We start from the raw sequence: 54,590 nt of genomic DNA, 5'->3' as shown, positions 1-54,590 counted from the left end.
ACGGGCGCCATCTCGGCCTCGTCCACGGTGGCCGCTCGCGCCGGATGCAGCCCGTGCTTCAGCCCGGCAACCGGGTCCAGGCCACGTGGCGCGCGCGCCTCGACGACAGCCTCGGCGCCTACGCCGTCGAGCCCCTCGAATCCGTGGCTGCGCGGCTGATGGGATCGGGGCTCGCCCTTCACGGCATCGCGCACCTCGCCGGTCTCCTGCGCCTGCTGCCCGAGCGCGACCCGCACCCGCAACTCTACGCGGCCGCCCGCATTCTCATCGATCACCTCCACGATCCCGACATCGCGCCGGCCCTGATGGTGCGGTTCGAACTCGCGATCCTGGCGGATCTCGGCTTCGGTCTCGATCTGTCCGCCTGCGCCGCGACGGGGGGCAACGACGCCCTGATCTACGTCTCGCCCCGCTCGGGCCGGGCGGTGAGCGCGTCGGCGGGCGAGCCCTATCGCGACCGCTTGCTCGCCCTGCCGGACTTCCTGCGGGAGCGGGCGCCGGGCGATCCACTGCCGATGACCCCCGAGGGCGCCGACGTTACGGCGGGGTTTACCTTGACGGGGTACTTCCTCGATCAGCACATCTGGGGACCGCGCGCGCTGCCGCCCCCGGATGCCCGGGCGCGCTTCGTTGCCTTGGGGACGGGAAGCGCCTAAGTCATGTTCTTGATTTGTTCTGATATGGGGCCGCGTCGCCCCTGGAGATCGTGATGGGCCAGCCCTTCGAGCCGCCGTCGGGCTCCGACGGCATCGAGAGCGTCGAGCTGAAATCCGCCCTGGAGGACCGCTACCTCGCCTATGCGCTCTCGACCATCATGCACCGGGCGCTGCCCGATGCCCGCGACGGGCTGAAGCCGGTCCACCGGCGCATCCTGTTCGCCATGCGGCTGCTGAAGCTCGACCCGACCTCGGCGTTCAAGAAATGCGCCCGCATCGTCGGCGACGTCATCGGCAAGTACCATCCGCACGGCGACACGGCGGCCTACGACGCCCTGGTGCGCATGGCCCAGGACTTCGCCCAGCGCTATCCGCTGGTCGACGGCCAGGGCAATTTCGGCAACATCGACGGCGATAACGCCGCCGCCCAGCGCTACACCGAAGCCCGGATGACGGAGGTCGCGCGCCTCCTCATGGAGGGGCTCGACGACGATTCCGTCGATTTCCGCCCGAACTACGACGGGCAGGAAGAGGAGCCGGTGGTGCTCCCGGCGGCCTTTCCGAACCTGCTCGCCAACGGCTCCCAGGGCATCGCCGTCGGCATGGCGACCTCGATCCCGCCGCACAACGCCGCCGAACTCTGCGACGCGGCGCTCTATCTCATCACCCGCCCGGAGGCGACCTCGGCCCAGCTCCTCACCTTCGTGAAGGGGCCGGACTTCCCCACCGGCGGCATCCTCATCGACAGCGCCGAATCCATCACCGAGGCCTACCGCACCGGGCGCGGCGGATTTCGCGTGCGCGCCCGCTGGGCCAAGGAGGATCTCGGGCGGGGCACCTGGACCATCGTGGTCACTGAGATTCCCTACGGGGTGCAGAAGGCGCGCCTCATCGAGAAGCTCGCGGAGCTGCTGCAGGAGCGCAAGCTCCCGCTGCTCGCCGACGTGCGCGACGAATCGGCGGAGGATGTCCGCATCGTGCTGGAGCCGCGCGCCCGCAACGTCGATCCCGTCATCCTGATGGAGTCGCTGTTCCGACTCACCGAGCTCGAGGCCCGCATCTCCCTCAACATGAACGTGCTGGTCGGCGGCCTCGTCCCCCGGGTCATCGGTCTGGCCGAAGCCCTGCGGGAGTGGCTCGACCATCGCCGGGTCGTGTTGCAGCGCCGCTCGCGCCACCGCCTCGCCCAGATCGACCGGCGCCTCGAGATCCTCGGCGGCCTGCTCATCGTCTACCTCGACCTCGACGAGGTCATCCGCATCATCCGCGAGGAGGACGAGCCGAAGGCCGCCCTGATGAAGCGGTTCGAACTGACGGAGATCCAGGCCAACGCCATCCTCGACACCCGCCTGCGCTCCCTGCGCAAGCTCGAGGAGATGGAACTCAAGCGCGAACTCGACACCCTGACGACGGAGAAGCTCGGGATCGAGGAACTCCTCGGCTCCGACAAGCTGCAATGGGCCGACATCACCAAGCAGATCCGCGCGGTGAAGAAGACCTTCGGACCCGAGACCAAGATCGGTGCCCGGCGCACCACCCTCGAGAACCCACCCGACACCGCCGGCATCGACTTCACCTCGGCCATGGTCGAGCGCGAGCCCATCACCGTCATCGTCTCGGCCAAGGGCTGGATCCGGGCGCTGAAGGGGCACGTGGCGGACCTCTCGGGCGTCGCCTTCAAGGGCGACGACAGCCTGAAGATCGCGTTCCCGAGCGAGACCACGGCCAAGCTCCTCGTGCTGGCCTCCAACGGCAAGGTGTTCACCCTGGAGGCGGCCAAGCTCCCCGGTGGCCGCGGCTTCGGCGACCCGATCCGCCTCATGGTGGATTTCGACGACGGCACCGAGATCGTCGCGGCCTTGCCGTATCAGCCGGGCGCCAAGCTGCTGGTGGCGGCCTCCGACGGGCGCGGCTTCGTGGCGCCGGCCGACGCTCTGGTGGCCAACACCCGCAAGGGCAAGGGCATCATGGGCCTCGATGCGCCCGCCACCGCGACCCTGCTGGTGCCGGCGACCGGCGACCACGTCGCCGTCTGCAGCGCCGACCGTCTGCTCCTGGTCTTCCCCCTCGCGGAGATGCCCGAACTGGTGCGCGGCAAGGGCGTGCGTCTGCAACGCTGCCGCCAGACAACCCTGACGGATGCCTGCGTCTTCACCCTCGCCGAGGGCCTGCCGTGGCGCGAGACCGGGGGCGAGGCGCGGCTCGCCCAGGCGAGCATCCTGGAGAAATGGATGGGCCACCGCTCCGACGCCGGGACGCTCATGACCCGGAGCTTCCCGAAGTTCGAGCGGTTCGGCAGATAGGCCGCCGGTTCGTCGAGTGACCCGCCAGAACGACAATGCCCGCCGAAGCGGGCATTGTCGTTGATCGATACGGGCCGAAGCGGCGTCTGGCGCTCGAAACGTCAGCGGCGACGGAACTGGCCGCGCATGGGCGGACGCGGACCGGCGGAACGCTCGTCCTTGTGGCGGAACACGAGGCGGCCCTTCTCGAGGTCGTAGGGCGACATTTCGACGGTGACGCGATCGCCCGCCAGAGTCTTGATGCGGTTCTTCTTCATCTTGCCGGCCGTGTAGGCCACGATCTCGTGCCCCTGGTCGAGCTGCACGCGGTAGCGTGCGTCCGGCAGGATCTCGATCACGAGACCGTCGAACTGCATCAATTCTTCTTTCGCCATCCACACTCTCCAAGCGGGACAGCCAGAACGGGGCGACCCGGAATATAAAACGAAGCCGTTCGGCAAAACGCGGCGGGCGGCGGGTCCGATCCCATCGGATGCGCAACACCGGCGAGCGTTGCCCCGACATAATGTTGGGATCGGCGCGAAGCAAGCTTTTCCGGCCCGATGGCGAATCCCATCGACAGGGAAGCATGGAAATCAGCCATCGTCCTTCCGATCGAACACGCGATCGCGCCGACCGCCGGGACCGTCGATCTCAAGGGTCGATCGTATTGCCCGCGTAATCGATCCGCCCGTCCGGCGTGCGGCGCCAGACCTGCAGGACGTAGGCCGGTCGGCGCGGATCGGCCTTGAGGTCGCCGCGTGCGTCGTAGGCGAGGGGGCCGAGCACCGTCTTCACGGCCGTGCCGCCACGAAGGAAGGCGGCCACCGCCCGGGCGTCCGTCGATCGCGCGCCCAGCATCCCGCCCCGCAGCACCTCCACGGCGGCGTAACCTTGTGCGACGAAGACCTGTGCGGCGAGGATCTCGGCCTCCGGCATGCGCGGCTTCGTCGGGGACGGCTTGACCTCGGGCAGGCGCGTAACCGGCGCCACGGTCATCACCGTGCCGTCGGCCGCGGCGACCTGGGACAGTTCCTTGTCCAGAAGCCCGTCGCTGCCGACGAGGGGCGCGTCGAGACCCGCCTCGCGCATGGCCCGCAGGAGCACGATGGCCTCCGTCGCGAGGCCGCCGAAATAAACGACGTCCACCCGTGCCCGTTTCAGGCGGCCGGCGAGGGCCGACAGATCCTTGTCGCCCCGCGACAGGGCCTCGAAAGCGGCCTCGCCCTGGGCCGCCGCCTTCAGGGTCCGCGCCACGCCATCGACGAGGCCGCGTCCGAAGGTGGTCTTGTCGTGCACGAGGCCGATGCGGCGTCCGGCGAACTGCCTGGCGAGGTAGGCCCCCGCGAGCGCGCTCTGCCCGGCTTCGTTGGCGCCGGTGCGAAACACGTTCCAATGGCCACCGGCCGTCAGGGGCGCCCAGGCGACCCCTGTCGTGACCGCGACGATGCCAGATTCCGCGTAGATCGGAATCGTCGCGCCGGCCACGGCGGCGTTGAGGGGGCCGACGACGAAGCCGATCCGCTCCGCGGCGAACCGGCGTGCCACTGCGAGCCCCTGTTTGCCGTCGCCGGCATCGTCCGCCACCACCAGGACGAGGCGCTGTCCATTGAGGCCGCCCGTCCGATTGATCTCGGCGACCGCCTGTTCGGCACCGGCGCGCATCCCCTGCCCGAACGCGGCGTCCTGTCCGGTGAGGGGGGCCGAGAGCCCGATGACGAGGGGACCGGGCTGAGCCTGGGCGGCGCTGGCGAAGAGCGCGAGAGCCACCGCAAAACGTCTCATTGGGCCTGTCCTCGTACCCCGAACCCGGAAAGATGGCGCCAGGATAGGCCGGCGCAAAGCGTGCGCAAGGTTACGTCCTGGCGCTCGGGTCCTGGCGCTCGGGTCCCGTCGGCCGCATTGTCCTGGCGTCGGGGGAGCTTACCTCCCGTCTTCCGTGTTGCGCGGAGAGGGGCCGTCGTCCCAGATCCCGGAGTCAATCATGCTCTCCACCGAGAACGACATCCTCAGCGCGGCCGAGGCGTGGCGCCGTGCCGGACGCGGCGTGGCCCTCGCCACGGTGATCGAGACCTGGGGCTCGGCACCCCGACCCGTGGGCAGTCACCTCGTCGTCGATTCCGAGGGCAACTTCCTCGGCTCCGTCTCGGGGGGCTGTGTCGAAGGCGCGGTCATCACCGAAGGAATGGACGCCATCGCCGATGGGCGGCCGCGCGTCGTCGCGTTCGGCGTCGCCGACGAGACCGCCTGGCGGGTCGGCCTGTCCTGCGGCGGGCGCATCCGCGTCTATGTCGAGCCGGTGGCCTGAGGCCGCCATGCAGCTCGATGTTCTGACCCTTCTCAATGCCGAGCGCGCCGCCCGGCGCGCCGCCATCCTGGTGACCGACCTCGACGGCGGAGCGCAGCGCGTGGTGCGCGAGGCCGAGATTCCCGCCGATCCCCTCGCCGCACTCCTCGCCAAGCGACTGGCGTCGGGCAAGGGCGGTCTCGTCGATGTCGAGGGCCGCGAGGTCTTCCTCACCGTGCAGGCCCCGCCCGTGCGCCTCGTGATCATCGGCGCCGTGCATATCAGCCAAGCCCTGTGTCCCATGGCGATGGCCCTCGATCTCGCCGTCGCCGTCATCGACCCGCGCACGGCCTTCGCGACCCCCGAGCGTTTTCCCGGGATCGAGCTCGTCACCCTCTGGCCCGACGAGGCCCTGGGTGGTGCCGTCCCGGCCCTCGACCGCTACTGCGCCGTCGCCGCCCTGACGCACGATCCGAAGATCGACGACCCCGCCCTGATGGCGGCCCTGCGCGCCGAGTGCTTCTACGTCGGGGCGCTGGGCTCGCGAAAAACCCATGCGGCCCGCGTCGGGCGGCTCGAACGGGCCGGGTTCCCGCCCGATGCCATCGCGCGGATCGCCGCCCCCATCGGCCTCGACATCGGCGCCGTGAGTCCGGCCGAGATCGCCGTGTCCATCCTCGCTCAGGTCGTGGCGGCGCAGCGCACGCCCCGCGCCGGGGCGCCGGCGTGAGATTCGGGGCGGTCCCGACCCGCGAGGCCGCCGGCCTCATCGCGGCCCATACGGTTCGCGAGCATGGCGTGATCCTGCGCAAGGGGCAGCCGATCCCGGCCGAGGACGCGGCCCGCCTCCATGCGGCGGGCGTGAGGGAGATCGTGGCGGTCAGCCTCGAACCGGGGGATGTCGGCGAGGATGCCGCGGCCGAGCGGCTCGCCCTGCGCCTGGCCGGACCGGGCCTGCGCCGCGATTCGCCGTTCACCGGGCGCTGCAACCTGTTCGCCGGGCAGGCCGGACTCCTCCTCCTCGACCGGGCCGGCATCGACGCCGTGAATGCCGTCGACGAGGCCATCACGGTCGCGACGCTGCCGGCCTTTCGCCCGGTGGCGGCCGGCGAGATGGTCGCCACCGTGAAGATCATCCCGTACGCCGTCGCGGGCGCCGCCCTGGAGCACGCCTGCCGGATCGCGCCCGACAGGGCCGTTCGGGTCGCGCCCTACACGCGCACCCGGGTCGGCGTGGTCTCGACGCTGCTCCCCGGTCTCAAGGATGCGACCGTCGACAAGACCCTGGCGACCCTGGCCCGGCGCCTCGCACCCACGGGGGCGGGAATCGTCGCCGAGTCCCGGGTTCCGCACGAGGCCGGTGCGGTCGGCGCCGCGATCCGGGCCCGCGTGGCGGAGGGCGCCGACCTCGTGGTGGTGTTCGGCGCCTCCGCCATCACCGACCGGCGCGACGTGATTCCGGCGGGAATCGAGTCCGCCGGCGGTCGGATCGACCACCTCGGCATGCCCGTCGATCCGGGCAACCTCCTGCTCGTCGGGGCGCTCGGCGCGGTCCCGGTGATCGGCGCGCCCGGCTGTGCCCGGTCGCCGAAGGAGAACGGGTTCGACTGGATCCTGCACCGGCTGCTCGCCGGGCTCGCCGTCACCCGCGCCGACATCGTCGGCCTCGGGGTCGGCGGCCTTCTCATGGAGATCGGGTCGCGGCCCCAGCCCCGTTCCGGCGGGACCCCGGCCGACGACGATGACCACTGACTTCGGGCTCGTGCTCCTGGCCGCCGGGCGCGGCACCCGGTTCGGTCCGGCGCCGAAGCTCCTGAGCCTCCTCGACGGCGAGCCCCTGGTGCGCCACGCGGCGCGGGCCGCCCTGGCCGCGCGGCTCGGTCCGGTGGTGGCGGTGCTCGGCGCCCATGGGCCGGCCGTGCGCGCGGCCCTGGAAGGGCTCGACCTCACCTGCATCGACAACCCGGCCCATGGGGAAGGTCTGTCCACGTCGCTGCGGGTCGGCCTCGATGCGCTGCCCGCCGCGGACGCGATCCTCGTGCTGCTCGGCGACATGCCACGGATCGGCCCCCACCACCTCATCGCCCTGGCGGACGCCTTCGCCGACGGCGATCCGGCGGCGGTCGTGCCCGTCCATGACGGACAGCGCGGCAATCCGGTGCTGCTCGATCGCCGGCGCCTCGACGCCGATCTCGCCACGCTCTCGGGCGATCAGGGCGCGGGCCGCCTCCTGGCCCGGCGCTCGGACGTCCGTGAAGTGCCCATGGACAGGGCCGTGCTTCAGGACGTCGATACGCCCGAAGCCCTCGCCGGCCTATGACCCGTCGGGATCGGCCTTGCCGCGCTTTGCCTCGGCCCGGCAGCGGTCCGAGCAGTAGCGCACCTCGTCCCAGACCCGCTCCCACTTCTTGCGCCACGCGAACGGCTTTCGGCAGTTCACGCAGGTCTTGGTGGGAAGGTCGGATTTCTTGCGCATCCGCGCCATGGAAGGGTCCTGATGGAAGGGTCCTGCATGAACGGGCCCCGATGTCGCCGGGTCGTTGTCTCGGTCGAAGGTCGTATCCGGCCCCGAATGGCTGTCTCTGAGACTTCGGCGTCCGGTCACCGCCCGAGATGATCGACCTCCGTCACCGCTATCGGGCTCCACCGGTTGAGCTGAATGTAGCCGTCGCGGGCCGCGATGACGACGTGGCGGCGGTAGCGGTGGACCACCGTGCCGGGGGTATGCCGATGGGCTTCGCGCCAGCCTTCCGCAGACGCCACGTAGATGCGGCCGTCACCGAGCCGCGCGATGGTCTCGATGGTCCCGAAGGCACGCACCCGCCGCAGGATCGCGTCCACGTCGCTGCGGAAATCGAGGGTCCGGTCGGCGTCGGTGACGCGCGGCCAGTAAGAACCCTCGCCCTGGGGCTCGGCCCTGCGCCAGCGGGCCGGCAGATCGCGGGCGATGGGACCGGCGGCGAGGCGGCGCGCGGCGAGCTGACACTTGGAGAGCAGGCTCTCGTGGGTCTCGTGGTCCGACAGGGCGAAACGCTCCTGGGCGATGATGTCACCGGTGTCGAAGCCCTCCTCGCCGAGCACGTGGGCGGTGACCCCCCATTCGGTGTGGGCGTCGGCCACCGCCTTGAACAACGGATATGGGCCGCGCCCCATGGGCAGGGGCGATGGGTGGATGTTGACGCCGTAGGCCGCCAGTCCGCGCCAGCCCCGGATCAGCCAGGGATAACCCGCCACCACCAGGGCCCAGTCCTGCCCATGCTCCTGCGCCAGGGCCTGCATGTCGGGGGCCTTGATGCGCGAGAGCTGCATCGGCACGCGGTGCCGCCGCGCCTGGGCGACCACCACCTCGTTGTGATCGTAGATCCCGTCGCAGGGGCGGGTGAACAGCTTGATCGGCGTCCAGCCCGCCTCCACGAGGCTCTCGAACACGCCCCCGAGGAAATCGATGCCGGCGAAGGCGAACTTCATGGGCGTGTCTCGCTGAAGGGGCTGCGACGCCACGGATGGGGCGATCCGGGTGAGGGACGCTCCACGTCGCCCCCGCGTGCCTTACCTAATCCATCGCGAACGGAATGGGAGCGGGCATGAAGCGGGTCATCCTCTATGGCGGAACGGGCGGTATCGGCCGGGCGACGGCGACGGCTCTACGCCGACGCGGCTATCGCCTGCACCTCGCGGCCCGCGATGCCGGGCGCCTGGAGGCGGCGGCCTCGGAACTCGGGGAGACGACCTTCACCGCCGGCGACGTCACCGATCCGGACTTCTTCAAGACGGTCACGGAGGAGGCTGGACCGGAACTCGGCGGATTGGTCTACGCCGTCGGGACCATCAACCTGCGGCCCTTGGCCAAACTGACGATCCAGGATGCCGAAGCCGATTTTCGCATCAATGCGCTGGGGGCGTTCCTGGCCATCCAGTCCGCCGCACCCGTGCTCAAGGCCTCCGCCGGCGAAGCCGGGGTCGGGGTGGTCCTGTTCTCCACGGTGGCTGTGGCGCAGGGCTTCCCGGCGCATGCCTCCGTCGCCATGGCCAAGGGCGCGGTGGAAGGCCTGGCCCTCTCGCTCGCCGCGGAACTGAGCCCGCAGATCCGCGTCAACGTCGTCGCGCCGTCGCTGACCCGTACGCCGCTCTCGGCATCCATCACGAATAGCGCCACCCTGGCGTCGGGGATCGCCGCGATGCACGCCCTGCAGCGCCTCGGTACACCGGAGGACATCGCCGGCCTCGCGAGCTTCCTCGTCTCGGAGGAGGCCGCCTGGATCACCGGTCAGGTGGTCGGCGTCGATGGTGGCCGCTCGGCCCTTCGCACCAAGGGGTGAGCCGGTGCGGGCCTCACCACGGCGTCCAGACGGTGAGGCTCACATAGGGGCTGGCCGAGTCCCGCGGTTCGAACTGCAGGCCCGCCGAGGTGCGTAGGCTGAAGCGGCCGACGGTGAAATCCGTCGCGTGTACGCCGAGGTTCCATTTCCGGTAGCCGGTGTGGTCGGCGTAGAGGGCGAGTTCGGGCCCCAGATAGGGGTTCCAGCCGCGCCACGGTTCCACCTGCCATCCCCAGGACACGCGTCCCCACGCGGCGGTCCGCGACGTATCGAGGATCGCCGTGATGGTGAGGAGCGTCGCTTCGGCTGGCCGGGCCCAGACCTCGCCGTGGAGCCGGGCGCCGACGCGGGCCGGTTCCAAGCCGGACACGCCCCCTCTCGTCACGGCTTCGATGGAGCCTTCGGCCCCCGCATAGGCGGCAAGGACGCCCCAATCGTAGAACCACTGGTAGCCGACCACCGCCGCCGCCGTGGCCGTCTCCCGCCGGCCCGTTCCTTCCCGTCGCGTGCCGGCCCCGAGGCTCGCGAGGGCGACGAACCCCTCCCGGTCGATCCGGTCGAGGGCGACTTTGGCACCGGCGCTGACGAAGGTCGACGGACCCGTCTCGAGGCTTCCGAACAGGAGCAGCGAGACCGGATCGTCCTGAGCCTGCACGATTCCGGAGGCGAGGACCGTCGGCACAAGGCCGACCACCGCCACCCGAACGGCGCGCACGCGCGATCGTCTTCGCAATGGTCCGTCGTTCGTCACATCCAGCGATTCCCAAAGGATGTAACGAGACTAGCATGAAATCCTGAATTGTATGAATCGAAGTCGTGATCTCAGGTGGTTCTACGGTTTGATATCTCGCTCGCCGAAGAAACGGCACGCATGATTACTTGAGATTATAATTATAGGAAATGTGCAACCTCTAGTCGCTGAGTTTCACGGGTGCGTCCCGGCACATCGGCACCCGTGCCGGCCCCACCCGTCCGCTTGGCGCCGGAGTCCGACTAGGTTACAGCCCGCGACAGGACCGTCGCCAATGGCCGAGCTTTCTTGTCACCAGGTGCCCGAACTTCCGAAGTGCTGACCGTCCTCGCCGAGCAGGAGAGCGAACGGCTGACCGTCGGCGACATCGTCGCGGTGTTGCAGGACCGTGCCTTCGCCCTGCTGATCGTCATCCTCGGCTTGCCGAACTGCCTGCCGATGCCGCCGCCGATTCCCTTGGTGTGCGGATTGCTGCTTCTGCTCGTGGCGGTCCAGATCACGGCCGGCATGGCCTCCCCGTGGCTTCCGCGTGTCCTCCTGCGACGCTCCGTCGCCCGCAAGGATGTCGAGCGGGCCGCAAGCCGGGCCGTCCCCCTGCTCAGGCGCCTCGAGAAGTGGTCGCGCCCGCGCATGAGCTTGTTCGAGACGGGCCTCGGCCTGCGCGGCGTCGGCCTGATCCTGCTCACCCTGTCCCTGGCGCTCATCGTCGCCGCCCCCATCGTCGGGCAGATTCCCCTCGGGCTCGCGATCTGCCTCGTCGGTCTCGGCTTGGTCGAGCGCGACGGCGTCGTCGTGATGTTCGGCCTCGGCGTCGGGGCACTCGGCGTTCTGCTGAATGCGGGCTTCGTCTATGCCCTCGTGTCGGGCATCATGAGCCTGTTCAACCTGTAGGGACGTCCAGCCGCCGGCCGAGGCGACGGGTGTGTGGGCCGGATGCGTGGGGTTTCGTTCCGCGCCGCTTACCCTTCGAGGTGGCGCGGCCGGATGAGGCGGCGCACCAGGCCGCCGCGGGGACCGATCAGCAGCGAGACCACGTAGAGGGCGCCGGCGGCCAGCACGATCGCGGGGCCGGTCGGAAGGTTGGCCCGGTACGAGAGCGTCAAGCCGGCGACGCTCGCCATCATCGCGCACACCACCGAGACGGGGATCATCCCGCTGAGGTCCGTCGCCCAGAAGCGGGCGGTGATCGCCGGCAGAAGCATCAGGCCCACGGCCAGAAGCGTCCCGAGCGCCTGGAAACCACCCACGAGATTGAGCACCACCAGCCCGAGGAAGGCGTAGTGCACCGGCCCGCCGGCGCGGCTCACCGTACGCAGGAACAGGGGGTCGACGCATTCCATGACCAGCGGGCGGTAGAGCGCCGCGAGGCCGAACAGGGTGATGGTCGCGATGCCGCCGAGCAGCAGGAGCGCCGGGTCGTCGAGGGCCAGCACCGTCCCGAACAGGATGTGCAGCAGGTCGATCTGCGAACCGCGGAGCGAGATCAGCACCACGCCGGCGGCGAGGGAGATGAGGTAGAAGGCCGCCAGGCTCGCATCCTCCTTGATGATGGTGGAGCGTGTGACGGCCCCCGCCAGCAGGGCCACGGCGAGACCGGCCGCGAGCCCCCCGAGGGTCATCGCCGGCAGGGACAGGCCCGCCACGAGGAAGCCGACGGCCGCCCCCGGCAGGACGGCGTGACTCATGGCGTCGCTCATTAAACTCATGCGCCGCAGCATCAGGAACACGCCCACGGGCGGAGCCGAAAGGGACAGGGCGAGGCACCCCACGAGGGCGCGTCGCATGAAGCCGAATTCGACGAACGGACCGAACAGGCCATCGATCAGGGTGTCGATCACGGAGCGTCCCGGTGGGCGTGGTCCCGAGCCTGTCCGTGGCTGTGCGGGTGGGCATGCGTGTGGGGGTGGGCATGCGGATGGGCGTCGGCGACCCCGCCGGCCGACCGGCCGCAGATCGCCGCATCCTCGTCCCACGCCTCCGACAGGGCTTGGGCGCGGGCGAGATTGTCCGCGGTCAGCACCGCGTCCGTCGGGCCCCATGCCACCGGTTCGCGGGCCAGCAGCAGGGTCTGGGGGAAGTGGCTACGAACCTGGGTGAGGTCGTGCAGGGCGGCGACGATGGTCCGGCCCTGGCGGTGCCAAGCACCGATGAGGCGCAGGAGATCCGCGCTCGTGCGTCCGTCGACGCCGGTGAACGGCTCGTCGAGGAGAATGATGCGGGCATCCTGGACGATGAGGCGGGCGAAGAGGGCGCGCTGGAACTGGCCGCCCGACAGGGTGCCGATCGGCCGATCCTCGAAGCCGACGAGGCCGACGGCGGACAGCGCCTCCACCAGGGTGTCGCGGTAGGGCGCAGCCCGGCGCCATGGCCCGATCCGGTGCCACAATCCCATGGCCACGAGGTCGAGGACGCGCAAGGGGAAGCCCCGGTCGATCTCCGCCGATTGCGGCAGGTAGGCGAGGGCATCGGCGCGACCCGAGCGGTCGATCCGGCCGTCGAGACACGGGACTTCGCCGACGATGCCCTTCAGAAGCGTCGATTTTCCGGCCCCGTTGGGACCCACGAGGGCGAGCAGCGCGCCGGGCTGGATCGTGCCGTCGAGGTGGTGCACGGCCGGGTGGCGATCGTAGCCGAGGGTCAGGCCGTGGAGCGCGATGGCGCCCGTCGGCGGGCTCACGCCAACACCCACAGCACGGCGCCCCAGAGCAGGGCGGCCAGCACCGCGGCCACGGCGAAGCGGAGATGCGCCCCCGCCTGGAACAGCGAGCGGCGGGGCAGGGGATTGGAGCGGGTCACGGGAAGAGTCAATCGGACCGGACGGGCGCGTCGGCTTACGTTGCGCGCTGATACACTGTAACATCCCACGAGTTCAACGGGCCGGAGCCGCCGGCTCGCCTCAGTGTCTCTCACAGAACTCCCGCTGCACCGCCGGGCTCAGGGCGAGAACCGGCGGGGATCGGGAGTATCGTGAGGCACTCTCACGGGGATCGGGAGCCCATGCAGGATCACGCGGGCACGCACACCGAGGCAGGCTGTTGCGGCCATAACGGCCCCGGCGAAGCCCTGGCGCGGGCAGAGGCCATGTGCCGGGCGCGCGACCTCCAGTTCACCCGCCTGCGCCGGGACGTCCTCGCTGTGGTGGCGTCGCAGGCGCGTCCGCTCGGCGCCTACGACATCGCCGAGCGCCTGAGCGGATCGGGCAAGCGCGTGGCGGCCGTGTCTGTCTACCGGGCCCTCGATTTTCTCACGGAGAACGGCCTCGTCCACCGCATCGCCAGCCGCAACGCCTTCGTTTCGTGCGGGCATACGCACACGGATGGCGCCGGCCTGGTCTTCCTGATCTGCCGAAACTGCGGCTCCATCGACGAGACCACCTCGCCCGAGATCGAGGATCAGCTCGGCCGCACCTTGGCCAAGGTGGGCTTCAAGCCTTCGAGCCGCATCCTCGAGGTCGAGGGCGAGTGCGGCGCCTGCCTCGGCAAGCCCGCCGCGGGCTGATCGAGGCCGGCACCGGACGCTCCTGCCTTCAGAACGCGTTGTTGTAGGCGCGCGGCGAGACCACCGTCTGGACCATGATCCTGAGATCGAGCCAGATCGACCAATTGTCGATGTAGTAAAGGTCGTGAGCGACGCGTCGCTCCATGTCGAGGTCGGTCAGGGTCTCGCCCCGCAGGCCGTTCACCTGTGCCCAGCCGGTGATGCCCGGCATCACGTTGTGACGGCGAGCGTAGTGGGCGATCCGGCGCTCGAAGCTGCGGTCGTGGGCGAGCGCATGGGGGCGGGGACCGACCAACGCCATCTCGCCGCGCAGGACGTTGATGAGCTGGGGCAGCTCGTCGATGTTGGAGCGGCGCAGCACCGCACCGATGCGGGTGATGCGCGCGTCGTTGCGCGAGGCCTGACGGAAGACCGAATCGCCCTCCGTCTTCATGCTGCGGAACTTGTAGACGCCGAACGGCTGCTGGTTGAAGCCGTAGCGCCGCTGGCGGAAGAACACCGGCCCCGGGCTGTCGAGCTTGATCAGGACCGCCACGGCGGCGAACAGCGGAGCCAGCATCACCAGGGCGGTTGTCGCCAGGGTGAGGTCGACGGTCCGCTTCAGCAGGATTTCGCCGGCCTGGAGGGGGCGTCGCCCGATGCTCAGCCCCGAAAGGCGCCCGACGCGGCCGGGCTTCAGATCGGGGAAGCGGTCCATCACCGAGCCCGGGCGCAGGTGAAGGGCCGCGGGAACGCGCAGGAACGCGTCGATGCAGCGCTCGATGTCGCTGGCGTCGGACCACGGGACCAGGATGAACACGTCGTCCGGGCGCAGGAAGCGCACCACGGAGACGGCGAGGTCGAGGTCCTCGGCGATCCGCGTCTCACGGGCGAGGGCGTCGTCCCCGGCCTCGATCCGCCGCAGGTAGCTCGTTCCGATGACCCGAAGACCCAATGCGTCCGTATCGTTGTGGGCATAGAACCGGGCGATGTCCTCCTCGAACCCGACGAGATGGATGCGGTTGACGGAAGCCGAGCCCGGGGTGATCGCCCGGCGCACCAGGGCGGTCATGCCGAAGCGCACGGCGAGCATCGTCGGAAGTCCGGCGAGGAAGAAGCCCAGGGAGACGATGCGCGAGAAGTCGTTCGTGGTCTTCGTCACGAAGCCGAGGATCAGCACCACGGCCCAGGCCGAAACCCACAGGGTCGCCGCGCGTCGCAGGTGCGGACCGTGGGAGAGGGCGGTCTCGATGCTGTACTCCTCCCGCGTCAGGTTGGTGAGGAGCACGATCATCGCCACGAGGCCGGCGATCTGCGATCCGCCGCTCACGCCGCTCGGCGGGAACTCGCCCAGCACCCCGAACGAGTACGCGACATCGACCGCGTAGGCGGTGCCGACGATGGTCAGAAGGTCGGCCATCGCCACGGCCGTGGAGATGCCGAGGCGGAAGGCGGCACGCCTGCGCCGGGGCAGAAGTGCCGCCCAGACATCGCGACGCGCATCGGTCGTCATCGGCACCGCCTGCGGCGCGGTCTGGTAGATCTTCTGGATCGGTTCCTGAAACATCTGGAGTGCCATGTCCCGTCGTGAGGCGGAAAGTGTCCCAAATCGCGCCGGTGACCGGAGCGATCGAGGTTTCGTGGGATCGCTGCGCAATCTCCGGACCTTCCCGCCCGCCGCAAGAGACATGATGCGGCCGCCTGCTCGTGATTAACCATCCTGCCTTTGTCCCGCAATCGAACGAAAACTTATCCACGGACAAGTCTCGGCGTGATTGCCGCCGGCCCTGGTCTTCCACAGTTCGGGACTCTAGAGGCGTGTTCGCGGGCTGAGCATGGACCATCGTCGTCGGTTCGGTTCATTTCGGGGTCGGCTTTGCCGAGACGAAACGGGTGATGGGCGCGACGGCACGGCGTTCTCCGAGCCTCGCCCGGCCCTTCGCATCGGCGGCTTCCGGCACGGTCATGATCGCGACACCGATGGCGCTCATCGGGGCGGCGGCCGCCCGTATGGCGCGGCCAGGAATGCGTCGGGAATTGCCCATGACAGGAGCCATCGAACCAGCCATCGGCGACCCGCCGCAGGCGCCGGCCGTGCGGGACCGTGCCGCGGGCGCGGGCGTGCCCGGTCCGGCCTTCGCGGTTCTCGGGGCGCTCAGCCTGTCGCACCTCCTCAACGATCTCGTGCAATCCCTCCTGCCGGCGATCTATCCGCTCCTGAAGACCCAGTTCCGGCTCGATTTCGGACAGATCGGCCTCATCACCTTCGTGTTCCAGGTAACCGCGTCGGTGCTGCAACCGGTGGTCGGCATCTACACGGACCGCAGGCCGCTGCCGTTTTCCCTGGCGTTCGGCATGGGTTCGTCCCTCGTCGGCCTCCTCCTGCTGTCGGTGGCGTGGGCGTACGGACTGCTTCTTCTGGCGGCCGGCCTCGTGGGCTTCGGTTCGGCGGTGTTCCATCCCGAGGCGACCCGCGTCGCCCGCCTTGCTTCGGGCGGACGCTACGGCCTCGCCCAGTCGGTGTTCCAGGTCGGCGGCAATGCCGGTACGGCACTCGGACCCCTGCTGGCGGCCTTCGTGGTGGTGCCGCACGGGCAGGGGAGCGTCGCCTGGTTCTCCCTCGTCGCGCTCGCGGGGATCTGCGTGCTCGCCCTCGTGGGACAATGGTACGCCGGACGGCTTCGCGCAGTCCCGCGTCCCGCCACCCGCGCCGGTGCCCCCGCTGCAAGGGTCCTGTCGCGCCGGCGGGTCGGTCTCACCATCGCAATCCTGTTGACGCTGATTTTCTCGAAATATTTTTATCTGGCGAGCTTCTCGTCCTACTACACTTTCTACCTGATCCAGCGCTTCGGCGTTTCCGTGGCCCAGTCGCAGATCTACCTGTTCGTGTTCCTCGGCGCGGTGGCGGCGGGCACCATCCTGGGCGGTCCCATCGGCGACCGCTTCGGACGCAAGCCCGTGATCTGGGGGTCGATCCTGGGTGTCCTGCCCTTCACCCTGGCCCTGCCGCACGCCGATCTCGTCTGGACGGTGGTGCTGACGGTGCCCATCGGGATGATCCTGTCCTCGGCGATGCCGGCGATCCTCGTCTACGCGCAGGAGCTCCTGCCCGGCCGGATCGGTCTGGTCGGTGGATTGTTCTTCGGCTTCGCATTCGGCATGGGCGGGCTCGGCGCCGCGGTTCTCGGCGAGGTGGCCGATCACGCCGGCATCACCGCGGTCTATGCGCTCTGCGCCTACTTGCCGCTCATCGGCCTCGCGGCGGTCTTCCTGCCGCGGCTGGCCCGGTGAGCCGTATCCTGTCCGAACGGGACCGGCACTCCGGCGCCGGTCCCGTCGAAGAACCCTCGGGGGGATGTCAGGCCGGGGTGTTCGACGCGCCGCCCAAGGTCTGAATCGTCTCGAAGCCTTCGAATTGCGGATGACCGAGGTAGAGCGGCTTCGTCGTGGGCACCCGGCCATGCGCTTTGCGGAACTGCTCCGAGCGCGTCCACGATTCGAAATCGGATTTCGAGGCCCAGACCGTGTGTGATGCGTACAGCACGTGGTCCTCGTGCTCGGGACCGCGGAGCAGATGGAATTCCACGAAGCCCGGCATCTCGCCCAATTGGCTGTCCCGCCCGAGCCAAACCTGCTCGAAATCATCGGTGGAGTCCTTGACGACTTTGAAGCGATTCATAGCGATATACATGATAAGGTTCCGCGTTTCCCGATGAGGTTCGGGTTGACCGACATCCTAGCCCGGCCGATGCGACAACCGGAAGTACCACGCCATGACGTCCATCATCTTGCCGAGCCGGCCATGAAGGCGCCCTTCGTCCCAAGGGAACGCTTGCCTTTCGGGCCGGCTTTGTGGTCAAGCTACCGCCGCGATGGGGTTTCGGCCAAAATCGAGTAAAATGACTGTAAGCGCGAAGCGGGGACGGTGCGCTGAGCTTCTCCGTCGATCCACTAAAGCGCACGTTATCATGGATCGGACGCTCGAACTCAATCGAGGGTCGTACGACACAGTGCGTCACTCTTCCTTTCGATCAGTTTCCGTCGTTGGTCCAGGCGGCAGCGTCCATCTAACCTAAGGACTGAATCGAGATATGATGCCCAAGCAGACCACCGATGTTGATCGCCTCGTCGGGTTGCGGATCACCGCCCTCCGCAAGGCGCGCGGCTTGAGTCAAACCGCGCTCGGCACCGCCGTCGGCGTGACGTTCCAGCAAGTTCAGAAGTACGAGAAGGGCCAGAACCGCGTCGGTGCCGGGCGCCTGCGCGAGATCGCCCGACTCCTCGAAGTCCCGGTCTCGGCGTTCTTCGAGGATGACGATGCCGGCGGCACCCAGTCGGACGTCTTCGGCTTCCTGAGTGCCCAGGGCGCCATCGAACTGCTGCGTGCCTACGCGCTGATCGAGAACGACCAACTCCGCAAGGATGCTCTCTCCATCGTTCGGACGATCTCGAAGATGGGCAAGCAGGCTCCGGAGCCGGACGCCGTCGTCGAACAGGCTTGAGCCCTGGATCGGACGGCCCGGTTTCGGCGGGCTATCCGATCAGGTGGAAGAAGCTGCCCGTCACGCGCCCGTGTCGATGCCCGGCGAGGCCGAGGGCCACACCTTCCGCATCGGTGACGCTGGCCAGGGCCGCTTCCGCCTCGGGGGCGGGCGTGCGCTCGCTCGCATAATGGAATTCGTGGCCGACGAGGCGCGTGCCCGCGGCCCCGAGGGGACCGTCGGCGATGAGGGTCGCGACGCGGTAGCCGAGGTGCAACTTGCGCGTCCGGTAGGACGTCGCGACCGGGAGCAGGCCGGCCATGGGGTGGGTGACCCCGTCGGCATCCTCCAGGCTCTCCCCCAACACCATGTAGCCGCCGCACTCGCCGTGGATCGGCTTTTGCACAGCGAAGTCGCGCAGACCGCCGAGGAAGGTTAACGCGCCCGCGAGCTGGCCGGCGTGAAGCTCTGGATAGCCGCCCGGAAGCCAGGCCGCATCGCAGGAGGCCGGTGGCGCCTCGTCGGCGAGCGGCGAGAACGGGACGAGTTCGGCCCCCTGCGCCCGCCAGCCCGCCGCCATGTGCGGATACAGGAACGAGAACGCCGCGTCCGAGGCCACGGCGATGCGCTGGCCCGGCGGGTTCGGCAGTGCGCCCGCGCGAGGCGGCGGCGCGGCACCGCCGGCGGCGGCCAGGATCGCATCGAGATCGAGGCCGGCTTCCGCCAGGTCCGCCAGCCGGTCGAGGCGAGCATCGAGGTCGTTGGTCTCGCGGGCCTGGACGAGGCCGAGATGGCGCTCGGGCAGGGTCAGGGTCGCGTCGCGCATGAGGGCGCCGAGGACCGGCAGGCCGACCCGCGCCAGCCCCGCCTCGACGAGGCGACGGTGACGGGGGCTCGCGACCTTGTTGAGGATCACCCCCGCGATGCGGATGCGCGGATCGTACAGCGAGCAGCCCAACGCCACGGCCGCCGCCGATTGCGCGGCCCCCGACACGTCGAGGACGAGGAGCACGGGCCAGCCGTAGCGGGCGGCGATGTCGGCGTTGGCCCCCGTACGGCCTGCGCCGGCGACGATCCCGTCGAACAGCCCCATGGACCCCTCGGCCACCACGAGGTCGGCATCCGTGCCGGCGAGCCCCGCCACGGCGTCGAGCATGGGCTCGGGCATGGCGAAGCTGTCGAGGTTGAAGCTCGGAAAGCCCGTGGCGGCGGCGTGGAACGCCGGGTCGATGTAGTCCGGCCCGCATTTCGCGCCGCGCACGGCGAGTCCGCGCCGGCTGAGCGCCCGCATCAGCGCGAGGGTCACGGTGGTCTTGCCGGAGCTCGACCGGGGCGCGGCGACGAGGAGGCCGGGCACGTTCATGCGCGTTCTCCCGCCGCCGTGCCGGCCGCTCGCGTTCCCGCCTGCGGCCGGAAGCGCCGGTCGTACGCCGTCGAATACAGGGCGCTCTCGCGGAACTCGGCCGGGTCGAGGGCCGGGCCGACGAGGATGAGGGCGGTGCGCTCGAGGCCTGCTTGCGTGACGGCGGCCGCGATGGTCGCCAGGGTTCCGGTAAGGACCCGCTCGTCGGGCCAGGTGGCGCGGAACACCACCGCGGTGGGACAATCCGGCCCGTAGAACGGCGTCAGTTCGGCGACCACCCGATCGATGACGTGGATCGAGAGGTGGAGGGCCAGGGTCGCGCCCGTCGCCGCGAAGGCCGCGAGGGTCTCGCGCTCCGGCATGGCGCTGGCCCGGCCCGACGTGCGGGTCAGGACGACGGATTGGGCCAGCCCCGGCACGGTGAGTTCGCGCCCGAGCAGGGCCGCGGCGGCGGCGAAGGACGGCACCCCCGGCGTCACCGTGTAGGGAATGCCGGCCTGGGTCAGGCGCCGGGTCTGCTCGGCCAGCGCGCTCCAGATCGAGAGATCGCCCGAATGCAGGCGGGCGACATCGTGCCCGGCCGCGTGGGCGGCGGCGCATTCGGCCACGATGGCGTCGAGGTCGAGGGGCGCGGTGTCGACGATGCGCGCGCCCGGCGGGCACCAGCCCAGGATCTCGGGCGCCACCAGGGAGCCGGCATGGAGGCAGACGGGGCAGCGGGCGATGAGATCGCGGCCGCGCACGGTGATGAGGTCGGCGGCGCCCGGGCCGGCGCCGATGAAATGGACGGTCATGGTGCCTGAGTGACGGATTCGCGGGCCAGCGCAAGGGCGCATGTCGCCCCGGCACTCGCGATGCGGGGCAGGATGAGGGTCGCGGCGGCGCCCGCCACCGCAAGGGCGGCGGCTTCCGCCACGGAGCCGACCCCGCGCGTCGCCGCGATGCGGGCGGACCGGGTGAGGACCCGGGCGTCCACGGCGATCATGGCGTCCGCCGCGACGGCGACCAGGGGAACCCCGAGGGTTCCGGCGACGGCCCGGATGGCGGGTGCATCCGCCCGGTCGGCCGGGGTGGCGAGGCACCCGAGGGGGGCGCTCTGGTTCGCCAGAGCCCGCCGGAGAAGGGCGAGGATCTCGTCCGCGGACGTCGCATGGCGAAAGCCGAGGCCCGCGACCAGCCGGTCGGTCACGGCTTCGTCCACGCCCATTGCGTCACCGGCATCGCGTGGCGCCAGCCGTGGAGGTGGCCCACCGGGTCGGCCTTGGCCACGACGAGACGTTTGAGGCTGCCGCCCTGCCGCGCGAAGGCGGCGAGCAGGACCGCCTCGCCCTCCAGGGTGACGACGTTGGAGACGAGGCGTCCGCCAGGGGCGAGGGCGTCCATCACCCGGTCGAGGAGGCCCGCGGCCGTGACGCCGCCGCCGATGAAGACCGCGTCGGGGCGCTCCAGCCCCACGAGGGCGGTGGGTGCCGCGCCTTCCACCACCACGAGGCCCGGGACGCCGAGGTGATCGGCGTTGCGCCGGATGCGGGCGGCGCGGGCCGGATTCGCCTCGACGGCGACGGCCCGCAGGCCCGGCCGGCGCAGCATCCACTCGATGGAGATGGAGCCCGCCCCCGCGCCGATGTCCCACAGGCACTGGCCCGCGCGGGGCCGCAGGGCCGCCAGGGTCACGGCGCGGATGTCGGACTTGGTGAGCTGTCCGTCATTCTCGAACCACGCGTCGTCGAGGCCGGGCGCCAGGGGCACCACCCGGGCGTCGGGACCCGCCGCCACCGCGATCGCCAGGGTGTTGAGGGGATCGATGTCGTGGAGGGCGAAGGCTTCGGCCGGTGCGCTGCGGCGGCGCTCGCGCGGGCCGCCCATGGCTTCGAGCACCGTGAGGGTCGAGGCGCCGAACCCCCGCTCCGTCAACAGGGCCGCCACCGCGGCCGGGGTCGAGCCGTCCCAGCTCAGAACGAGAAGGTGGGTGCCGGGCTGGAGGTGGGGCAGGAGATTGGGCAGCGCCCGCCCGTGCAGGGTGAGGCAGCCGGTCTCGGCCACCGCCCAACCCAAGCGGGCGCAGGCGAGGCTGAACGCGGAGGGCTGGGGGAACACCCGCATCTCGTCCGCCTGTACCAAGCGGGCGATCTCCGCGCCGATGCCGTAATGGAACGGGTCGCCTGTAGCGAGGATGCAGGTCGGTCGGCCGCGCCGCGCCAGGATACCCGGATAGGCATCCGTGATGGGACTCGGCCAGATCCGCGCCTCTGCGGCGAGCGGCCCGGCGAGATCGAAGTGCCGGCGTCCGCCATAGACGCATTCGGCTCCGTCGAGGGCAGCGGCGGCGGCGGGGCTCAGGCCGTCGCGGCCGTCCTCGCCGATGCCCACCAGGGTGAGCCACGGCCGGCTCGACACGGGCTCAGCGCTCATGGAGAAGGCGTCCCATGCTCAAGCGTCTCCTCATTCTCGGCGGTACCGGCGAAGCCAGCGCCCTGGTACGGATTCTGCCGCCGGGCGTCGAGGCCACCCTGTCGCTCGCCGGCCGCACCTCCGCGCCGAAAGCCGAGCCGGTGCCGATGCGGGTCGGCGGCTTCGGCGGGGTGGAGGGACTCGCGGCCTGGATCGCGGCCAACCGCATCACCCACGTGATCGACGCGACCCATCCGTTCGCCGCCCGCATGGGCGCCAACGCGGCCGAGGCCTGTGCCCGCACCGGTACCCCGCTTCTGGCCATCCGCCGTCCGGCCTGGGATCCGATGCCGGGGGATCGCTGGGAAGAGGTCGCCACGATGGAGGTCGCCGCGACGGCCCTCGGACCGGTGCCGCGCCGTGTCTTCCTCACGGTGGGACGACAGGAGATCGGCGCATTCGCGGGCGCGCCGCGTCACACCTACGTGGTGCGCGCCGTCGAATCCGTCAGCCTGGACGTCCCGCATCTCACGACGATCGCCGCGCGCGGGCCCTTCGCGGAGGCCGACGAGGCGGCCTTCCTGCGCGACCAGAGCATCGAAATTCTGGTGAGCAAGAACTCCGGCGGCCCTGCGACCTACGGCAAGATCGCCGCCGCGCGGGATATCGGGGTTCGGGTGATCATGGTGGCTCGGCCGCCGAAACCCGACGTTCCAAGCGTCACCGACGTCAGCGGCGCCCTGGTATGGCTCGCGACACCATGACGGGTGCTGAGTCGTCTCCCCCGGGGAGGAGAATTCACCTCTTCAAGTCGGCACGCTGCGGAGGGTGTAGACGTAGGGCCGGAGCCCGTTCCCGCGCGGAATCAGGCGGGTGCCCGAGGCGCCGATGATCACCATGGTGGCCATGTCGGCGGTGGTCTCGCGGGCCTCGGCCAGGGTGAGGACGCGGATCGCCTCGTCGGGGCGCGAGACGGCGCGGGCGAAGATCACCGGGGTGTCGGGCGCGCGGATCTCGGCGGTCAGCGCCAGGGCGCGGCCGAGCTGCCAGGGCCGGGCCTTCGAGATCGGATTGTAGAGGCTCACCACGAAATCGGCCCGCAGCACCGCCTCGAGCCGGGCGGTGACGACCTCCCAGGGCTTCAAATTGTCGGACAGCGACAGGGCGCAGAAATCCCCGCCGAGCGGCGCGCCGAGGCGGGCGGCGGCGGCCAGCATGGCGGTGATGCCGGGTTCGACGGTGATGTCGAGCTGCGCCCAGGCCGGATCGCCGGCCTCGACCGCCTCGAAGATCGCCGCCGCCATGGCGAAGACGCCGGGGTCGCCACCGGAGACCACCGCCACGTGACGTCCGGCTGTGGCGAGCTCCAGGGCATGGCGGGCGCGGTCGACCTCGACGCGGTTGTCGGTGGCGTGCCGGGTCAGGCCCGGACGCTCGGGAACCCGTGCGACGTAGGGAATGTAGCCGATGAGGTCCTGCGCGCGGGCGAGCGCCGCTTCGGCCGACCGGGTGAGCAGGTCGGGGTCGCCCGGCCCGAGGCCGACCACCGTGACGGAGCCGGTCACGGCCGGCGGCCCTCGCCGGGCAGGAGCACCATGGAGAAGTAGGGCGCCACGTCGTCGGGCTTGTCGCGCAAGGCCACCACGCGCTCGCCCGTCATGGTGCCGCGCTCGACATAGACGGCGCGCTCGAGCACACCGGCTTCGGCCAGGGCGGCGCGCACCTTCGGCAAATGGCGGCCGAGCTTCATGATCACGGCGGCGTCGGTCTGCGCTAGCCGCGCGACGAGGGCGGCCTGCGGCAGGGTCGCAGGCAGAATCGTGAGCACGTCGTCGCCCCAGGTGATGGGGGTTCCGGCCCGGGTCCAGCACCCGGACATGCCGGTGACGCCCGGCACCACCTCCACGGGGAAGCGGTCCTTGAGGCGGCGCCACAGATGCATGAACGAGCCGTAGAAGAACGGGTCGCCCTCCGAGAGGATCGCCACGTCGCGCCCGGCGCCGAGGTGGTCGGCCAGTTGGCCCGCCGCGTCGTCGTAGAAACCCGCCAGGGCCGCGACGTAGTCGGGATGATCGGGGTGCAGCTCGGTGGTGTACGGGTAGGCGAGGGGGAACTCGCGCGCCGGGTCGGACGTCAGCACCGCGTCCGCGATGGTGCGGGCGTTGCCGCGCCGGCCCTTCTTGCAGAAATGCACGAGGACAGGCGCCGCCTGCAGCACCTTCATGGCCCGAACGGTGAGGTAGTCGGGTTCCCCGGGACCCATGCCGACGCCGAACAGGGTGCCGGTGACCTTCGCCACGGGGCTCGCCACGTCTTCGAGAGGCGCGGTGGGGGGGAGGGGGGCGCCCGCCTCCATCACTCGATCTCCTGCGCCAGGGCGTTGATGGCGGCCGCCGTCATGGCGCTGCCGCCGCGCCGGCCATGCACCACGATAAAGGGGACGCGCCCATCGCGGGCGAGGGCTTCCTTCGATTCGGCCGCGCCGACGAAACCCACGGGAATGCCGATGATCGCGGCCGGCGGGGCGACGCCCTCGTCGAGGAGTTCGAGGAGGCGAAACAGGGAGGTCGGGGCGTTGCCGACCGCCACGACGCTGCCCGGCAGGTGCTCGCGCCACAATTCCATGGCGGCGGCCGAGCGGGTCGTGCCCATGGCGGCGGCCAGTTCGGGCACGCGTGGATCGCTCAGGGTGCAGATCACCTGGTTGTTCGCGGGCAGGCGGGCGCGGGTGACGCCGTCGGCCACCATGCGGACATCGCAAAGGATCGGTGCGCCGGCCTTCAACGCGGCCTCGCCGCGACTCGCAAAGTCGTCCGACGCCTCCACGTCGCGGGGGAGGTCGGTCATGCCGCAGGCGTGGATCATCCGTACCACCACCCGCTCGGCGGTGCCGTGGAAGCGGGCGAGGTCCGCCTCGGCGCGGATCATCGCGAAGGAGCGGGCGTAGATCGCCTGCCCGTCGCGCAGGTAATCGAGGCGCGAACTCATGGTGTCGTGGTCCTGAAGGCTTGGGCGAGGGTTTGGGTCGGATCGGCACTCCTTACGCGGTCCAGAGCGGCCTCGAAAGTGAGTTGCATCGTCGGCTCGCCATCGGGACGGCCGTGAAGGACGATGCCGTAGCGACCGGACTGGCCCACGAGGGTGAGGGTGGCGGCTCCCGGATGGGCGCAGCCCTTGGCGCAGCCGGAGACGTGGGCATCGATGCCCGTGCCCTCGAGCGCCTCGGCGAGGCGGGCGGCGTCGATGAGTGTCGGCGTCGAGCCCGAGGCGCAGGCCGGCGCTCCGGGGCAGGCCGCGACATGGCCGCGCGGATCGTCGGCTTCATGGATAAATCCGTCTCCGCCGAGGGCGTGACGGGCACGATCGACGTCATCGCGGTCGCGGCCCACGAACACGAAGCCCCGGGTCGGGCTGAGCGCGAGGCCGGGCGACGCGAGCCGCTCGCTCCATGCGGCGAGGCGATCGAGGGCGTCGGCGGTGCAGCGTCCAAAGGCGGTCTCGACGGCAAGGGCGGTCCGGCCGTCTCCGAGATCGTGCAGCCCAGGCGCCAGGGACGGAATCTGGGAGGGGGCCGGCATCGCCGTGCCGGCGAGACGATTGCGGCGTGAGGTATCGAGGTCGCGCATGCGCCGGGCTCCGCTCCCGGCCAGCACAATCAGGATCTCGGACACGTGCGCGAGTGCCCGCGCCGTCGTCACCGGCGCGAACCAGATCGGTCCGTCCGGTCCTGCGAGAGACCAGGCGATGCCGTCCGGCGCGACCATTCGGAGCTGGATGTCCGCATCCGCCCGACCGAGGCCGGAGGCGCCCGTTTCCTCGATGGCCACCAGGGCCTTCGGCGGCAGGCCGGGAATCGCGCGGCCGATGGCTTCCACGGCCTCGGCCAAATCGGAGAGTCCGAACAGCGGCGCGGTCAGGGTCAGGCGCTGCGGGCCGCCATCGGCACGGATATCCCCCAGGCCCACGGCCGTGAGGTGAGGGGCGAGCGTGCCTTGCGTCTCGGGCGTGACGCCCCGGATCTGAAGGTTGGCTCGTGCGGTGACGTCGATATGGCCGTTGCCGAAGCGGCGTGCGCCCTCGGCCACGGCCCGCGCCTGGGCGGCGGTGAGGCGCCCGAGCGGCGGGTGGACCCGCGCCAGGAGCCCGTCGCCCGTCTGCATCGGGCGGGCGAGGCTCGGGCACCAGCCGCGCCGGCTCGCGGCCTCGGGCAGAACGCGGCGGGCGACGTTCACTCGGCCGCCTCCGGCAAGCGTTCGTCGGCCGCAATCGCCTCCGGCATCAGCTCGTCGGCCGCCATGGCGTTGCGCCGCGTCGTCCACAGACCCCGGCGGCGGGCCTCGTCGAATCGCTCCAGGATGGCGCGGGCGGCCTCGGGGTTCGCAGCGCGCAGGGCATCGAAGGTGTCGAAGTCGGCGATCATCGCGCCGTAGAGCCGGTCGAGATCGGCATTCGACACGGCGTCCGTGGTGGCGGCGAGGACGAAGACCGCGTCGATGCCCTGCGCCAGTTCCTGGGCGCCGCGATAGCCGTGACGCAGCTGCGCTGCGATCCAGCGCGGATGGGCGAGTTTTCCGCGGATCAGCCGGGCCGCGTCCTCGCGGGCCGTCCGGGCCTTCGGGGCATCCGGGGTCGCGACATCGAGGCTGTAGAGGGTCGGCTGGCCCCCTGTGAGAGCGGCTGCGGCGGCGAACCCACCCATGGCCTCGACGGCGGCGTCGCCGTCGAGCAGGTCGCGCTCGGCGATGTCGAAGGCATGGACGTAGGCATCGGCCTGGGCGACGCGGGCGGCGAAGCCGGCATCGGCCACGTCCGATGCCCCCCCATAGGCATGCGAGGTGGCGTCGAGGTAGGCGCGGCCGAGATCCGCGCGCTCCTCCCAGGCCCCGTCGAGGGCGAGCCCGCCGGCGCCGGCGCCGTAGCGGCCCGGTGCCGCGCCGTAGACGCGGGGCGTCGCCTCGCCCCGGCGGCGCGCGGCCGCGAGGGGGTTCTCCGCGTCCTCCTCGTGACGCGCCGCAACGGAATCGGCCGCGCGGGCGAGGAGCCCGAGGGTATCCGGGAAGGTGTCGCGGAACGCCCCCGAGACCCGCACCGTCACGTCGATGCGCGGCCGGTCGAGGAGCGCCAGGGGCAAGACCTCGAAACCGGTGACACGGGTGGAGGCGTGGTCCCAGACCGGGCGTACGCCCATGAGGGCCAATGCATGAGCCACGTCCTCGCCGCCGGTCCGGAGCGTCGGCGACGCCCACAGATCCATGACGATGCGGGCGGGATACTCGCCCTCGTCCTGAAGGTAGCGGCGGACCACGGCATCGGCGGCCTTGGCGCCCAGGGTCGTGGCGGCCCGCGTCGGCAGGCTACGCGGGTCGAGGGTGGTGAGGTTGCGCCCCGTCGGCATCACGTCGGTACGGCCGCGCGAGGGCGAGCCGGCGGGACCGGGGGCGACGAAGCGACCGTCGAGGGCTGCGAGCAGTCCGTCGCGCTCGGCCGCTGCGCAGGCGGCCACGGCTTCGGAGGCCTGAGGCGCCGCCCGGCCGAAGACATGGAGCCCGTCGCGGGTGGTGACCTCGCCGAGATCGCACAGATGGGCGTCCAGCGCCGCCAGGGCATCCGGCATGGGGGTGCCGATATCGATGCCCGCCGAGGCCAGCAGTCCGGCCGAATCCGCCTCGTCCAGGATGGTGCGGGCGATGATCGCAGCGCGGCGCGGATCGAGGATGCTCGCCGCCGAATACTCTTCCACGAGTTCGCGCAGGTGTGCCGATTCCGGGTCGAGACCCGGGCATTCGGTCTGCGGCGTGAGATGGCCGAGCGCCACGCCGCCGAGGCGGCGCTTGAGGGGGGCGGCTTCGCCGGGATCGTCGACGATGAACGGGTACACCACCGGCAGGGACCCGATCGCGCGGGCGGGCCAGCAATTCGGCGACAGGGCCACGGCCTTGCCCGGCAGCCACTCGGTGGTGCCGTGGGTTCCGAGATGGATCAGGGCGTCGAAGTTCTCGCGCAGGCCGAGATGGAAGGCGAGGTAGGCGTGGGTCGGCACCGCATCGGGGTCGTGATAGCCGGCCTTGCGGTCGGCGGCACGGCCACGATCGGGCTGGAGGAACAGGGCGACGCGGCCGTTCGGAGCGCGAACACGCTTTCCACCTACAACCTCATCCTGAGGTGCCGCGTGAGCAGACTCGCAGGAGGGCTCCAGGCATCGCAGGTCCAACTGGACCCCTCCTTCGAGGGCTCCGCTCCGCTCCGCCACCTCAGGATGAGGGTGTGGGTGGGAGGTCGGGCACACCATCGAAAAACGGAAGGCGCCGTCGACGATAAGGGGATCGGCTTCTGGCTCCCCCCAAGACGCGATCAGCTCGGCCCGATCGGCCTCCGGCAACCCCGCGAACCACGCCCGATACGCGTCGAGGGACACCGAAAAATCGCGTGGCCCGTGCGTGAGCGCGCGCATCACCGCGTCGGCTTGCGGCAGGGCGCCGGCGGCGTAGCCCGCCGCCGCGAGGTCCTCCACCATAGCTCGCGCGCTCTCGGGGGTGTCGAGGCCGACGGCGAAGCCGGCCCGGCCGCCGCGCGCCGGGTAGTCCGACATCACCACGGCGAGCCGCCGTTCCACCCGGGGCAGGCGGGCGAGACGCACCCAGGCTGCCGCCCGGTCGGCGAGCGCCGCGATTCCCGTCGCGTAGGGACGTGCGCGGCGCTCGGAGAAGCCATCGATTTCGGGGCCGTCCTCCTTGAACGAGATCGGGAAGCCCGAGAGCCGGCCGTCGAATTCCGGCAGGGCCACCTGCATGGCGAGGTCGGCCGCCGACATCCCCCGGGCCGAGGCGTCCCACGCGGCGTGGGCCGCGCCGAGGGTGTAGGCCTGGATCACCGGGCAATCGGCGCCGTCCAGGACGAAGCCCGCATCCTCGCGGGCCGAGAAGGCGGTCGCGGCCACGACGACGTCGGGCTTTCGCGCCGCGATGGTGTCGCGCAACGCCGCCAGGGCCGCGGGGTCCTTGAGGCTCGAGACGGCGACCACCAGCACCTGCAGGCCGCGGGCCCGGAGTGCATCGCCCAAGGCCGCCAGGGGCGCGGCATCCCCCGACAGGATCGCCGAGCGGTAGACGACGAGGAGCGCCAGGGGCACCGTGCCCGCCTGCAAGGGCCGGCCGGCGGCTAGAGCCCGATCGCGGTCGATGGGGCCGCAGCCGGGGCAGCAGACGAAGCCGCGCGGCAGGGCTTGCGGCTCCTCCACGGTGCCGGGAAAGCCGATCTCGGCCGCGATCCGCCCGAGCATCCGGCGCAGGTTGTCGGCGCCGCCCGCCCGGAAATAGGCGTCGAGGACGGGTGCGAGATCGGGCGCCGTCGAGAAGGCATCCAGGCGATCGTCGGGCCGGTCGTCGCCCGGCAGGACGATGAGGCGAACGCCGTTCGCCCGTGCGGCGGCAGCGGCACGCTCGATGCCGTAACGCCAGTAATCGAGCCCGCCGAGGCATCGGATCACGACGCATTTCGACCGCGCGATAACCCCGTCGACGTAGAGGTCCACCGACATGGGGTGACGGAGCTTCGCGAGTTTCGCCAGACGCAGGGTCGGGGCCGGACCCTCGCCGGCTTGCGGAAATGCCGCTGCGAACGCGCCCGCGACGCCGAACAGGTCGGAATCCGTGAACGACAGGAACACGATGTCGCCCGGCGCCTGACCGAGATCGATGGCGGCTTCGCCCTCGTCGAGGGAAACCGTATCGACGCGGATCAGATGCATGGCGGGATGCGCGACCTCACAGCCGCGCCTCCGTGAGGGGCCGGCCGATCCGGGCGCGTTTGCGCCGGCGCAGCCGCCAGAGGGCGCGGACGAGGAACAGTCCGATCGCCGCCACGGGAAGCCAGGGCAGGCTGGCGACGGCGAAGCGCAGGGCGGCGCCCGCACTGGCGCCGAAGGTCTGGCCGGCCTGGCTCCAGGCTTCCTCGACGGGGGCGAAGGCACCCGCTCGCGCGCTGTCCGAGCGAAGCGAAACCGAGACGATTTCGGTATCGACGCGCCGTTGCAGGCCGCGCTGCTTCGCCTCCCCCTCCTCGATTTCGGATTGGACCTTGGAGAGTTCCTGGGCGATGCGGATGAGGTCCTCCACGCGCGTGTCCGCCTTCGCGGACAGTTCGTCGAGGCGCGCGCGATAGGCGGCGAGCTGGGCGAGCCGGCGTCCTCCGTCCGCGATGGGTGTGGTCAGGTCGTCGGCCCGTGTTGCCTGACGCCGCAGGACCACATCGCCCGCCGCCTCGCCCGGCAGGGGAGCCGTGAGGAACGCCACGTAGGGGGCGACGGACTCGTGCGGCAACCGGACCTGAATCTGCGCCTGCGGTCGCCCCTGCGGACGCGGACCGTCATCGATGGACGACGTGACGAGGATGCAGCCGAGGCCCGCATCGGTCAGGCAGCGGTCACGCGCCGCCGCGAAATGCGCCGCCACCCGATCGGGCGGCAGGCCGATGGTGAGGTCGTGCGTATAGGCGAGCTTGGCTGCGGTGTTGCGGGCGGGCTGGGCCAGCGCGAGGGGATTGGCGGTGTCGGGCGCCGGCGGGCGCGTGTCGGAGCAGCCCCCCAGTCCGAGGAGTACGGCAAGGCCCAGGGCCGCCGCCGCGCGGCCGTTCCGTACCGCCATGGCGCTCACCCGGCCAGGGCGGCGGCGACCGCCGCCTGATCGAATCCCTTGAGGCCGATGACGACGAGGCGGCCGTCGCGGGCTTCCGTGCTTTTCCAGGGTCGGTCGTAGTGATGCGCGATGCGGGTGCCGACACCCTGCACGACGAGGCGCATGGGCTTGCCCGTGACTTCGGCGAACCCCTTGATGCGCAGCACGCCGGCGGTCTCTGCCGCGCGACCGACGCGGATCGCCAGGTCCTCGGCGGTGGCCGTGGCCGGGACGGGCAGGGCCACGGAGTCGAAATCGTCGTGGTCGTGGTCCTCGCCCTCGCCGTGGTGCGAGGGTCTGGCGTCGAGATCGTCCTCGGCCGCGGCTCCGAGGCCCAGGATCACGCGGGGATCGAGGCGGCCGTGCTCGGCCTCCACCATCTTCACGGCGCGGGGCAGGTGGGCCTGAACCTCGGCGCGGACCTTCTCGCGGCCGGCGGCGTCGAGGAGGTCGGCCTTGTTCATCACCACGAGGTCGGCGCAGAGGATCTGGTCCTCGAACACCTCTTCCAGGGGATTGTCGTGATCGACGTTCGTGTCCTCGGCACGCTGGGCGGCGGAGGCCGCCGGATCGTCGGCGAAGAAGCCCGCCGCCACGGCTGGACCGTCGATGACCGCGATGACGCCGTCCACGGTGACCCGCGAGCGGATCGCAGGCCACTGGAACGCCTGGACCAAGGGCTTGGGCAGGGCGAGGCCGGAGGTCTCGATAAGGATGTGCTCGGGTGGGTCGGCTCGGTCGAGGAGCTTGTTCAGGGCCGGCACGAAGTCGTCGGCCACGGTGCAGCAGATGCAGCCGTTGGCGAGCTCGACGATGTCCTCGTCTTGGCAGCCTTCGATGCCGCAGGCGGCGAGAAACGAGCCGTCGAAGCCGATATCCCCGAACTCGTTGACGATGATCGCGAGCCGCCGGCCGTTCGCGTTCTCGACGAGGTGGCGCACGAGGGTCGTCTTGCCGGCCCCGAGGAAGCCGGTGACGATGGTGCAGGGAATCTTCTCGACCAGGGTCATTCGGCGGCGTCCGTACTAGGGTGCGCCGCGAGCGGCGGGATGCGGGCGACGACGCCCTTGCGGAATTCCTGGGGCCGCGCCTTCCACGGCACGACGCCGTCGGGCGTCTCGCCGTAGAGGCCGACCCCTTCGAGGATGATCCGGGCGGATTCGGTGGCGTCGAGGTCGCCGTAGACGTAGGTCCAGCGCCCTTCCGAGGCCACCGCCACCGTGCATGGCCGCTTGCAGACGGAGAGGCACTCGACGCCTTCGATCCGAAGGCCGGTCTGGCCGTGCTCACCGACAGCCTCCCGGAGCGCGTCGAGGAGGCGCGCACCGGCGCGGGGTTCCGCCGGGTCGCCCGCCGTACGGCAGGCGGTGCAGACGTAGAGGGTGACCACGTCAGGCATGCGCCGTCGCCTTGCGACCGAACAGGGCCCAGGCCCAGCCGTAGGCGAGCCCGATGACCGCCCAGAACACGAAGGCGATCCCGAGCGAGCGTGCGGCGAACTGGGCCGCGTAGCCCGCCGGCAGGGCGGAAGCCGCGTGGCTCGTCTCGGGTGCTCCGGCGAGGTGTGGTGCCACGATCAGGACGAGGCCGCCCGCGATGGAGATCGGCGCGCGGCGGATGGCGATGAGGTAGAGCCCCATGGCGGTGGCGACGGCGGTCATCACCCACCAGAACTGACGATCGGCGAGGGGGGCGGCGTCCATGCCCGGTAGTTCCGGCGGCAGGCCGAGGGCCGGCGCCAGGGCGACGGCGAGGAAGCCCGCCACGGCGAAGCGCAGGCCGGTCTCGGGCGTCGGTTCGCGCCCGCAGGCCAGCAGCACTGCGCCGAGCAGCAGGGCATACCCGACGCCGCCCACCAGGGTGGCGAGCGCCGTGAACGCCATGCGCGGCAGTCCGGGTCCGGGCTGCCAGGCGGGCGCGGTCTCGCCGCCGGACACGCCCGGGTCCTTCGCGCCGTGATCGTGTCCGCCATGCACCCGCACCACGAGGGATGCGAATCCCGGCGCGGGGGGCGATACGGGGGCTTGAGCCTGCGTCTCGTAACGCTCAGCCGCGATGATGAGCGGAGAGGTCAGGGCGAGCTGCAGGCCCGTCGCGACGATAGCCGCGAGGAAGCCGGCGACCAGGGCCGCCGACACGAGCCGGATGATCATGGGGTGTCTGCCTTCAGGCGCCAGGCGCTCAGTGGCAGGGAAAATTCTGGGTGTGGCGGAAATCGTGCGCCGCGTTGTGGAGCGCCATCGCCGGGGCGAAGCCCGCCATGAACACGAGGCCGAGGCCGAGGAACGCGGCGACGAGAACGGCCCCGAGGCGCTCGTTGGTGCGGGTGCCGGTCAGAACGAGGGTGTTGGTCGACATCGGTTGATCTCCTGGCCGCCCCGCCGGCGGCCGTGGTCGAAGGTGAGGACGAAGGTCCCCGGTGCCGGACGGCAGGTCTCCTGGCTCGCGGGTCATCCGGAACCTGCCGCCTTCCCGGATCGCTCCGGTGGCCGATGGCAGGCCCGTCGCCGCTCACAGTTGCGGGGGCAGCCGCGGTTTCAAGGCGCTTGCCCCTCACCGCGTTCCCTTTTCACCCCGTCGCCGGGGCACCGTCCGATCCCGATGCTTCTACGCGGTCGCGCGATCCCTGACAACGCGCCGCTGTGCCGTTTGCATCGCCTTTGACCACACAAGGGCGTTTCGGGCTAAAGAAGCCCTATGCGGCAGCCGTCCCCCCCATGACCGAGATATTCCCCCGTGTGACCCTCGTCCTCGGCGGCGCGCGCTCGGGCAAGAGCGTCCATGCCGAGGGGGTGATCGAGGCGCAGCCGCCACCCTGGCTGTATCTCGCAACGGCCCAGGCCTGGGACGACGAGATGCGCGACCGCATCGCCCTCCACCGCACCCGAAGGTCGGCCGACTGGATCACGCAGGACGTGCCGATCGACCTGCCCGAGGCGGTCGCGGCCGCGCGCGGACCGGTACTGGTGGATTGCCTCACCCTCTGGCTCACCAACCTGATCCTGGCGGAGGCCGACGTCGAGGCCGCGACCGGGGCGCTGCTCTCCGCTTGCGCCGACGCGCCGGGGCCGGTGGTCCTGGTCGGCAGCGAGGTCGGCCTCGGCATCGTGCCCGACAATGCCCTCGCCCGCCGCTTCCGCGACGCGGCAGGGCGGCTTCATCAGCGCCTCGCCGCACAGGCCGACCGCGTCGTGTTCATGGTGGCGGGGCTGCCGATGATCGTGAAACCCCAACATGGAGACCACGCATGAGCGACGCCGCCGACCGCCATCGGGAGAAGATGGAGAAGCGCAAGGCCGTGCAGGATGCCGAGGTGGCGGAGAAGACCATCGAGAAGGGCCTCCTCATCGTCAACACGGGTCCCGGCAAGGGCAAGACCACGGCGGCCCTGGGCCTGATGCTGCGGGCGCTGGGCCACGGCTGGCGGGTCGGCGTGGTGCAGTTCATCAAGGGCGCCTGGGACACGGGCGAGAAGCACGCCTTGAAGGCCTTCGGGAACCAGATCGACTGGCACACCCTCGGCGAGGGCTTCACCTGGGAGACCCAGGACAAGGCCCGCGACATCGCGGCGGCCGAGCACGCCTGGACGAAGGCCCTGGATCTCATGGCCGATCCGAGCATCCGCCTCGTGGTGCTGGACGAACTCAACATCGCGCTGCGCTACGACTACCTGCCCATCGACGACGTGGTGGCGGCGTTCCGGGCACGCCGACCGGACCTCCACGTCATCGTCACCGGCCGCAATGCCAAGCCGGCCCTCGTCGAGGCCGCCGACCTCGTCACCGAGATGGGCTCCGTGAAGCACCACTTCGCGGCGGGCGTGAAGGCGCAGGAGGGGATCGAGTTTTGAGGTTCCAGCCGTCATGACCCGCGCCATCATGATCCAGGGCACCGGTTCGGATGTCGGCAAATCCCTCATCGTCGCCGGTCTGTGCCGCGCCTTCGCCCGGCGCGGGCTGCGGGTGCGGCCGTTCAAGCCGCAGAACATGTCGAACAACGCCGCCGTCACGGCCGATGGCGGCGAGATCGGACGGGCCCAGGCGCTTCAGGCGAGGGCCGCCGGAGTGGCGCCCTCGGTCCACATGAACCCGGTCCTCCTCAAGCCCCAGAGCGAGACCGGCAGCCAGATCGTGGTGCAGGGCCGGATGGTCGGCCAGGCCGCGGCCCGGGACTACCAGGGCTGGAAGCCGCGCCTCCTCGGGGCCGTGCTCGAAAGTTTCACCCATCTGAAAGCCGAGGCCGACCTCGTCGTGGTCGAGGGCGCCGGCTCGGCGTCGGAGGTGAATCTGCGCGCCGGCGACATCGCCAATATGGGCTTTGCCCGCGCGTCGAACACGCCGGTGATCCTGCTCGGCGACATCGACCGCGGCGGCGTCATCGCCAGCCTCGTCGGCACGAAGGCGGTGATCGACCCGGCCGACGCGGCGATGATCCGGGGCTTCCTCGTCAACCGCTTCCGCGGCGATCCGAGCCTGTTCGCCGACGGCATGGACCTCATCGCCCGCCACACGGGTTGGCCCAGCCTCGGGCTGATCCCGCATTTTCCGTCCGCCGTCCGCCTGCCCGCGGAGGACGTTCTGGGACTGGTCGGCTCCGAAGCAGGCGCGGCGGGTCGCACGGTGGTGGCCGTCCCCGTCCTGCCGCGCATCGCCAATTTCGACGATCTCGATCCTCTGCGGGGCGAGCCGAACGTCTCCGTGGTTCTGGTTCGTCCGGGGGAGCCGATCCCCGTGGCCGACCTCGTGCTCCTGCCGGGCTCGAAGACCACCATCGCGGACCTCGATGTCTTTCGGTCCGAGGGCTGGGATATCGATCTCGCCGCCCATGTCCGGCGCGGCGGCCGGGTGCTCGGCCTCTGCGGCGGCTACCAGATGCTTGGGCGCCGCCTCGCCGACCCGCACGGGATTGAGGGCGCCCCCCGGACGGTGCCGGGTCTTGGGCTCCTCGACGTCGAGACGGTGATGACCCCGGTCAAGCGCCTCGAGGCCGTCACCGGCACCTCGTTGCCCGACGGCGTACCGTTCTCGGGCTACGAGATGCACCTGGGCGATACCACCGGGCCCGACGCGGTGCGCCCGCTCGTTCGTTTCGCCGATGGTCGCCCGGACGGGGCGATTTCGGCCGACGGCCGGGTCGCCGGCACCTACGTGCATGGCCTGTTCGCCGACGACGCGCAGCGCGCCGCGTGGCTCGCGCGCCTCGGCGCCCGGTCCGGCGGCGACGCCTACGAGGCGGGGATCGAGACCGTGCTCGACGCGCTCGCCGACCACCTCGAAATCCATGTGGATTGCGACCGGCTGCTCGTCCTGGCGTCGTAGCGGGTCAGGCACGTGGTGGGGCCGATCCTTGCGGAGGACTGGCGCGGCTGCCGGCATCGCCGTCATCGACTCCGTCGGCAATTCCCGCGGCTTCATCGTGCAGGATGCCACGCCGCGCATCCGCACTGGCGCGCCTTGGCCCCGGTCTAGGACCTCGCGGGTTGTCTCGGGCTGCGGGCCTGATGGTTCTCGGTACTGTCGGTGCTCCGCCGCGGTACTGCGCGTCGAAGCACGCCGGCGGTCGGTCAGGCCGGAGCAATATCGGTTCGACCCGTCCTGATGCGCCGAGCCGGCCGCCTACGGGATCGCCACCGCGTATTCGCGCGGCCCGCCGTTCACTACGCTGTCGAACACCACCAGCACCCGGCCTGGGCCGAGGCGCGCGACGCCTTCGGGCTTCGCCCTGGAATCATCGCCGTCCAATGGCGCGAGGGTGCCGAGCGCCGTGACCTTGCCGGACGACGGATCCGCGAGGAACAGTCCATATGGCACCGACAAGCCGTTGCGGGTCGGACCCGAGAGGACGAGAAGGCGCCCGTCCGGCAGGGCGGTGAGATCGCGGATGCCGGCCTCGGCCCCGAGGGCGAGGGGGATCGTCGTCGGCTTGACGTCGAGCGGCGCGTCGCCGGGGGCGAACAGGGGCGCGACGGGTACGGAGACGAGGAAGGCCCGTCCGTCGATGACGGGCGCGCGGAGACCCGCGTAGAGAGTGTCGCCGATGACCGCGAGGCCCTCGACGTTGAGACCGAAGAGCGGCTTGCCGCCCTCGCGGGGTTCCAGATCCTTCAGAAAATACGCGCCCACCGTATCTGCATTTCGCAGGGCGTCGCCGAGGCGGTAGGTGGTCTCCACCCTGGTCCCGGTGGCGTCGGCGCGCAGGCGCGCGAGGATCGCGGTGGAGAGCTTGAACTCCCGCCCCCGACGGCTGCAGCCATGCGAGCCGGTGACGTAGAAGTCGGGTGCCGCATACGCCACGGCCTCGCCGTCCATCTCGCGGTACGCGCCTTGGCCCAGGGTGCAGTCGCCCGTGGTCGGGGGCGCGCCGACGGTGGTGGTGGGCGGCTTGCGGCCGACGATGTCGACGACGGCGCCCGGGGTCAGCGTCGTGCCCTGGAGGGTGACGAACTGGGCGCCCGCCGCCTCGTCGTCCACCACGACGCAGTTGCGCCGACCGGCTTCGGCCGGCGCGCAGGCGATGCCGCTGATGTCCTCGGCCGGCTTGGTCTTCTTCTTCGTGATCTCGCCCGCCAGTCCCTCGGCGACCGCGTAGGGCTGCCCCACGGGCTGCAGCATCTCGGCCCGGGCCGGCGACAGGAACGCCAGTCCCCATGCGGCAGCGACGAGGGAAGGACGAATCATGCGGTATCTCCGACGGACGGGCGGCGTGGCCGTGCTCATAGCAGCGCAACCGCGACGAGGGCGAACGTCACCGCGGTGAGGCCGAACAGCAGGAGGCACGCCGTGCGATAGAGGGCGAGGGCCCGCTCCACGTCGGCCGGGCCCGCCTCGGCGCGGCCATCGCCCATCCAGGCATCCTCGACTGAGGTCGCGCCGTAGACGCGCGGACCGGCGAGCCGCAGGCCGAGGGCTCCGGCCATGGCGGCCTCGGGCCACCCGGCGTTGGGCGAGCGGTGGCGTCGGGCGTCGCGCCGGAGGGCCCGCCATGCCGCGCCCGGCGAGGCGCCGCCCTGAAACAGCGCCGCCACGACGATGAGTCCGCCGGCGAGGCGCGAGGCCGGCAGGTTGACGAAGTCGTCGAGGCGGGCGGCGGCCCAGCCGTAGGCTTCGTGGCGCGGGGTGCGATGGCCGATCATGCTGTCGGCGGTGTTGATCGCCTTGTAGAGCGCGCCGCCCGGCAGGCCGCCGACGCCGATCCAGAATGCCGGCGCCACGATCCCGTCGGAGAAGTTCTCGGCGAGACTCTCGATGGCGGCCCGGCAGATGCCGGCCTCGTTGAGGGTTTCGGGATTGCGTCCGACGATCATCGACACGGCGACGCGCCCGCCCGTCAAGCCGTCGTCACGAAGATCCGCCGCCACGCGGGCGACGTGGTCGTGCAGGCTACGTTGGGCCGGCAGGCTGGCGCAGAGGAAAGCGAGGATGGCGGTGCCGCCCCACTGGCCGAGCAGGGATGCGCCCACCGTCAGTCCGAAGGCGACGGCGGCGACCACGGTGAGAAGGATGAGGGTGGCCAGCACGCCCATGGCGCGGCGACGGGCGGGGCCGCCGCGGTTCAGCCCCCCGTCGAGCCGGCCGATGAGGGCGCCGATCCAGGTGACAGGGTGGCCGAGCGCCCTGTAGAGCCGGTCGGGATAGCCGGCGGCCGCCTCGACGGTCAGGGCGAGCAGCAGGATGGCGAGCGTATCGGGCGGATGGGTGAAGGCGGTCCAGGGCATGTGGGTTCGGTCAGCGAGCCAGTCCCCATCGCGCATGGCGGCGATCTCGACGCGGCGCGCACCCTGTTCCCGGATGCGCCGACACCGTGGATCGACCTCTCGACGGGGATCAATCCGGTGCCCTACCCGTGTCCGCCCCTCGAGGCCAGCGTGTTCCACCGCCTGCCGTCGTCGGCCGACCTCGCGGCCCTGAACGCGGCGGCGGCCCGGGCCTACGGTGTCGCCGATCCGCGCGGGATCGCGGCCGCCCCCGGCACGCAGATCCTCATCGAGACCCTGCCGCGCCTGTGGCCCCGCGCCCGTGTCGCCGTGGTGGGGCCGACCTATGCCGAGCACGCGGCCGCGTGGGGGAGGGCCGGCCATTCCGTCGTGGCCGTGTCGACGCTCGACGCGGAGGCCGACGTCGTGGTGGTGGTCAATCCGAACAACCCCGACGGGCGGACCTGGGACGGCGCCACGCTCCGCACGCACGCGGATCGGCTGGCGGCACGTGGCGGCCTCCTGGTGGTGGACGAAGCCTTCGCGGATCTCGAAACCGTCGACTCCCTCGGGCCGCATCTCCGGCCGGGTCTCGTGGTCCTGCGCTCCTTCGGCAAGACCTATGGGCTCGCTGGCATTCGACTCGGCTTCGCCCTGGCGGAGCCTACCCTTGCGGGCCGCCTTGCGGAGGCGCTCGGCCCCTGGGCGGTGTCGGGACCGGCGCTGGCCATCGGCCGGGCGGCGCTCGCCGATGCCGAGTGGCGCCGCGCCGCGTCGGTCGCGCGCGGTGCCGATGCGGGACGCCTCGACCGGATGATCGCCCGCGCCGGTGGGCGGGTGGTCGGCGGAACCCGCCTGTTCCGCACGGCGGACTTCCCGAACGGGCCGGAACTGTTCGCGCGACTCGGCGCCGCCGGGATCTACGTCCGGCGCTTCGCCGCGGCCCCCGCGCGCCTGCGCTTCGGCCTGCCGGCGGACAGGACCGAATGGTGCCGGCTCTCCCGGGTCCTCAGGTAACCTTCGGCGTCCCGGGCTCGAGGATCGCGACGAGGAGGCCTGCGCCCGAGAGGGCGAGGCCCACGGCGCAGACGCCGGGCCAGCCGGCCATGAGGAAGGCTTGGCTGCCGGCGAAGGCCCCGAGCGCCCCGAACACGAACATCACCGTGAAAAGAACCGTGTTCACCCGTCCGCGCGCGCCCGGGACGAGGGCGTAGACCCGGGTCTGGTTGGCGATGAGTGCGCCGTTGAGGCCGATGTCGATGAGGAGAACGCCGAGCCCCACGGCCACGAGGGAGATGTTGCCGCCGGCCCACAGGACCACGAAGGCCGCCACCACGAACAGGCTGCCGGCCACCACCACGGGCCGGGCGCCGCGCCGGTCGGTGTAGCGGCCCGAGACCGGCGCGATGAACGCGCCGACGACCCCGATGACGCCGAACAGCCCGGCGCCGGCCGCCGTGAGATCGAAGGGCGGCGCTTCGACCAGGAGGGCGAGGGTCGTCCAGAACGCGTTGAAGCTCGCAAACAGCAATCCCTGGCACAGGCTGGAGCGGCGCAGGGCCGGCTGGGTGCGAACCAGATGGAGGATCGACACCATCAGGGCGCGGTAGCGCAGGGGCCTGGTCTGGGCCGTGCGCGGCAGGGTCGCGGCGGCGATCCCGGCGATGATCAGCGCCACGGCGCTGGCGGCGTAGAACACCGCGCGCCAGCCGTATTGCGCGCCTACGAAGCCACTCACCGTCCGCGCCAGGAGGATGCCGCTGAGGAGCCCGGTCATCACTTGGCCGACCATGCGGCCTCGGGTGGCGTCGGGGGCGAGTTCGGCGGCGAATGGCACCGCCTGCTGCGCGGCCGAGGCGAGGAACCCGATGGCGAGGCTCGCTCCTGCGAGCGCTCCGAGGTTGGGACTCATGGCCGCCGCCAGGAGGGCCACGGCGAGGCCGAGCATCTGCGCCAGGATCAGGCCGCGCCGCGGCAGGCTGTCGCCGATGGGCACGAGGCACAGGATGCCGAGACCGTAGCCGACGAGGGAAGCGGTCGGCACCAGGACTGCCGCCCGGTCACCGAATTCGCTCACCAGCAGGGCGAGAAGGGGCTGGTTGTAGTAGATGTTCGCCACGGCGCCCCCGGCGATGAGGGTGAGGCCGAGGCGTGCCCGAAGGGTGAAGTCGTGGTCCGTCGCCGGTGCTGTTCCGCTCATGCCGCGCCCCGTGTCGCCGCCGGGCACCAAGCGCACGTCTCTGGCATGGCCGAAAGCGTCATGGCCGAAAACCTTCCGATCGGGGTGAGGAGGGGTGAGTAAGGCCCAGCGGGCCGTGTCGGCAAGGCCGGTGGAGCGGGCCGGCCGGACGCGTCGTCGCAGGACCGTTACCTTCGGATGAGCCCGTTCTCATGTTTTCGAGGTAGGGACTGCACGATTTGACGGCCAAGGCCACCCGAAGACGGCGTACAAGCCGGGCGAGGCTCTTGGAATACGCGGATTCTTGCGGTCTGATCGTGAACGGGATCGGGTGATGCCACGCTTCGTTCCACCGGAGCGCGGTGCCGGGTCCGATGACGGAGCCTCGCATGCCGAATTACCGTATCGAGTTCGCCAAGGAGATTCTCGGGGTACCGTTCCCCGTCGGCTCCGTGGCCATTGTCCGAGCCCGCGATCCCATGCGGGCCCTGCGCGCTGCCGAATTGCGCTTCGCGCGCCAGCACGGGGTCGAGGATTGGCGGGAGCGGGCCGACCGGGCCGAGATCATTGCCGGCGGGGATGCGAGCTGAGGGATACGGCGTTCCTTTCTCGTATCCGAGTCCACGCAGGCGTTCGGCGGTTCCGCGGAAAGAACCTTCGTCCATCCCTCGCCGAAGCTTGGGGGCCGTGACTGCGAACCCGCTTCGGTCCCTGGTCCTTCGAGCGGGGCCGTCATAGAAGGTTCGTCGAACCCTGCGCGGATGCGTGGGGTGGATACGCCCGGTCCGGGCGCCAGCACGGGGACGGGCAGCTTCCATGGCGGCGATCTCTTTCTTCGGCGATCTGCTGCAGACCATCAGCGACCGCGGCCGCGACCTCATCGGGTTCGGACGCGGCGACCTCGCCGCCCGTGCCGATCCGGGGGAACTCGTCAAGCTCTGCGAGGATCTCATTTCCCGCCGCGGCGAAGCCTCGGGCGTCGCCCTCGCCCGCCTTATCCTCGACCGCTACGCCAGCCTCGCCCGGCCCGAACGGGCGAGCTTTCTCCGCCTCGTCGCCACCGAGTTCGCCGCCGACCACGAGGCCGTCGACGAGGCCATCGCGGCCTACCGTGCCGACCCGACCCGGGCGGCGCTCGGCGTTCTGCACGACGCAGCCGAGCCGCGCAGCCAGGAACTGATCCGCCGCCTCAACCTCGCCCGGGACGGCACCCTCGCGCTGGTCCGCATGCGGGAGGACCTGCTCGGGCTACGCCGCGCCCTGCGGGACGAGGAGGCCGACCCCGATCTCATCGACGCGGCCGACAGCCTCGACAGCGATTTCGAGCATCTGTTCGCCTCGTGGTTCAACCGCGGCTTCCTCGTGCTGCGCCACATCGACTGGACGACGCCCGCCCACATCCTCGAGAAGATCATCCGCTACGAGGCGGTCCATGCCATCGCCGACTGGGACGACCTGCGCCGTCGCATCGAACCCCGTGACCGGCGCTGCTTCGCGTTCTTCCACCCGGCCCTCGTCGACGAGCCGCTGATCTTCGTGGAGGTGGCGCTCACCGCCGCCATCGCCCCGGCCATCGCCCCGATCCTGGCCCACGAGCGCGAGATCCTGGCGCCGCGCGCGGCCACCACGGCGATCTTCTACTCGATCTCGAACTGCCAGAAGGGGCTCGCCGGCGTCACCTTCGGCAACTTTCTCATCAAGCAGGTGGTGGAGGATCTCGCCCGGGAGATTCCGAGCCTGAAGACCTTCGTCACCCTGTCGCCGGTACCGGGCTTCGCGACGTGGCTCGACCGCGAGCGCCGGGCCGACGCGCCGCAGGGGCTGACCCGCGAGGATGTCGAGGCCCTGCGGATCATCGACGAGCCGGACTGGCAGGCCGACAAGACGAAGTGCGAGGCCGTCCGCAAGGCGATGATCCCGGCGGCCGCCGCCTACTTCCTCCGCGCCAAGAACGAGCGCGGCAAGCCCCTCGACCCCGTCGCCCGGTTCCACCTCGGCAACGGGGCCCGGCTGGAACGCCTGAACTTCCTCGGCGACGTCTCGGCCAAGGGGCTGGCCCAGTCCCGTGGGCTGATGGTGAATTACCTTTACGACCTCGCGGCCATCGAGAAGAACCACGAGACCTACGCCAACCTCGGGACCGTCGCCGCTTCCAGCGCGGTGAGCCGCGAGTTGCGCAACAATCTGCCGCCCACCCGCGCCGTGGCCCTCGCCGACGCGTGAGAGTTCGACCGAAAGCCACCTGAAGCCCGCATGCCCAATCACCTCTTCGATCTCGTCCGCGCCAACCTGCCTGCCGATCCGACCACGAAAGCCTTCGTCGAGACGGGAGACGGCACGCACTTCACCTACGCCGACCTGCTGGCGCGTTCGGCCGCTTACGCGGAGGCCCTCGTCGGGCTTGGGGTGAAGCCCGGCGACCGGGTCGCGGTCCAGGCCGAGAAGAGCCCGGAATTCCTGTTCCTGTACCTTGGGACCGTGCGGGCCGGGGCGGTGTTCCTGCCGCTGAACACCGCCTACACCGCCCACGAGGTCGCCTACTTCCTCGGGGATGCGGAACCCTCGGTGTTCGTGTGCGATCCGGGCAAGCACGGGGCCTTGGAGTCCAACGCGCGCGATGCCGGCGTGGCGCAGGTGCGGACCCTCGATGCATCCGGGCGCGGGAGCATGGTCGCGGCGGCGGATGCGGCGGCGGATGACTTCACCGACGTGGCGCGCGGGGCCGACGATCTCGCCGCCATCCTCTACACCTCCGGCACCACCGGGCGTTCCAAAGGCGCCATGCTCACCCACGAGAACCTCGCCTCGAACGCCCGGACCCTGGCGGCGTTCTGGCGCTTCACGGCCGACGACGTGCTGCTGCACGCCCTTCCGGTGTTTCACACCCACGGCTTGTTCGTCGCCACCAACACCGTTCTGGCCACGGGCGGCACGCTCCTGTTCCTGGCGAAGTTCGATGCGGCACAGGTTCTCGGGCTGATGCCGCGTGCGACGGCGATGATGGGCGTGCCGACCTTCTACACCCGCCTTCTCAGGGAGCCGGGACTCGATCCCGCCGCCACGAAGACGATCCGGCTGTTCGTCTCCGGCTCGGCGCCCCTCCTCGCCGACACGCACCGCGACTGGCAGGCCCGCACGGGCCACGCCATCCTCGAGCGCTACGGCATGACCGAGACCAACATGAACACCTCGAACCCGTATGACGGGGCCCGTGTCGCCGGCACCGTCGGATCGGCGCTGCCGGGCGTCGTCGTCCGGGTGGTGGACCCCGAGACGGGGGCCGCACTCGGCACCGACGCCGTTGGCATGATTGAGGTGAAGGGCCCCAACGTGTTCCAGGGCTACTGGCGCATGCCGGAGAAGACCGCGGCCGAGTTCAAGGCCGACGGGTTCTTCATCACCGGCGACCTCGGCAAGATCGACGCTGACGGCTACGTGCACATCGTCGGGCGCGGAAAGGACCTCATCATCACCGGTGGCTACAACGTCTATCCGAAGGAGGTCGAGAACGAGATCGATGCCCTGCCGGGTGTGGTCGAATCGGCGGTGATCGGCTTGGCCCACGCCGATTTCGGTGAAGGCGTCGCGGCCGTGGTCGTCGCCCGGGAGGGCGCTCCCGACGAGGCCACGATCCTGCGCACCCTCGAGGCGCGGCTCGCCCGCTACAAGTGCCCCAAGCGGGTGCTGTTCGTGGAGAATCTGCCGCGCAACGCCATGGGCAAGGTCCAGAAGAACGTCCTTCGGGAAACCCATGCGGATCTTTTTCGCACCTGACGCAGGCGCCTGCGGCGCGCCTGGAAGATCCACGCCTGCGGCATCTTTGGAACGTCCGCATCCGCGTTGACGTTTGTCCGCGCGTAAGCTCAAGCTTGGCTTCCTGAACCAACCGGTCCACGCTGCGATGTCTTCCTCCCCCGAACCGGCGACCGCTTCGAGCGGCGCGGCTTCCGTGCTGTGGACCCTGGCCATGGGGGCGGCCCTCGTCGCCCTCGCGGCCGGCACGAGCGGGCGGCCACGACGGGATGGACCCGCCGCCGCGCCCGAGCCCGACCGGTGCCGGGAGGAGGGGGCGCGCTCCCACAGCGGGCGCTCCGCCGAATGGGTCGCGGCCACGCAGGTCGAGCGCGGTCGCGCCGCCCGGACCCCGATGGAGATCACCTCCAAGGGCTGGAAGGACATCCTGTTCCGGGTCTACCTTGAGTTCAACAAGGATCGGGTGCTGTCCGTCGCCGCCGGGGTGACGTTCTACACCCTCCTGTCCCTGTTCCCGGCCATCGCCGCCCTGGTCACCTGCTACGGCCTCGTCGCCGATGTCGGCTCCATCAACGAGCATCTGGCGAGCCTGCAGGGTGTGCTGCCGTCGGGGGCTATCGAGATCATCGGCGATCAGGTCAAGCGCATCGCCGCCAAGGGCGGAGGGTCCCTGGGGCTGACCTTCTTCACGAGTCTTCTCATCTCCCTCTGGAGCGCCAACGCCGCCATGAAGGCGATGTTCGATGCCCTCAATGTGGTCTACGAGGAGGAGGAGAAGCGCTCGTTCGTGATGCTGAACCTGCGTTCGCTCACCTTCACCATCGGCGCCCTGCTGTTCACGATCTTCGCGCTGTCGAGCATCGTCGTGCTGCCCCTCGTGTTCACCTTCGTGGGCTTCAGCGACACCGCCTGGCTTCTGGCGCAGCTGCGCTGGCCGGCCATGCTGGTGGTGGTGCTCGGCGGCCTGTCGCTGCTCTATCGCTACGGGCCGAGCCGGGAGCGGCCGCGCTGGCGCTGGGTCGGCGTCGGCGGCGCCGTCGCCGGCGTGCTGTGGCTCATCGCCTCGATCTTGTTCTCCTGGTACGTCTCGAGCTTCGGCAACTACAACGAGACCTACGGATCCCTCGGGGCGGCCATCGGCTTCATGACGTGGATCTGGATCTCGACGACCATCGTGCTGCTCGGCGGCGAGATCAACGCCGAGATGGAGCACCAGACCGCGCACGACACCACCACGGGCGCTCCCTTGCCCATGGGCGCACGCCGGGCCCGGATGGCCGACACCCTCGGCGCCGTGGCCTGACGCCCGGCCTCCTCGGGGCGGGGTCGGGACCCTATCTAGGGGACACACCGTTTCCTCTCGATGGATCAGATCATGACCGCACCGACCGCCGACACCCGCACCGACGCCGAATGGCGCGAGATTCTTTCCCCCGAGCAGTACCGTGTCCTGCGTGGGCACGGCACCGAGCGCGCCGGAACGAGCTGCCTCAACGCGGAGAAACGTCCGGGCGTGTTTCATTGTGCCGGGTGCGATGCCCCGCTGTTCGAGAACGGCACCAAGTTCGAATCCGGCACCGGCTGGCCGAGCTTCTTCGAGCCGTTCCCCGACGCGGTCGAGACCCAGGTCGATCGCAGCCATTGGATGACCCGGACGGAGGCCCATTGCGCCCGCTGCAAGGGCCATCTCGGCCACGTCTTCGACGATGGACCCGCCCCCACCGGCCTGCGCTACTGCATGAACGGGGTTTCGCTCCGCTTCGAACCCGAGGCGTGAGACGGATCGGCTCCGAAGGTCGTATGACCCGCTGAGCTGGGGACGGCGCGGTGGATCGCGGGGGTGGTCCGGCGCGCGATCTTGATTTCTGCGGTGTTTTGCTTAGTCCCGAGAGTCAATTTTTAAATGAATACCGCAGCTTCGGTCTGGGAAGGGGATGCCCGATGCATTCCTTTCCGGATCGAGACGCCCTCGATTGTCAGTCCGGCGGATCTTCGACCGTGGGACGAACAGACCCCCGGAGAGTCCGCAATGAGCATCGTCCGCCGGTTCCTCGTCGCCCCGTCCCTCGTTCGCCTGATCCGCAAGGAGCGTGGTGGCGCACGGGTCACCGAGGGCTACTTCGCGCCCCAGGCCGGCCGGGTCTCGTACGTTCGGGTCGATGGCCAGCAATGCCATCTCGTCCTCGTCAACACGGATCAGAACGGCGCTTCGAGCGAGGAGCGCACGGACGTGCCGCGCGCCCATGGCGACGCCCTCCTCGACGTTTGCAGCGGCAAGGCGCAGTACGACCGCACGGTGATCGCGCTCGGTGCCGGCCGTGAGGCGCGGGTCGACCGTTACGTCGCCCCGGGCAATCTCGACCTCGTGAGCGTGACCTTCGACGAGATCGGAGACGCAAACGGCTTCTCCGTGCCGGTCTGGTTCGGCCCCGAGGTGTCCGGCGACGCGGCGTACGAGCGCCATGCCGTCGCCCTCCAGGGCGTACCTCAGCCGGGCGAGATCGCCCTGAGCAACGCCGCCCTGGAAGCGGTGCTCGACCTCGTCGAACCCCGGTTCGGCTTCGGCCGCTACGGCGGCGCGTCGGGTGCCGCCGCGAAGCCGGCGGACGAGGACGGGATGATGAAGGCCTTGCGCCGGGTCGCCGGGGGCGGAACCGCAGCCCAGCCCAGCCCGCAGGCCGCGGCCCCTGCGCCGGTCGCGGCGCCCGAGCCTGCTCACCCGGAGGCTGGCCAGAACGACGCCCGCATCGACGAGGTCATCGAGAGCCTGTCGCAGGCACTCGGCAATCCGCAGCCCCTGCCGCCGGAGGGCGAGCCCGCCCAGCCGGCGCGTGCCGAAGAGGCTGCGGGCGAATTCGAACGCTGGACTGTCCGCCCGCGCCGCAACCAGACCTGATCGGCGTCCCCGATCGGCCTGATGAAGGTGGCACGTTTGAGAATGTCACTTTCATCCCTGCCTGTGCGATTGAGTGGTGCACGCAACTTCGCTAGCGTCGTGGGCAAGAAACACGAAAGCGTGCGCGGTTCAGTGCACGGGCGAGGGAACCATGGCCCAGGCGATGACACACGGCACGGCGGCCGAGCCCCCCCGGGTGGCCGAGCCCTGGTACAAGGTTCTCTACATCCAGGTGCTGATCGCCATCGCGCTCGGCATCCTGCTCGGCTACCTCCATCCGGAATGGGGCAAGTCGGTCAAATGGTTGGGCGACGCCTTCATCGCTCTGATCAAGATGATGATCGCGCCGATCATCTTCTGTACCATCGTGCACGGTATCGCATCCATCGGTGACCTGAAGAAGGTCGGCCGCGTCGGCCTGAAGGCCCTCGTCTATTTCGAGGTGGTGTCCACCATCGCGCTTCTCATCGGCATCCTCGTCGGCGAGGTGGTGAAGCCCGGCGCCGGCTTCAACGCCGACGTGACGAAGCTCGATGGCAAGGCCGTCGAGAAATACGCCAAGTTGGCCGCCGACGACTCCGTGACGGGCCACATCATGGCGCTGATCCCGAAGAGCTTCTTCGATGCGTTCGCCACCGGCGACCTGCTTCAGGTACTGCTGATCTCGATCCTCACCGGCGTCGTCGTCACCGGCATGGGCAAGCGCGGCGAGGCCATCACCCACGCGATCGACACGATGGGGCAGATCTTCTTCCGCATCATCGGCCTCGTGGTGAAGCTCGCGCCCATCGGCGCCTTCGGCGCCATGGCCTTCACCATCGGTCAGTACGGCATCGGCAAGGTCGTCGATCTCGCCTGGCTCGTCGGCACCTTCTACGTCACCGCCTTCCTGTTCGTGGTGATCGTGCTCGGCGGCATCGCCCGGGTCGCCGGCTTCTCGATCTTCAAGTTCCTCGCCTACATCAAGGACGAACTCCTGATCGTGCTCGGCACCTCCTCCTCCGAGACGGTGCTGCCGCACATGATGACGAAGATGCGCCGGCTCGGTGCCTCGGACTCCGTTGTCGGACTCGTGATCCCGACGGGGTACTCGTTCAACCTCGACGGCACCAACATCTACATGACCCTGGCGAGCCTGTTCCTCGCCCAGGCCGTGGGAGCGGACCTGTCGTTCGGCCAGTATGCGACCATCATTCTCGTGGCGATGCTGACCTCGAAGGGGGCCTCCGGTGTGACGGGCGCCGGCTTCATCACCCTGGCGGCCACGCTCTCGGCCATTCCCAACAACCCGGTGCCGGTGGCCGCCATGACCCTGATCCTCGGTGTCGACAAGTTCATGTCCGAGTGCCGGGCCATCACCAATCTCATCGGCAACGGCGTCGCAACCGTCGTGGTCAGCCGCTGGGAGGGCGAACTCGACCGGGAGAAGCTGCGTCAGGTGATGGACAACCCCATCGCCATCGGTACGGACATCTCGGATCACGCACCCAACATGGACCCGATCACCACGCCGTCCGCGGCGTCGGCGCCCATCCCCGTCCCCGCACGCTGATCGGAACGTCTTGCGCCTCGGAATCGACCTCGGCGGCACCAAGATCGCCGGGGTCGTCCTCGACGCGGCGGGCATGATGCGGGCCGAGGCCCGTGTCCCCACGCCACGCGAAGATTACTCAGGCACCCTCGCGGCCATCGCGGCCCTGGTCGAAGGCCTCGAATCCCGCACCGGCCCCGTCCGCAGTGTCGGGGTCGGAATGCCGGGGGCCATCGCGCCGGCCACCGGTCTGGTCAAGAACGCCAACTCGACATGGCTGAACGGCCGTCCCTTCGCCGACGACCTCGTTCACGCCCTCGGCCGCCCCGTGCGCGTCGAGAACGACGCCAATTGCCTCGCCGTGTCGGAGGCCGTCGACGGGGCGGGTGCCGGTGCCGCCGTGGTCTGGGCGATCATCCTCGGCACCGGCGTCGGCTCCGGCATCGCCCTCCAAGGACGAGCCCTCGCCGGGCGGTTGCGTATCGCCGGCGAGTGGGGCCACAATCCTCTCCCCGCACCCCGTGACGATGAGCGCCCGGGACCCGCCTGCTATTGCGGCCGCTCCAGTTGCATCGAAACGTGGTTGTCCGGACCCGCACTCGCCGCCGACCATGCCCGGCGCAGCGGGCGGCCCATCACCGCCGAAGCTGTCGTGGCGGCGATGCGCGCAGGCGATCCCGTCGCGCAGGAAACGTTCGCGCGCTACCGCGACCGCCTCGGCCGGGCTTTGGCGCAAGTCGTCAACATCCTCGATCCTGATATCATCGTGATCGGCGGCGGGCTGTCGCGTCTGCCCGAGTTGTTCGAGGGCCTGACGGAGCTCACTGCTCCGCACGTGTTCTCGGACCGCTTCGACACGCCCATTCGTCCGAGCCTGCATGGCGACGCCTCCGGAGTCAGAGGGGCGGCCTGGCTGTGGGACCCCGGTACCCAAGGCGCCTGACGCGCCGTGAGGAGACGAGACCCCTTGTCAGGGGCTCGAATTGCACATAAACATATCTTTATGTCTATCGCAGGCCCCATAGCGGACTCATCGGTGCCATTCACGCATGCCCTCGGCGTGCTGCGCGCGGCGGCCGAAGAGACGCGCCTGCGTATCCTCGCCCTGCTGGCGGACGGGGAATTGTCGGTCTCCGACCTCACCGACATCCTCGGTCAGTCGCAGCCGCGCATCTCCCGGCACCTCAAGCTTCTCGTGGAAGCCGGTCTCGTGGAGCGCCATCGCGAAGGAGCCTGGGCGTTCTTTCGCCTCGTCGATGGCCGCGCCGGCCTCGTCGACCCCCTCATCGCCGGGCTCGACTCCCGAAGTGCTCCGATCTCCGAGGATCGGGCGCGACGCGAAGCCGTGCGGGCGCAGCGCGCCGAGGCGGCCCAGACCTTCTTCGCGCGTCTCGCTCCGAAGTGGGATCACCTGCGCTCGCTCCATGTGCCGGAGGCCACCGTCGAGGCCGCCGTGCTCGATGCGCTGGGCAACCGGCCGATTCACAACCTCATCGATCTCGGCACCGGCACCGGCCGGATGCTCGGACTGCTCGCCGGCCGGGCCAGCCGGGCGACGGGCCTCGATTCCAACCATGCCATGCTGTCGGTGGCGCGCGCCAACCTCGAGCGGGCCGGCCTGTCGCGGGTCGATCTGCGGCAGGGCGACATCCATGCTCCGCCGTTCGGGCGCGGCAGCTTCGATCTGGTGCTGGTTCACCAGGTCTTGCATTACCTCGACGATCCGGCTCGCGCCCTGCGCGAAGCCGTGCGGCTCGTGGCGCCGGGGGGGCGTCTCCTCGTGGTGGATTTCGCGCCCCACGATCTCGAGTTCCTGCGTGAAACCCAGGCCCATCGCCGCCTCGGCTTCGCACCCGAGCAGGTGACGGGCTGGCTCAACGATGCGGGGCTGTCCACCGTCACCACCCGCGATCTCGCCCCTCCGCCGGCCCTGGCCCACCACCAGCTCACCGTGACGCTCTGGCTCGCCTCCGAAGCCGAAGAGGCCGGGCTTGAGCGGGCCGTCGCCTGACCGACGCACGTCACATCCTGTTCGCGATCCGTCTGAACCGACCGACATTGAGGACGACCCCGATGCCCACCGCCTCCCAACACCGCGCCAGCCGCGACGGCTACCGTCCGATCAGCGTCTCCATCGAGTTTTTCCCGCCGAAGACCGACGAGATGGAGAAGATCCTGTGGTCGTCCATCGAGCGCCTGGCGCCGCTACAGCCGAAATTCGTCTCGGTGACCTACGGCGCCGGCGGATCGACCCGTGAGCGCACCCACAACACCGTAGCCCGCATGGTCCGGGAGACGGGTCTCAGGCCCGCCGCCCACCTCACCTGCGTCGATGCCACCCGCGAGGAGATCGACGCCGTCGTGCAATCCTACTGGGATGCCGGCGTGCGCCACATCGTGGCCCTGCGCGGCGACCCTCAGGACGGCGTCGGTACGACCTATCGTCCGCATCCGGGCGGCTACGCCCAGACGGCGGACCTCGTCGCCGGGATCAAGCGCATCGGCGACTTCAAGGTCTCGGTCTCGGCCTACCCTGAAAAGCATCCCGAGGCCGCCAGCCTCGACGCCGACATCGACGCGCTGAAGGCCAAGGTCGACGCCGGCGCCGATCAGGCAATCACGCAGTTCTTCTTCGAGAACGACATCTACCTGCGCTACGTCGACAAGGTGCGGGCGGCGGGCATCGATATCCCGATCATCCCGGGCATCCTCCCCGTCCAGAACTTCAAGCAATCGGCCAACTTCGCCCGCCGCACCGGCGCCTCGGTGCCGTACTGGCTCGCCGCCCGCTTCGAGGGGCTCGACAACGATGCCGACACCCGCCGCCTCGTGGCGGCGGCGGTGGCGGCCGAACAGGTGCTCGATCTCGTCGATCGCGGCGTCAACGACTTCCACTTCTACTCGATGAACCGTTCCGACCTCGTTTACGCCATCTGCCATCTCCTCGGCCTGCGTTCGCAGGCCCCGAAGGTGGCGGCGGCGAAGGCGGCCTGAGCACACGCGTTCGACCTTCTCAGAATCTCATCCTGAGGCGCCCGCGTCGGCGGGCCTCGCAGGAGGACACCAGCACCAATGTGCGAACGGGAGCCCTCCTTCGAGGCCTCCGCTTCGCTCCGGCACCTCAGCACGAGGTGGTTTGATGGGACCCAGCGTCTCCAAGGATACACCATGACCGACCTGCGACCCGTCGATGGAAAAGAGATCGAAGCCGCGCTCCGTGCGCGCGCCGCGGAAAAGATCCTCGTCCTCGACGGGGCGATGGGCACCGTGATCCAGCGCCTCGGCTACGGCGAGGCGGACTTTCGCGGCAGCCGCTTTACGGATCACGGCCACGACCAGAAGGGCAACAACGACCTCCTGATCCTGACACAGCCCGATGCGATCCGGCAGATCCACCTCGACTACTTCCTCGCCGGCGCCGATATGTGCGAGACCAACACGTTCTCGGGGACCACCATCGCCCAAGCCGATTACGGCATGGAATCGATCATCCACGAGCTCAATTCGGAGGGCGCGCGCCTCGCCCGCGAGGCCGCCGCCCTGGCCGAAAAGCAGGACGGCCGCCGCCGCTTCGTGGCCGGCGCCATCGGCCCGACGAACCGCACCCTGTCGATCTCGCCGGACGTGAACAATCCCGGCTACCGCGCCGTGACCTTCGATGAGGTGCGTCAGGCTTACATCGAGCAGGTGCGCGGCCTGATGGACGGGGGCGCCGAACTCATCCTCATCGAGACCATCTTCGACACCCTCAACGCCAAAGCGGCGGTCGCCGCCGCCTGGGCGGTGTTCGAGGAGCGGGGCATGGTCCTGCCGATCATGATCTCGGGCACGATCACGGATCTCTCCGGCCGCACCCTCTCGGGCCAGACCCCGGAGGCGTTCTGGAATGCGCTCCGCCACTCCGCGCCCCTGACCATCGGCCTCAACTGCGCACTCGGCGCGAAGGAGATGCGCGGCCACATCTCCGAGCTGTCGCGCATCGCCGACACCCTGGTCTGCGCCTATCCGAATGCGGGCCTGCCCAACGAATTCGGTCTCTACGACGAGAGTCCCGAAGCCATGGGGAAACTGGTGGGCGAGTTCGCCAGCGCCGGCATCGTCAACATGGTCGGCGGCTGCTGCGGCACCACGCCGGACCACATTCGCGCCATCGCTGAAGCCGTCGCGGGGTGCAAGCCCCGTGCGATCCCGGAAGTGCCGCGCCTGATGCGCCTGTCGGGCCTGGAGCCGTTCACCCTGACGAAGGAGATCCCCTTCGTGAATGTCGGCGAGCGCACCAATGTCACGGGCTCGGCCAAGTTCAGGAAGCTGATCACCGCCGGCGACTACGCGGCGGCCCTCGACGTCGCCCGGGATCAGGTGGCGGCGGGCGCCAGCATCATCGACATCAACATGGACGAGGGCCTGCTCGATTCCGAGAAGGCCATGGTCGAGTTCCTCAACCTCGTCGCCGCCGAGCCCGACATCGCCCGCGTGCCGGTGATGATCGATTCCTCGAAGTTCCACGTCATCGAGGCCGGCCTGAAGTGCGTCCAGGGCAAGGCGATCGTGAACTCGATCTCCATGAAGGAGGGCGTCGAGAAGTTCATCGCCGACGCCAAGGTGTGCCGCTCCTACGGCGCCGCCGTGGTGGTGATGGCCTTCGACGAGCAGGGCCAGGCCGACAGTTACGAGCGCAAGGTCGAGATCTGCACCAAGGCCTACCGGGTTCTGACCGAGGAGATCGGCTTCCCGCCGGAAGACATCATCTTCGATCCGAACGTGTTCGCGGTGGCCACCGGCATCGAGGAGCATAACGGCTACGGCGTCGCCTTCATCGAGGCGACGAAGACCATCCGCGAGACCCTGCCCCATGCCCACATCTCGGGCGGCATCTCGAATCTCAGCTTCGCCTTCCGGGGCAACGAGCCCGTGCGCGAGGCCATGCACGCGGTGTTCCTGTATCACGCGATTCAGGTCGGCATGGACATGGGCATCGTGAATGCCGGCCAGCTCGCGATCTACGCCGAGCTTCCGGCCGAACTGCGCGAGCTGTGCGAGGACGTGGTCCTCAACCGCCGCGACGATTCCACCGACCGTCTGCTGGAGGCGGCGGAGCGCTTCAAGTCCGGCGGCGGCGTCCAGGCGAAGACCGCCGACCTGTCCTGGCGCGAGGCGCCGGTGCAGAAGCGCATCGAGCACGCCCTGGTCAACGGCATCACCGAGTACATCCTCGCCGATACCGAAGAGGCGCGCCTGGGCGTCGAGCGCCCGCTCCACGTCATCGAGGGCCCGCTGATGGCCGGCATGAACGTGGTCGGCGACCTGTTCGGTTCGGGCAAGATGTTCCTCCCGCAGGTGGTGAAATCCGCCCGCGTGATGAAGCAGGCCGTGGCCTACCTCGAGCCGTTCATGGAGGCGGAGAAGCTCGCCAATGGCGGTGACGGCAAGCGCCAGGCCGCCGGCAAGATCCTGATGGCGACGGTGAAGGGAGACGTCCACGACATCGGCAAGAACATCGTCGGCGTCGTGCTCGCCTGCAACAACTACGAGATCATCGACCTCGGCGTGATGGTGCCGGCGGCCAAGATCCTCGACGTGGCCAAGCGCGAGAACGTCGACATCGTCGGCCTGTCCGGCCTCATCACCCCGTCGCTCGACGAGATGGTGCACGTGGCCGCCGAGATGGAGCGCGAGGGGTTTTCGGTTCCCTTGCTCATCGGTGGGGCCACGACCAGCCGCGTCCATACCGCCGTGAAGATCCACCCTTCGTACAACCGGGGCCAGACCGTCTACGTGACGGATGCCAGCCGCGCCGTCGGCGTGGTGTCGAGCCTGCTGTCGAAGGAGACACGGGATTCGACCATCGAGAAGGTCCGG

Annotated in this window: 55 protein-coding genes and 1 riboswitch (2 of these 56 cut by a window edge); of the genes, 27 read left to right on the top strand and 28 right to left on the bottom strand. The window is 70.2% G+C overall.

The window, feature by feature from the left end; all coding sequences use genetic code 11:
- Both recO and parC read left to right on the top strand, forming a co-directional pair.
- Positions 1-656, top strand: the 3' portion of a protein-coding gene (recO, locus tag ASG60_RS09390) for a DNA repair protein RecO (protein WP_056385317.1). It extends 85 nt beyond the left edge of the window; 656 of the gene's 741 nt are visible here — the last part of the coding sequence; its start codon lies beyond the left edge, outside the window; its stop codon occupies positions 654-656.
- 53 nt (positions 657-709) lie between these two features.
- Complete coding sequence (gene parC, locus ASG60_RS09385; protein ID WP_056385169.1) at positions 710-2,959, top strand: DNA topoisomerase IV subunit A; 2,250 nt, start codon at positions 710-712, stop codon at positions 2,957-2,959.
- A 101-nt stretch (positions 2,960-3,060) separates the two neighbouring features.
- Here parC and infA read toward each other — a convergent pair whose 3' ends face one another.
- Both infA and ASG60_RS09375 read right to left on the bottom strand, forming a co-directional pair.
- Positions 3,061-3,333 carry a translation initiation factor IF-1 gene (gene infA / locus ASG60_RS09380; RefSeq protein WP_055947419.1) on the bottom strand — a complete coding sequence of 91 codons (273 nt, stop codon included), beginning with the start codon at positions 3,331-3,333 and terminating at the stop codon, positions 3,061-3,063.
- A gap of 259 nt (positions 3,334-3,592) precedes the next feature.
- The gene (locus ASG60_RS09375; RefSeq protein WP_056385167.1) at positions 3,593-4,723 is read right to left on the bottom strand and encodes a branched-chain amino acid ABC transporter substrate-binding protein; all 1,131 of its coding nucleotides are present in this window, start codon (positions 4,721-4,723) and stop codon (positions 3,593-3,595) included.
- A gap of 199 nt (positions 4,724-4,922) precedes the next feature.
- On the opposite strand from ASG60_RS09375, the gene ASG60_RS09370 reads away from it, so the two are divergent.
- Genes ASG60_RS09370 through ASG60_RS09355 form a run of 4 tightly spaced genes read left to right on the top strand, consistent with a single transcriptional unit; the run spans position 4,923 to position 7,545 of the window.
- Positions 4,923-5,246, top strand: coding sequence for an XdhC family protein (locus ASG60_RS09370; protein WP_056260757.1), 324 nt, complete (start codon positions 4,923-4,925; stop codon positions 5,244-5,246).
- 7 nt (positions 5,247-5,253) lie between these two features.
- The gene (locus tag ASG60_RS09365) at positions 5,254-5,955 is read left to right on the top strand and encodes an XdhC family protein (RefSeq protein WP_056385165.1); all 702 of its coding nucleotides are present in this window, start codon (positions 5,254-5,256) and stop codon (positions 5,953-5,955) included.
- Positions 5,952-6,977 carry a molybdopterin-binding protein gene (locus ASG60_RS09360; protein WP_056359592.1) on the top strand — a complete coding sequence of 342 codons (1,026 nt, stop codon included), beginning with the start codon at positions 5,952-5,954 and terminating at the stop codon, positions 6,975-6,977. Before ASG60_RS09365 ends, ASG60_RS09360 begins: the two co-directional genes overlap by 4 nt.
- A complete protein-coding gene (locus ASG60_RS09355; protein WP_056359589.1) occupies positions 6,967-7,545 on the top strand; it encodes a nucleotidyltransferase family protein in 579 nt (192 codons plus the stop codon). The genes ASG60_RS09360 and ASG60_RS09355 overlap by 11 nt, the downstream gene beginning before the upstream one ends.
- On the opposite strand, the gene ASG60_RS21915 is transcribed toward ASG60_RS09355, so the two are convergent.
- Both ASG60_RS21915 and ASG60_RS09350 read right to left on the bottom strand, forming a co-directional pair.
- Complete coding sequence (locus ASG60_RS21915) at positions 7,540-7,710, bottom strand: DUF2256 domain-containing protein (protein WP_082478927.1); 171 nt, start codon at positions 7,708-7,710, stop codon at positions 7,540-7,542. The two genes, ASG60_RS09355 and ASG60_RS21915, sit on opposite strands and share 6 nt — an antisense overlap.
- A 116-nt stretch (positions 7,711-7,826) precedes the next feature.
- Positions 7,827-8,693, bottom strand: a complete 867-nt coding sequence (locus tag ASG60_RS09350) for a formyltransferase family protein (RefSeq protein ID WP_056170338.1) — start codon at positions 8,691-8,693, stop codon at positions 7,827-7,829.
- 116 nt (positions 8,694-8,809) lie between these two features.
- Here ASG60_RS09350 and ASG60_RS09345 point away from each other — a divergent pair, with 116 nt between their 5' ends.
- Positions 8,810-9,544, top strand: a complete 735-nt coding sequence (locus ASG60_RS09345; protein WP_056170335.1) for an SDR family oxidoreductase — start codon at positions 8,810-8,812, stop codon at positions 9,542-9,544.
- A gap of 13 nt (positions 9,545-9,557) precedes the next feature.
- Here the strand turns inward: ASG60_RS09345 and bcsS are convergent, their stop codons facing one another.
- Positions 9,558-10,259, bottom strand: a complete 702-nt coding sequence (gene bcsS, locus ASG60_RS09340) for a cellulose biosynthesis protein BcsS (RefSeq protein WP_244476619.1) — start codon at positions 10,257-10,259, stop codon at positions 9,558-9,560.
- 324 nt (positions 10,260-10,583) lie between these two features.
- Here bcsS and ASG60_RS09335 point away from each other — a divergent pair, with 324 nt between their 5' ends.
- Positions 10,584-11,186 carry an exopolysaccharide biosynthesis protein gene (locus ASG60_RS09335; RefSeq protein WP_056170334.1) on the top strand — a complete coding sequence of 201 codons (603 nt, stop codon included), beginning with the start codon at positions 10,584-10,586 and terminating at the stop codon, positions 11,184-11,186.
- Between the two features lie 68 nt (positions 11,187-11,254).
- On the opposite strand, the gene ASG60_RS09330 is transcribed toward ASG60_RS09335, so the two are convergent.
- The 3 genes from ASG60_RS09330 to ASG60_RS23755 are packed head-to-tail and all read right to left on the bottom strand — an operon-like array spanning position 11,255 to position 13,091.
- On the bottom strand, positions 11,255-12,079 hold the full coding sequence (locus ASG60_RS09330) for a metal ABC transporter permease (protein ID WP_082531696.1): 825 nt from the start codon (positions 12,077-12,079) through the stop codon (positions 11,255-11,257).
- A gap of 50 nt (positions 12,080-12,129) precedes the next feature.
- A complete protein-coding gene (locus ASG60_RS09325) occupies positions 12,130-12,972 on the bottom strand; it encodes an ABC transporter ATP-binding protein (RefSeq protein WP_056385163.1) in 843 nt (280 codons plus the stop codon).
- Positions 12,969-13,091: a hypothetical protein gene (locus tag ASG60_RS23755; protein ID WP_277996233.1), complete on the bottom strand. Its 123-nt coding sequence runs from the start codon at positions 13,089-13,091 to the stop codon at positions 12,969-12,971. Before ASG60_RS23755 ends, ASG60_RS09325 begins: the two co-directional genes overlap by 4 nt.
- Before the next feature lie 201 nt (positions 13,092-13,292).
- Here ASG60_RS23755 and ASG60_RS09320 point away from each other — a divergent pair, with 201 nt between their 5' ends.
- Entirely contained in the window at positions 13,293-13,793 is a 501-nt protein-coding gene (locus ASG60_RS09320) for a Fur family transcriptional regulator (RefSeq protein WP_056260749.1), read from the top strand.
- Between the two features lie 28 nt (positions 13,794-13,821).
- On the opposite strand, the gene ASG60_RS09315 is transcribed toward ASG60_RS09320, so the two are convergent.
- Positions 13,822-15,285, bottom strand: coding sequence for a sugar transferase (locus ASG60_RS09315; RefSeq protein WP_056260932.1), 1,464 nt, complete (start codon positions 15,283-15,285; stop codon positions 13,822-13,824).
- 346 nt (positions 15,286-15,631) lie between these two features.
- Positions 15,632-15,763: a hypothetical protein gene (locus ASG60_RS23750; RefSeq protein ID WP_277996232.1), complete on the bottom strand. Its 132-nt coding sequence runs from the start codon at positions 15,761-15,763 to the stop codon at positions 15,632-15,634.
- Positions 15,764-15,815: 52 nt separating this feature from the next.
- Here ASG60_RS23750 and ASG60_RS09310 point away from each other — a divergent pair, with 52 nt between their 5' ends.
- Positions 15,816-17,063, top strand: coding sequence for an MFS transporter (locus ASG60_RS09310; protein WP_156398844.1), 1,248 nt, complete (start codon positions 15,816-15,818; stop codon positions 17,061-17,063).
- A 67-nt stretch (positions 17,064-17,130) separates the two neighbouring features.
- Here ASG60_RS09310 and ASG60_RS09305 read toward each other — a convergent pair whose 3' ends face one another.
- Complete coding sequence (locus ASG60_RS09305) at positions 17,131-17,463, bottom strand: antibiotic biosynthesis monooxygenase (RefSeq protein WP_056170323.1); 333 nt, start codon at positions 17,461-17,463, stop codon at positions 17,131-17,133.
- A gap of 400 nt (positions 17,464-17,863) precedes the next feature.
- Between ASG60_RS09305 and ASG60_RS09300 the strand changes: the two genes are divergently transcribed.
- Positions 17,864-18,274 (top strand): helix-turn-helix transcriptional regulator, encoded by a 411-nt coding sequence (locus ASG60_RS09300; protein WP_056170320.1) that lies wholly within the window; start codon positions 17,864-17,866, stop codon positions 18,272-18,274.
- 31 nt (positions 18,275-18,305) lie between these two features.
- Here ASG60_RS09300 and ASG60_RS09295 read toward each other — a convergent pair whose 3' ends face one another.
- From ASG60_RS09295 to ASG60_RS09280, 4 genes are read right to left on the bottom strand one after another with little or no spacing between them, the layout of a single operon-like run.
- Positions 18,306-19,616, bottom strand: coding sequence for a cobyrinate a,c-diamide synthase (locus ASG60_RS09295; protein WP_056385161.1), 1,311 nt, complete (start codon positions 19,614-19,616; stop codon positions 18,306-18,308).
- Positions 19,613-20,410, bottom strand: coding sequence for a precorrin-4 C(11)-methyltransferase (gene cobM, locus ASG60_RS09290; RefSeq protein WP_056359577.1), 798 nt, complete (start codon positions 20,408-20,410; stop codon positions 19,613-19,615). The genes ASG60_RS09295 and cobM overlap by 4 nt, the downstream gene beginning before the upstream one ends.
- On the bottom strand, positions 20,407-20,823 hold the full coding sequence (locus tag ASG60_RS09285; protein ID WP_056260743.1) for a cobalamin biosynthesis protein: 417 nt from the start codon (positions 20,821-20,823) through the stop codon (positions 20,407-20,409). The genes cobM and ASG60_RS09285 overlap by 4 nt, the downstream gene beginning before the upstream one ends.
- A complete protein-coding gene (locus tag ASG60_RS09280) occupies positions 20,802-22,028 on the bottom strand; it encodes a bifunctional cobalt-precorrin-7 (C(5))-methyltransferase/cobalt-precorrin-6B (C(15))-methyltransferase (protein ID WP_056385159.1) in 1,227 nt (408 codons plus the stop codon). The genes ASG60_RS09285 and ASG60_RS09280 overlap by 22 nt, the downstream gene beginning before the upstream one ends.
- A gap of 14 nt (positions 22,029-22,042) precedes the next feature.
- Between ASG60_RS09280 and ASG60_RS09275 the strand changes: the two genes are divergently transcribed.
- Positions 22,043-22,771, top strand: coding sequence for a cobalt-precorrin-6A reductase (locus ASG60_RS09275; protein WP_056385157.1), 729 nt, complete (start codon positions 22,043-22,045; stop codon positions 22,769-22,771).
- Between the two features lie 42 nt (positions 22,772-22,813).
- Here the strand turns inward: ASG60_RS09275 and cobJ are convergent, their stop codons facing one another.
- The 10 genes from cobJ to ASG60_RS09225 are packed head-to-tail and all read right to left on the bottom strand — an operon-like array spanning position 22,814 to position 33,037.
- Positions 22,814-23,572 (bottom strand): precorrin-3B C(17)-methyltransferase, encoded by a 759-nt coding sequence (gene cobJ, locus ASG60_RS09270; protein ID WP_056260735.1) that lies wholly within the window; start codon positions 23,570-23,572, stop codon positions 22,814-22,816.
- Positions 23,569-24,363 (bottom strand): precorrin-2 C(20)-methyltransferase, encoded by a 795-nt coding sequence (locus ASG60_RS09265; RefSeq protein WP_056385155.1) that lies wholly within the window; start codon positions 24,361-24,363, stop codon positions 23,569-23,571. The genes cobJ and ASG60_RS09265 overlap by 4 nt, the downstream gene beginning before the upstream one ends.
- Entirely contained in the window at positions 24,363-24,995 is a 633-nt protein-coding gene (locus ASG60_RS09260) for a precorrin-8X methylmutase (protein ID WP_056170295.1), read from the bottom strand. Before ASG60_RS09260 ends, ASG60_RS09265 begins: the two co-directional genes overlap by 1 nt.
- Complete coding sequence (locus tag ASG60_RS09255) at positions 24,992-26,239, bottom strand: hypothetical protein (protein ID WP_056385154.1); 1,248 nt, start codon at positions 26,237-26,239, stop codon at positions 24,992-24,994. The genes ASG60_RS09260 and ASG60_RS09255 overlap by 4 nt, the downstream gene beginning before the upstream one ends.
- Positions 26,236-29,754, bottom strand: coding sequence for a cobaltochelatase subunit CobN (gene cobN, locus ASG60_RS09250; protein WP_056385152.1), 3,519 nt, complete (start codon positions 29,752-29,754; stop codon positions 26,236-26,238). Before cobN ends, ASG60_RS09255 begins: the two co-directional genes overlap by 4 nt.
- 16 nt (positions 29,755-29,770) lie before the next feature.
- On the bottom strand, positions 29,771-30,649 hold the full coding sequence (locus ASG60_RS09245; protein WP_056385309.1) for a DUF4349 domain-containing protein: 879 nt from the start codon (positions 30,647-30,649) through the stop codon (positions 29,771-29,773).
- A gap of 5 nt (positions 30,650-30,654) precedes the next feature.
- Positions 30,655-31,689, bottom strand: a complete 1,035-nt coding sequence (cobW, locus tag ASG60_RS09240) for a cobalamin biosynthesis protein CobW (RefSeq protein ID WP_056170284.1) — start codon at positions 31,687-31,689, stop codon at positions 30,655-30,657.
- Positions 31,686-32,078 carry a DUF1636 domain-containing protein gene (locus tag ASG60_RS09235; protein ID WP_056170281.1) on the bottom strand — a complete coding sequence of 131 codons (393 nt, stop codon included), beginning with the start codon at positions 32,076-32,078 and terminating at the stop codon, positions 31,686-31,688. The genes cobW and ASG60_RS09235 overlap by 4 nt, the downstream gene beginning before the upstream one ends.
- Positions 32,071-32,832 carry a CbtA family protein gene (locus ASG60_RS09230; protein ID WP_056170278.1) on the bottom strand — a complete coding sequence of 254 codons (762 nt, stop codon included), beginning with the start codon at positions 32,830-32,832 and terminating at the stop codon, positions 32,071-32,073. The genes ASG60_RS09235 and ASG60_RS09230 overlap by 8 nt, the downstream gene beginning before the upstream one ends.
- Before the next feature lie 28 nt (positions 32,833-32,860).
- Complete coding sequence (locus ASG60_RS09225) at positions 32,861-33,037, bottom strand: CbtB-domain containing protein (RefSeq protein ID WP_056170275.1); 177 nt, start codon at positions 33,035-33,037, stop codon at positions 32,861-32,863.
- Positions 33,038-33,089: 52 nt separating this feature from the next.
- Positions 33,090-33,287: riboswitch (cobalamin riboswitch) on the bottom strand.
- 109 nt (positions 33,288-33,396) lie between these two features.
- Here ASG60_RS09225 and cobU point away from each other — a divergent pair.
- Genes cobU through ASG60_RS09210 form a run of 3 tightly spaced genes read left to right on the top strand, consistent with a single transcriptional unit; the run spans position 33,397 to position 35,997 of the window.
- Entirely contained in the window at positions 33,397-33,930 is a 534-nt protein-coding gene (gene cobU / locus ASG60_RS09220) for a bifunctional adenosylcobinamide kinase/adenosylcobinamide-phosphate guanylyltransferase (protein ID WP_200947662.1), read from the top strand.
- Complete coding sequence (gene cobO / locus ASG60_RS09215) at positions 33,927-34,529, top strand: cob(I)yrinic acid a,c-diamide adenosyltransferase (RefSeq protein WP_056170271.1); 603 nt, start codon at positions 33,927-33,929, stop codon at positions 34,527-34,529. Before cobU ends, cobO begins: the two co-directional genes overlap by 4 nt.
- 13 nt (positions 34,530-34,542) lie before the next feature.
- A complete protein-coding gene (locus tag ASG60_RS09210) occupies positions 34,543-35,997 on the top strand; it encodes a cobyric acid synthase (RefSeq protein WP_200947661.1) in 1,455 nt (484 codons plus the stop codon).
- 297 nt (positions 35,998-36,294) lie between these two features.
- Here ASG60_RS09210 and ASG60_RS09205 read toward each other — a convergent pair whose 3' ends face one another.
- Complete coding sequence (locus ASG60_RS09205; protein ID WP_244476618.1) at positions 36,295-37,356, bottom strand: DUF3616 domain-containing protein; 1,062 nt, start codon at positions 37,354-37,356, stop codon at positions 36,295-36,297.
- A gap of 35 nt (positions 37,357-37,391) precedes the next feature.
- A complete protein-coding gene (gene cbiB, locus ASG60_RS09200) occupies positions 37,392-38,393 on the bottom strand; it encodes an adenosylcobinamide-phosphate synthase CbiB (protein ID WP_056385147.1) in 1,002 nt (333 codons plus the stop codon).
- On the opposite strand from cbiB, the gene cobD reads away from it, so the two are divergent.
- Positions 38,394-39,389 carry a threonine-phosphate decarboxylase CobD gene (gene cobD / locus ASG60_RS09195; protein WP_244476617.1) on the top strand — a complete coding sequence of 332 codons (996 nt, stop codon included), beginning with the start codon at positions 38,394-38,396 and terminating at the stop codon, positions 39,387-39,389.
- Here the strand turns inward: cobD and ASG60_RS09190 are convergent.
- Positions 39,382-40,572 (bottom strand): MFS transporter, encoded by a 1,191-nt coding sequence (locus ASG60_RS09190; RefSeq protein WP_056385302.1) that lies wholly within the window; start codon positions 40,570-40,572, stop codon positions 39,382-39,384. The genes cobD and ASG60_RS09190 overlap by 8 nt on opposite strands.
- A 368-nt stretch (positions 40,573-40,940) precedes the next feature.
- On the opposite strand from ASG60_RS09190, the gene ASG60_RS09185 reads away from it, so the two are divergent.
- From ASG60_RS09185 to metH, 11 genes are all read left to right on the top strand, one after another.
- Positions 40,941-41,141 (top strand): hypothetical protein, encoded by a 201-nt coding sequence (locus ASG60_RS09185; RefSeq protein WP_056170262.1) that lies wholly within the window; start codon positions 40,941-40,943, stop codon positions 41,139-41,141.
- Between the two features lie 226 nt (positions 41,142-41,367).
- The gene (locus ASG60_RS09180; RefSeq protein WP_056304505.1) at positions 41,368-42,774 is read left to right on the top strand and encodes a malonyl-CoA decarboxylase; all 1,407 of its coding nucleotides are present in this window, start codon (positions 41,368-41,370) and stop codon (positions 42,772-42,774) included.
- A gap of 30 nt (positions 42,775-42,804) precedes the next feature.
- Entirely contained in the window at positions 42,805-44,325 is a 1,521-nt protein-coding gene (locus ASG60_RS09175) for a malonyl-CoA synthase (RefSeq protein ID WP_056385145.1), read from the top strand.
- Between the two features lie 127 nt (positions 44,326-44,452).
- Positions 44,453-45,607, top strand: a complete 1,155-nt coding sequence (locus ASG60_RS09170) for a YihY/virulence factor BrkB family protein (RefSeq protein ID WP_056260922.1) — start codon at positions 44,453-44,455, stop codon at positions 45,605-45,607.
- 72 nt (positions 45,608-45,679) lie between these two features.
- The gene (gene msrB / locus ASG60_RS09165; RefSeq protein WP_244476616.1) at positions 45,680-46,081 is read left to right on the top strand and encodes a peptide-methionine (R)-S-oxide reductase MsrB; all 402 of its coding nucleotides are present in this window, start codon (positions 45,680-45,682) and stop codon (positions 46,079-46,081) included.
- Positions 46,082-46,333: 252 nt separating this feature from the next.
- Positions 46,334-47,200 (top strand): hypothetical protein, encoded by an 867-nt coding sequence (locus ASG60_RS09160; RefSeq protein ID WP_056170249.1) that lies wholly within the window; start codon positions 46,334-46,336, stop codon positions 47,198-47,200.
- A gap of 151 nt (positions 47,201-47,351) precedes the next feature.
- Positions 47,352-48,752: a dicarboxylate/amino acid:cation symporter gene (locus ASG60_RS09155; RefSeq protein ID WP_056359537.1), complete on the top strand. Its 1,401-nt coding sequence runs from the start codon at positions 47,352-47,354 to the stop codon at positions 48,750-48,752.
- Between the two features lie 10 nt (positions 48,753-48,762).
- Positions 48,763-49,674 (top strand): ROK family protein, encoded by a 912-nt coding sequence (locus ASG60_RS09150; protein WP_056385141.1) that lies wholly within the window; start codon positions 48,763-48,765, stop codon positions 49,672-49,674.
- A gap of 60 nt (positions 49,675-49,734) precedes the next feature.
- Positions 49,735-50,742 (top strand): metalloregulator ArsR/SmtB family transcription factor, encoded by a 1,008-nt coding sequence (locus ASG60_RS09145; protein WP_056170241.1) that lies wholly within the window; start codon positions 49,735-49,737, stop codon positions 50,740-50,742.
- A gap of 62 nt (positions 50,743-50,804) precedes the next feature.
- Entirely contained in the window at positions 50,805-51,725 is a 921-nt protein-coding gene (metF, locus tag ASG60_RS09140; protein ID WP_056260709.1) for a methylenetetrahydrofolate reductase [NAD(P)H], read from the top strand.
- A 174-nt stretch (positions 51,726-51,899) separates the two neighbouring features.
- Positions 51,900-54,590, top strand: partial view of a methionine synthase gene (metH, locus tag ASG60_RS09135; protein WP_056385139.1) — the 5' portion only. The gene runs 1,062 nt beyond the window's last position; the window shows 2,691 of its 3,753 coding nt (coding positions 1-2,691); its start codon is at positions 51,900-51,902; the stop codon falls past the right edge of the window.

Origin of the sequence: Methylobacterium sp. Leaf469 (assembly GCF_001424745.1) — a bacterium.
Classification (GTDB): Bacteria; Pseudomonadota; Alphaproteobacteria; order Rhizobiales; family Beijerinckiaceae; genus Methylobacterium.
Note: the sequence above shows the minus strand (reverse complement) of the source record. Positions and strands in the feature narration are given on the sequence as shown.

What these genes read in the sequence shown, in the direction of transcription:
- parC (WP_056385169.1), top strand. Translation starts at nt 710, where the DNA reads ATGGGCCAGCCCTTCGAGCCGCCGTCGGGCTCCGACGGCATCGAGAGC.
- infA (WP_055947419.1), bottom strand. Translation starts at nt 3,333, where the DNA reads ATGGCGAAAGAAGAATTGATGCAGTTCGACGGTCTCGTGATCGAGATC.
- ASG60_RS09375 (WP_056385167.1), bottom strand. Translation starts at nt 4,723, where the DNA reads ATGAGACGTTTTGCGGTGGCTCTCGCGCTCTTCGCCAGCGCCGCCCAG.
- ASG60_RS09370 (WP_056260757.1), top strand. Translation starts at nt 4,923, where the DNA reads ATGCTCTCCACCGAGAACGACATCCTCAGCGCGGCCGAGGCGTGGCGC.
- ASG60_RS09365 (WP_056385165.1), top strand. Translation starts at nt 5,254, where the DNA reads ATGCAGCTCGATGTTCTGACCCTTCTCAATGCCGAGCGCGCCGCCCGG.
- ASG60_RS09355 (WP_056359589.1), top strand. Translation starts at nt 6,967, where the DNA reads ATGACCACTGACTTCGGGCTCGTGCTCCTGGCCGCCGGGCGCGGCACC.
- ASG60_RS21915 (WP_082478927.1), bottom strand. Translation starts at nt 7,710, where the DNA reads ATGGCGCGGATGCGCAAGAAATCCGACCTTCCCACCAAGACCTGCGTG.
- ASG60_RS09350 (WP_056170338.1), bottom strand. Translation starts at nt 8,693, where the DNA reads ATGAAGTTCGCCTTCGCCGGCATCGATTTCCTCGGGGGCGTGTTCGAG.
- ASG60_RS09345 (WP_056170335.1), top strand. Translation starts at nt 8,810, where the DNA reads ATGAAGCGGGTCATCCTCTATGGCGGAACGGGCGGTATCGGCCGGGCG.
- ASG60_RS09330 (WP_082531696.1), bottom strand. Translation starts at nt 12,079, where the DNA reads ATGCGACGCGCCCTCGTGGGGTGCCTCGCCCTGTCCCTTTCGGCTCCG.
- ASG60_RS09320 (WP_056260749.1), top strand. Translation starts at nt 13,293, where the DNA reads ATGCAGGATCACGCGGGCACGCACACCGAGGCAGGCTGTTGCGGCCAT.
- ASG60_RS09315 (WP_056260932.1), bottom strand. Translation starts at nt 15,285, where the DNA reads ATGACGACCGATGCGCGTCGCGATGTCTGGGCGGCACTTCTGCCCCGG.
- ASG60_RS23750 (WP_277996232.1), bottom strand. Translation starts at nt 15,763, where the DNA reads ATGAGCGCCATCGGTGTCGCGATCATGACCGTGCCGGAAGCCGCCGAT.
- ASG60_RS09310 (WP_156398844.1), top strand. Translation starts at nt 15,816, where the DNA reads ATGACAGGAGCCATCGAACCAGCCATCGGCGACCCGCCGCAGGCGCCG.
- ASG60_RS09305 (WP_056170323.1), bottom strand. Translation starts at nt 17,463, where the DNA reads ATGTATATCGCTATGAATCGCTTCAAAGTCGTCAAGGACTCCACCGAT.
- ASG60_RS09300 (WP_056170320.1), top strand. Translation starts at nt 17,864, where the DNA reads ATGATGCCCAAGCAGACCACCGATGTTGATCGCCTCGTCGGGTTGCGG.
- ASG60_RS09295 (WP_056385161.1), bottom strand. Translation starts at nt 19,616, where the DNA reads ATGAACGTGCCCGGCCTCCTCGTCGCCGCGCCCCGGTCGAGCTCCGGC.
- cobM (WP_056359577.1), bottom strand. Translation starts at nt 20,410, where the DNA reads ATGACCGTCCATTTCATCGGCGCCGGCCCGGGCGCCGCCGACCTCATC.
- ASG60_RS09285 (WP_056260743.1), bottom strand. Translation starts at nt 20,823, where the DNA reads ATGGGCGTGGACGAAGCCGTGACCGACCGGCTGGTCGCGGGCCTCGGC.
- ASG60_RS09280 (WP_056385159.1), bottom strand. Translation starts at nt 22,028, where the DNA reads ATGAGCGCTGAGCCCGTGTCGAGCCGGCCGTGGCTCACCCTGGTGGGC.
- ASG60_RS09275 (WP_056385157.1), top strand. Translation starts at nt 22,043, where the DNA reads ATGCTCAAGCGTCTCCTCATTCTCGGCGGTACCGGCGAAGCCAGCGCC.
- ASG60_RS09265 (WP_056385155.1), bottom strand. Translation starts at nt 24,363, where the DNA reads ATGGAGGCGGGCGCCCCCCTCCCCCCCACCGCGCCTCTCGAAGACGTG.
- ASG60_RS09260 (WP_056170295.1), bottom strand. Translation starts at nt 24,995, where the DNA reads ATGAGTTCGCGCCTCGATTACCTGCGCGACGGGCAGGCGATCTACGCC.
- cobN (WP_056385152.1), bottom strand. Translation starts at nt 29,754, where the DNA reads ATGCATCTGATCCGCGTCGATACGGTTTCCCTCGACGAGGGCGAAGCC.
- ASG60_RS09245 (WP_056385309.1), bottom strand. Translation starts at nt 30,649, where the DNA reads ATGGCGGTACGGAACGGCCGCGCGGCGGCGGCCCTGGGCCTTGCCGTA.
- cobW (WP_056170284.1), bottom strand. Translation starts at nt 31,689, where the DNA reads ATGACCCTGGTCGAGAAGATTCCCTGCACCATCGTCACCGGCTTCCTC.
- ASG60_RS09235 (WP_056170281.1), bottom strand. Translation starts at nt 32,078, where the DNA reads ATGCCTGACGTGGTCACCCTCTACGTCTGCACCGCCTGCCGTACGGCG.
- ASG60_RS09230 (WP_056170278.1), bottom strand. Translation starts at nt 32,832, where the DNA reads ATGATCATCCGGCTCGTGTCGGCGGCCCTGGTCGCCGGCTTCCTCGCG.
- ASG60_RS09225 (WP_056170275.1), bottom strand. Translation starts at nt 33,037, where the DNA reads ATGTCGACCAACACCCTCGTTCTGACCGGCACCCGCACCAACGAGCGC.
- cobU (WP_200947662.1), top strand. Translation starts at nt 33,397, where the DNA reads ATGACCGAGATATTCCCCCGTGTGACCCTCGTCCTCGGCGGCGCGCGC.
- cobO (WP_056170271.1), top strand. Translation starts at nt 33,927, where the DNA reads ATGAGCGACGCCGCCGACCGCCATCGGGAGAAGATGGAGAAGCGCAAG.
- ASG60_RS09210 (WP_200947661.1), top strand. Translation starts at nt 34,543, where the DNA reads ATGACCCGCGCCATCATGATCCAGGGCACCGGTTCGGATGTCGGCAAA.
- ASG60_RS09205 (WP_244476618.1), bottom strand. Translation starts at nt 37,356, where the DNA reads ATGATTCGTCCTTCCCTCGTCGCTGCCGCATGGGGACTGGCGTTCCTG.
- cbiB (WP_056385147.1), bottom strand. Translation starts at nt 38,393, where the DNA reads ATGCCCTGGACCGCCTTCACCCATCCGCCCGATACGCTCGCCATCCTG.
- ASG60_RS09190 (WP_056385302.1), bottom strand. Translation starts at nt 40,572, where the DNA reads ATGAGCGGAACAGCACCGGCGACGGACCACGACTTCACCCTTCGGGCA.
- ASG60_RS09185 (WP_056170262.1), top strand. Translation starts at nt 40,941, where the DNA reads ATGCCGAATTACCGTATCGAGTTCGCCAAGGAGATTCTCGGGGTACCG.
- ASG60_RS09180 (WP_056304505.1), top strand. Translation starts at nt 41,368, where the DNA reads ATGGCGGCGATCTCTTTCTTCGGCGATCTGCTGCAGACCATCAGCGAC.
- ASG60_RS09175 (WP_056385145.1), top strand. Translation starts at nt 42,805, where the DNA reads ATGCCCAATCACCTCTTCGATCTCGTCCGCGCCAACCTGCCTGCCGAT.
- ASG60_RS09170 (WP_056260922.1), top strand. Translation starts at nt 44,453, where the DNA reads ATGTCTTCCTCCCCCGAACCGGCGACCGCTTCGAGCGGCGCGGCTTCC.
- msrB (WP_244476616.1), top strand. Translation starts at nt 45,680, where the DNA reads ATGACCGCACCGACCGCCGACACCCGCACCGACGCCGAATGGCGCGAG.
- ASG60_RS09160 (WP_056170249.1), top strand. Translation starts at nt 46,334, where the DNA reads ATGAGCATCGTCCGCCGGTTCCTCGTCGCCCCGTCCCTCGTTCGCCTG.
- ASG60_RS09155 (WP_056359537.1), top strand. Translation starts at nt 47,352, where the DNA reads ATGGCCCAGGCGATGACACACGGCACGGCGGCCGAGCCCCCCCGGGTG.
- ASG60_RS09145 (WP_056170241.1), top strand. Translation starts at nt 49,735, where the DNA reads ATGTCTATCGCAGGCCCCATAGCGGACTCATCGGTGCCATTCACGCAT.
- metF (WP_056260709.1), top strand. Translation starts at nt 50,805, where the DNA reads ATGCCCACCGCCTCCCAACACCGCGCCAGCCGCGACGGCTACCGTCCG.